This is a genomic window from Metabacillus herbersteinensis, assembly GCF_042433335.1.
Taxonomy (GTDB): Bacteria; Bacillota; Bacilli; order Bacillales; family Bacillaceae; genus Metabacillus; species Metabacillus herbersteinensis.
The window spans coordinates 1-57,671 of the sequence record NZ_JBHLVO010000022.1; the positions used below are offsets into that span (position 1 = coordinate 1).

The window sequence follows — 57,671 nt, forward strand, 5'->3', positions numbered from 1 at the left end:
GGATTAGTTAGAACGCCGTATGAGATGAAAGTTTCATGTACGGTGTGAACGAAGGGAAAAGGGAGCGATAACGTCAAACCCTTACCTATTCGTATGAATAAGGCTTATTTGCTATAGGGGAGTAAAGTGGAAGAACGCGCACCCTTTGTATGAAGTAATGCGCGATTTAATTAACAAAACAATCATTGTCCATGTATTAAGTAGTGATTCAAAGTGAAGATCAAATCGATCATCCTAATGAAAGTATGATACTTCTTATCCCCTTTCTGGAGGTATTTTAATCGATCCTAATACCGCCTTTTGGGGCAAATCCTTCTTCTGGTGTGTTTTCCCAAATCAAATTTGGGAAATATTCGGGATGAACCCAAATTCTACTTTTATGTTCTACACCGTTTATGTCATATCTGAGTTGGACTCTATGAATCTGTGGGCTGAAGGTATCCAAGAGTTTAGTATGTGTCTCGTTCCCAAGTATTTGGTCAGCTATGAATTCATGCTTATTGCCTACGTTACGCGATTCGTACTCTAACCAGACATCTGTATAAACATTGGATCTCCTGTTTATGATCTTATTATACTCGGTATAATCTACTAGAGATCCTACGTTTCCATGAGTAATTCTTTGCAGTAGTGAATGGTGCCAGGAAAGCTCAACAAACGGTACGTTGTCTGATTTTGGAATCAGGAGAGAAAATACTTTTTCATTCTCACACTTTAATTCTGTTGGTTCTGGGTGAAGAGAGGTGGCAATGAGCTTTGTGCTTTGACAATCTAGATGTTGACCATCAATCCCTACCACTCGGTATACTTTAGATGACATATCCGAGTTTAATGGGTAAGATGCTAGTCCTAATGATGTAGCAAGTTTTTGGGGCTCCATTCCCTTCATTGGAGTTACCTCGGTAAGAAGTACTTTATAAGACATAACTGACTTTGCTAGGTTAGCGAGAGTATGATTATCCATTTTATAGCATCTCCTTGATTTTTTTATTAGTATCAATTGCACCTATACTTTTAACCAAAAAGGTAAGATTTATCCACCTATAAACATTTTTCCGATTACCTATGCTGTTTTGCAAATTCCAGAATAGTCCTTAAATAAAAAGCACTTGAAAAGTTTTATGATTAAACTGATCCTTACAAAGGAGAAAATTAATATGTTTATGGACACGGTTTATTAGGTAGAACTGGAAGATGGCAGATTTCCAAAAGTGAAATATTAAACTAACGGTAGTTCAATAAGCATGAGCAGGCTTCAACAGCCTTTAATAATATTGTCGATCTTCAACGAACGGGCGCTTTTCTTTAATAAGAAGTAAAGCCTTTTTTATTTTCAACAGCAAGAGGAACTTAATGAAAGATAAGCCTTAATGTAGAGTAATGATCAATATTAACCTTAAGATTGTATTAATGTTAATCAATCTGAAAATGTTTAAGGATGAAAAACCTTGAAGATAAAGTAAATCGATGTGTTTATTAGATGAATTAGCTAAGAACTTGAAGTTTGTCGAACAGCTGCTATTGAAGAGTGTGTTCATTTTGAGTATACCCTTTTAAAACAGTTTAGAGTTTAGGAAATACAGGCATGAAATTGTTCGATTAGGGTTGTTCAAGAAAGGTGTTCTTTATCCGTTCGTAAAAGTACACAACAGGAGAAGGTACGCAGAGGAGACGCCGTTTGACTGTTTTTTCTTTCTTTAAATTAAAAGTCACTCCGTGAGCGACTTTTAATTTAATCCGTAGATAAGTTTTTCAAATACTCCATCAAAAAATGAAATTCACTTATAACGGAACCTGCATGAGTAGGTAATAAATTCATACCGTTCCCCGAATATCCTTCTTCTTTATAATAATTATCTAGGTAATAACTATATGTATTCCAAGCTCTTTTTATTTTTTCTATCTCCTCGTATTCGAAATAACTTGCTAATTCCTGAATATCTACACTTAAACTCTTTGGTGCATTCTTTAAATTATTATAAATATTACGAGAATCTGTATCTACTAAAGCATCATGAGCTAATTTTGATTCCTTTAGAATTTTTAAGATATATTGCTTTCTCATAATCTTATTAAATTCCTTTTTTCTCATTTCTTCCCTTAAAGCTATTTCCTTACTTAAATAAAGTGTCGCTTTCGTAACCTCATTCGTCGCTTCAGTAGCTTTTAACACCCGAAAGCTAAACCATGCTGTCACAAGTATGCTAACGGCTGTCAAAACGTAGGTGATCCAGTCTTTTACTTCGGGCATTTCTTAATTCTCCTTCAATCTACCTTTAAATGGAAAAAGAACCTTATAATAAACAGGCACTTTATATTGTCAACAACTAATCGTTTAAAATTTCATAAATCCGACTTACTTCATCTCTTGCTCCCGGGTCATATGTTCCAACTAGATTATTTCTAGAAACAAGTTGATAATTATAACCAGCCCTATTGATTCTACCTGTTAAATTATATACTTCGTGTTGATAGATTCCCCCAGCACCTCTTTTATATCGACCTAACGCTAATAAGATTACTTTACTTGCACCAGCTTGTAATAATAAATTTCTAGCTGTTTCAAACGATATACCATTTGTAAGATAGTCATCAATCACACAAACTACTTTACCTCGAATCCTGCTAGAATTGTAGTATGGATTTAATATTATCGAGTCGAAGTGTTTTGTACAACCTTGACTAAGTCGGGTAGCATGAACTGTATAGTGACTTTTTTCTGCAGGAGTATGTCTAATAAATAAAGGCTGCGTCATTCTTCTTCCTGTTAAATAACGACATCTTTCTTTTAGTTCTTCTAACTCTTCATTAATTGAAGAACTTGAAGATGGGAATGTTCCCCACAATTCTACATTACGTAATTCTGAGCTTTTCATGACTCCAGAAATTAAGTGGAAATATAGAGTATTGATATACTTTCTATCCCCAGATTTTAGTAGGTTTTCGAATCCATCTAAAATTTCACGTTCTGAGTATCGAACATCTCGATTCATCGTATTAGCAGAAGTTAACGCTAAAACAGTAGCATTCTTTCCAACATCTAATTTGAAGTACCATCTATTTTGATTTGCAATCAGTCTAATTGCTTCAAATAACTGGTTAGGTCTTTCAAGTGTAATTCCATAGCGTGCTGGCTTCTCATCTTGTTTAATACTCCATCCTGGGTTGATAATTAATATTCTTTTATTAGCAGCTAAAATTAAATCATCGTCACTGCTCCCAATTAAAATATAATCCTTTGCATTTGATTCATCGATGTTTTCTCTAATATCTCTACGAAATACACAACTAATTTCAAAATTAAATGTTTCTCGAAAGATTTTCTTCATAATAATAAGACTGTGTTGATCATGCGAAATTACAATTAGATTATGACCGTCTTCATTTAAGGAACATAAAAGTTCATATATACCCTCATACATCTCAAAATTTTCATCAAAAACTGTAAGTCTAGTTAACACTACATACTTTTCCACAGGAATACCGCCCCTTTATAAGCAGAAATAATTAGACAGGTAAATCATTTATGTTCCTATAAACCCTTGCGTTATTACTATCAAGAATTTTTCGAACACCAGTAGATTCATTATTAAAACAATATAGTGGTCTATTTTGTTTATATGCAAATCGTGCAGTATGCATGGTACCACTTTTCTCAGAACACTCTGCTATTAATACCGCATTACTTAAACCAGAAATGATTCTGTTGCGATTAATATAATTAGTTTTCTTAAAATATGCTTCATTCTTATAGAACTCGCTGATTAGAAGACCATTTTTCTCTATTATCTCGTTTGCGTCAGACTTATGACTTGTAGGAGTTATATTATCTATAGGTGAAGGAAGTACAGCTATTGTTTTTCCCTTGTTTTTCAACGTACTTCTATGTGCATGAATATCAGTTCCTAAAGCTAATCCACTTGCTATTACTACATCAGCAGAAACCAGTTCATAAACAGTCTGTTCTATTTGTTTTAATGTTTGACCTGTTGGGTTTCTTGTACCGACAATTGAACATATAAAATTATTTTTTAATAAACTAAGATTTCCCTTTGTAAAAATAAAAAAAGGAGGTGATGGAATTCCTTTTAACAATTTAGGATATTCTTCATCGTAATACGAAAAATATTGAATTTCTTTTTTCGAGTACTCGGTTAACAGACTAGATATATAGGTTTTGCTTTTATCAATAGAATCCATTGAAGAAAGTAATTCAATATCCTTATCATTAAAAGCTCCGAGTGAGAATTGGACATTTAAAAAATCCCCATTTAGAATCTCCTTTAACTGCACTTCATTAGCTTCTCGGTATAATTTACTTAATCCAGCCAATGAAATACCTAGGTCATATAAAACAAAAATCGAATCTTTGAAGTTCATTAAATCCTCCTTTCCAGTATGAAATAAGAATCCCAATATTACCTATTTTGATCCGGAAATATCCTTATCAACTGATTAATTTACCGCAAGTTGGGCATATAAATTGTATTTTCATTTATTCCACTTCTATTAAAATTTATAGTTATTACTAGGAATATTATACTATATTATCAATGGTGTTATCGTTAATAAATATAAGTAAGGTATATTACAGAATTTCAGTTAGTAACTATAGGGTTTAGAAAACAGGAGTAATTTAACTCCTGTTTGTAATTACTACTTAACATAAATCAAAGTGTATACAGTAAAATGAATCTTCAACAATCGGGAGCTTATCTTCAAGAAGGACTAAGTACCTTTTTGGTTATCTAAAGAATAACCCTTAGTTTTATAAAACCATATAAAGTTCAGGTGAAAATTAAGATGAAAAAGGGAAAAATAAGTAAAAAGAAAAAAGAAGGCATTCTAAAAAGCATACTCATTGAAATTCGTGATTCAATCTTCTTTGAAGTAGCTTGGAGAATCTTATTCTTTATTCCAAGAATGATAATACGTTTAATCAAAAATTTATTTTAACTTAAGGGATAAAAAGGATAAGTTATTTTCAACAATCGGGCGCGCGCGACAAGTTCTGTAATAAACACTTTACAGTGTGAAAATACAGGAAGTTTACTAGATTAACTTCCGGAGAATGGGAATGATGGAACCATGTTTCCTGAAACCCCGTTTAAAACTCGATATTTCGCCGGAAAAATCACAAGTTGTGAATCTACGAAAACGAGAATCCGAATTCCTAGGCTTTACTATACGTGCAAATAAGAAGGGCAAAAAGAGAGTTGCGCATACAGGTATTAAAGCTGATAAAAGGCAGAAAATCAAGAAAGAAGCCAAAGAACACATTCGAAGAATAAAAGCATCACCCTCTGCCTTAAATGCGCTACTTTTCAATAGTTTTGTCTCGGGCATCCATCATTATTTCAAAAGGGCAACACATGTCAATCCAGAGTTTTCACGTCTTGCCTATGATCTGCAAGCCTTCGTATATAATCGTCTCAAACCAGTCGGGAAATATGAACACCCAGCCAACCCACCGCCAACATATAAAAAATTGTACAGCTTGGGTTTTAAAACGTTCAAAATTGCCAATGTGTATCTGTTTGTTTCCTCTGGCCGATGTAAAAACGGTAAATACAATGAATTTTAGTCCAAAGCTTATACCTTATACAGTGGAAGGAAGAGAGCGAATACACCAGAAGATTCGTCCAGATATCGAACGAGAGATTGGCTTTCTCATGAAATCGAGGATCCCGAACCGAAGTGTCGAATATATGGATAATCGGATAAGTCGGTACAGTATGAAAATGGGGAAATGTGAAATTACAGGCATCGATTTGTCTGCCCTTGAAGTACACTGTCACCATTATATCCCGTTGCACCTGGGAGGAACCGATACATTTCACAATTTACGAATCCTCCACAAGGAGGTGCACAAATTGATCCATCATACAGACAAAGAGGCGATTAACGTTCTCATAAATAGACTTGGTATCACCAAGATTATGGTTGATAAGATCAACAAGTACCGTGAAAAGTGTGAACTTGAACGGATTTAATTTCCAATCTATGAGTAACGAGGAACTTATGATCTAGTACATTTCGTTAGATGGAACGCGAAGTGCTGGGAAACTAGCATGCTTCGTGCGGAGCAGGGGAAAGCTGGAGATAACATCAAACGCTTACCTATTGCAAACAATAATTGAACAACGATGGACTGTTTAAGCAGTCCATTTTTCTTGGTATTTAATCATTTATAAAACCTTTGTAGAAGAAGGAGTAAGACTTAACCATATAGAAACTAGCATAGATAGAGTTCTATTGTAGGTGAATGAAGAGAGGAATAAAAATGAACTATAAAGTGATTATTAACATTCCAATATCTAATAATGAAGTGCCAGAATTAAGAGAACTTGTTGGTTGGGGTAGACGAGATACAGATTTCCCGACTTTGTTTGAGCGTTGTAATTTCTGGGCTGGGGTAAGAGATAAAAATAATAAACTAATTGCTTTTGGTTATGTTTGTGGAATGGGCTTAGAACACGGTTATATGGAAGATATAATGGTTCATCCTAAGTACCAAGGGAAAGGAATTGGAGTTAAGTTGGTAAAGGAATTATTAAGAGAGTCTGAACGTTTTGGATTAGGAATTGTAACAGTTACATATGAGGAAAATAAAAAGAACTTTTATAAAAAATGTGGCTTTACAATTGGTTCAGGAGGAGTATGGCAATCATATAAGTAAAAAGCCTTACTCAACGAAAAGGCGCGATTGTTGAAGATTAAAGGTAGAAAATGATCAAAGTTTTTTATAAAAAAATAAACCGATAAAATACTATAAGAGCATGTTTTGATTAATCTTTTTTCAAAACATACTCTTTTTATTTGCTTTTATATCAAGGTTATTAGCATCAGTTTGATCAAACTTTATTTTAAAGCAACAATTGCTGAAATTTCTAAAATCAATATAGAAAATTATGGTACAATTACCAAAAGTAGATCTTTATACCCTTATTTCGTGCTTAACATTAATTAATACGTTAATCAGACCTTATTTATAATTAGGGAAATATAACTATAATTAGGGAATAATTATAAGTATATGTATTGTTTTTCCAAAATGTAACTTATAGTCTGTAGAAGTCAGAAGGAATTGAAAGTAAAATAATTACTATGATGAAGGGTACAATTGATGTGAAAAAGCAGTTTGGATTAAAAGTCAGACATTATCGAATGATCAGAAACATATCTCAAGAAGAACTTGGAGATATAACAGGATTACACCGAACGTATATTAGTGATGTAGAAAGGGGCCAACGTAATTTATCCTTAGAAAACATCTATGCCCTTGCTAAAGCGTTAGGTGTCAGGATGGGTAGTCTATTAGATTTTGATTAAATTTTTTTGTGAATTTGGAATGCAATGAAGGAATATTCTTATGTGGGCACTTAAATATTCTGGAGCAACTAGTGCAACCGGCCTAAATATTTTTAAAATATTAGGCTTTTTTGTGTATCATTCTTTAATAAATGTTTAATTACTAAAAAAAGAGGTTATATTAATAATTAGTGGAAATATAAATTAGTATTACTTTTCACTTTTTTTAAAATAAATTATGGGATTCTACAATATTCGTATTTTATTTATATTAATATGATCTAAACTAGTGTTGTACCATTAAAAAACTAATTATAAATACGAAGAATATAGATATATACTTGTGGGGTGTTTTTATGCAACAAAATGAACCATTAAAAGCTAAGTGTGAACTAGAATTAAATAGCATACATGTATCTAGCAAAAAGGAGTATTTCTTCCGTAGAACTTTTTTTGTTGTTGATGGAGATCTTTTTGTAGAGCTAGTAGCTTTGATGGAAGAATCTACAATGGTTCAGGGGACAGAAGTGCAAAAGGGAAATGAGATACTTGCATCTGATTCAAGGGAATTATCCTTTAGTAATTACCCACACTCGTTTGTAGAAAACTTGTCAGAACTAGGTATAATTAAAGAAGGATACAAAATTAGTCTTGAGCAGCTCCAATACCTTCTATCAACTTATAATGAAGATTTATTTGCTATCTCAGAGGATGTTATTAAAATAATTAACTAATACTATATATACAAGTCTTAAGTGATGGAGAGCCCATCGCTTTTTTTGTTTTCAAATTATACACACTATGATACACTTTAATTGTATTTTATTTTTGTTTTTATTTTGTTAGCAACTCTTCATGAGTTAGCGGGATTACATTAAACGTTCAGAGCCTTTGGGCTGGTTTTTTCTTTATGAAACCACGCCTAAAGGCTCTTTTTTGCGTTGTTTAGGAGGTGTAGCAAGTTTAATTAGGTGTTCTTTATGGGTGGAGTTATAAGGTTACTAGACTTTAAGAAAGGGTGTTTTTTGATGAATTTAGATTGTAGTATATGTTTGGGTTATTGTGAGTTAATGATCCTTCTAAGGGGAAAAAAATATTGTTCTGACCTATGTCTTGAACAAGTACATGAAGAGGATTGCCATGTTTAAACTTACATGTTTTGCATCAATTACTCCAGAAGATTTAGAAAAGGCTCTTAAAGGATTGCGCTTTGTTGCAAAGAAAGATGGATATGAGTGGTATGTTGACGGCCATGTTTTTCGCATTGAGCCTTTCAAAAACCAATCAAGGGATTCATCTAAGGGATATCGTGTTTATTTTAACGGTGCTATTGATGGTGGGATTTATCTGTTTGATTCTTCTCTAGGTTGGTTATCTCCTAGAATTATAGGAATTGAATATGAACTATCACATTCAAAAATGAAGTCTACTGATTGGATAAATGACCTTAATAGAAGGATGTCATTCCAAACTTTAGATATCAGGGGACTATTTCAAAAAGGGAGAGTTAATTGTGTAGTCGTAAATGATTCTTTACAGCTACAGATCCGAACTACCAAAGGCAAACAACTAAAATTAATAGAGTGTCTAAAAGAGATTGAAACATTAAGGGATGAATTATTACCTAATGATTTCGATCTTTTTTCATTCCATCAAGAAGGTGTAGCGGTATGATCGTAGATTTCCATACTAAAAACTCAAAATACACCATTGGTGATGGATTTGTACTAAGAAACGATGAAATTGTTGCGCAGGGTAATGCGTTTATTTTTCAGTTACTTTTAGGTTACCCAGCTTACTTAATTATTACTGGAAGGAATCCATTTGAAGCTCCTACCAGAATTAAAACAAGTATAGTCACTTCTTTATTACCTCAATATGAATTTTTTGATGGTAATACTCTACCTGAAAAAAGACTGTATAAACACCTATTTAGCATGACACGTTACAGCAACAGAAGAATTTCATTTATTACTTCTGCAGTTGATGAAGCGCATGCGCAGCAACTATTAAACTTACGTTATGGAAATCAGATATTAATTCATAGTACTGATTTATTAAACACTGTAAAACATTATGCATAAACAGGGAGAGATTCATATGTTATTAAACAACATAAACGAAATATTTCGTACTTCGTTGATGAAAGAAAGATTGTTCAAAATGATTAAGGAAAACGGTGATTTTATTCGTTTAGATCGAAAATTAGGTTATGTTTATCAGTTAGAGTTTTGCGGTAGTGCAGGTTGTATTTGTATTGAGGTTGCATACAAGGATGCTAAGAATATTTCAATCTTGAATGCAACCATTCGTCAATCATCAAAGGTAACCGTGGCTCAATGAAGATGACTAAATCACAAACATTTATTGATATTACTTATCTAATTAAAAGTTACTTAAAATTAGAACCTTGTGGTTATTGCGGGAAAGTAAATGATCCTGATGTTATTTGCTATAAATGTTTCCCTAAAAAAACAAAATAAATCTCAATATAACCCTTTCTAGTGGGAGTCAAATCATTCTATGCTCCCTATACTAGATCGGGAGCATATTGGGAGGAAAAAAATGAATAAGAGTTGTGAAAATTGTAATTTTAATGTGGATGGTGTGAATTTTGAATTAAAGCGTTGTAAGCTTTGTTCTCGAACCGATAGATCTTTATTTGAAGAAATCCCAAACGCTGCGATTATTATGCAAAGGTTAATGAAGTTGGGAACATACCCATCCTTAAAGAACATAAAAAACAGAGTGCAAATGATCCAGAAAACAATGAGGGAACAATTATCTAGTTCTGATGAAAAACGCCCATCCGATTGATTAGAGAAAATAAAATCCTGTTGGTTGAGTAATGTTCCTTTATCTGATTAAACAGGGAAATTACTCAGGCATTCTTATAATTGTTCTGCTAAAGGTTAATCTAAGTATATATATTCAGCACTTGAATTTGCCTTGTTCACTTTTTCTTCGTTGTTTTTAAGTGTTTAAGAAGACTTTTTTTCCTTTAAAAGAGAGACTCCCTCTATCTAAAGAATGGAAAAGAAAAAGATCGAATAAGAAAAGTTATTAAATATCAAAAAAACATTTCAATCTAATTCATATTATGGTATATTTTTGAAGAACCGGTTCGTAATTCCATAAAATAAATATAAAATTGCTGATTCTCTAATATTAGTCTATTAAAGTTTCATTAAACCGAAGGGATAGAAGTCATGAATAAGTTAATAAAAGTTCTTTCTATTTTTTGTTTATTATTTTTGGTTCCTTTTACTAACATTGGACTTGATAACAAAGTGGGAGCTCAAACAAATAAAGTTGAAAAGGTTCTATTTAAGGAAGAGGAAATAAATAATACAGAAAATTTCTTTGCTAAAAACAAGAAAGATACATTCATAGTAGAAGGACATGAAATTAAAATTCCTAAAGGAATTATTGAAGGAGAATTAAAAGAAAATAATAGTGGTAAAGTTTCAAAGGTACTTAATAAACAAGCAACTCAGCTCTTAGAAGTAAAAAAAGTTAAAGATGAAAAGAACCAGGATAAACTTGTTTCTGAGTTTGTAACCATTGCAGAAGTGAATGTGGACCAATCAACGCTCTCTGACAACGTTGTTAGTACTGATACTCTTGGTTTTTGGGATGGAATTGTTACTCACTTTATAGGTTTATTTCAGTTTCCTTCAAAAGCATATGCCTCATCCCCTACAGAAGGACAAACTGCAGAGAAATGGGTGGGGAATGTAAAAGGGCTACGTTAGAGTTTATTGGCATGTTGATACATATCCAAACATGGTTGATAGTGTGGACATGAATTATGTAGAAACCTGGTGGACAACTGGTTCTGGTTCATTTGTCTCCAATAGAAAACTAAAAATGGAGCAAAGAGGAAAATCACATTGGGGGGATAAATATAACAGTACTGAAATAAAAACTGTGTACCCATCAAGCAATAGTAACCAAAGATTTGATGCTCCTGATAGTTGGTATCCTGTTTGGGAAGGTTGGGTCGGTGCAACCTCAACTTCAACAGCGGTAATAAACGGAACTTCATACTCTTTATCAGTATCTTGTCGCATTCTATAAAGAATGTTTGAAGTTAAGTTTACATTTATTTATACCTTAGAATCTTTTTATTAAAAATATATTCTGAAATAGATAAGTAGTACATTATTATTATCTTTTGAATTGAGGACATATATGAGAATACTGTTAACCTTTTTTAGTGTTATTTTACTCTTATCAGCATGTGCGAATGGTTCAGAAAAAGGATATAAAAATTTTCTTTCAGATGATGAAGATACTTTATCAATTTTAATAGTTGATTATAGTCTAAACAACTCTTCCATTGAAGAGATTGAAGCACAAGGAATAGAAAAACTAATTACAAAAGTATATCAGTCAACTACATTAGATATTAAAGATGACAAATATGATTTAGGTTTAAAAAATAAACCAGCGTACGTTGTATTTAATAATAAAGAAATAGTCTATAAAACTTATAGTGAAGCTAGCCTTTTTGATTTTTTGAAAAGTTATAATAAATAATGTTTATATTCTTTCGTATGTACAAACCTATTCAGTAGAATACGTTTGTACAACTGTTAGATCAGTTAAGTATGCTTAACTGATCTTTTTTGTTGTTTACCAATATCGTTTTGTCGGTAATTGTTCGGTATAATGTTCGTATTTTATAAATAAATTTCAAATGATGATTTCGATGGTTATTGGACTATGAATTCGGAAATCTATCCGGTACTTTTAGTGATCACAATAAAAAGAAACCGTTCAAAAGGCTAATCGTTGTGGAAAGAGTGATGTAGGTAATGCTAAGTATAAATGCTTAGGTTGTGTTTGAAATCCACCTCCAAAATTTGTCTGTTTTAAACAGAAAGAGTCGTTTTAGTCATAAATTCGAAAAAAATTACATCGACAATTTCGTCGGAACAGCAACAGAAACAATATTAAATGTTCCTCATTATCATATGGTTTTCACAATCCCAAAGGAAACTCGCTAGATAGTCTTTGATGACCGAAAAAACTAAATGAACTTAGTAAGGAAGTAGCTCAAGTTTTTCAATTTTACTTTCAGAGAAAGAGTAAGATAAGAGATTTACAAGTAGTGTTATAAGGTTATTCATACTTTTGGAAGGGATATGAGGTTTAATCCCATGTCCATGCTCTAGTTACTGAAGGAGCAATTGATAATCGAAATGAATGGGTTCCAACGGAGTTTATTCCTTATTAATATTTACGTAAATTTTGGCAAAAGGTTTTATTGACAATCAAAATAAGAATAATGTCACGAAAATTATAGAAAACTGGGAGTATAACGTTATAGAAAATAATACACAGGAGCATGTTCTGAGAGGTTATCCTCGATCTTCAAGGAAGAGTGTTAACAAGTTACTGAACTTCAAGATTAAAGATTATTAGAGTGTTTCTAGAGGTGAAGATAGAAGGGAAACGAAGTTTTAAATCTATCATTTCCAATTATCAACAAAAGGGTTTCGGTATTGCAATGCAGGTAAACTCTTGAATTAACATGGAGTATTATAAGAATATCGAACATGCTATATAAAATCTGAAAATACAAGAAAATTAGGCTACAATAACTCCAAAGCATGAACTTTGATTTATTGTAACCTAAGATTGTTTAAAATTTCCTCATTACACAGGTTAGATTCACCTTTCTAAGAAGCTAAATAATAAGTAAATTATAAAAACATCTCTTTGTTTATTATTAAAATAACGCACCTAAAATGTCCAACCAATTGTCATAGAATATAAATAATTCCAGCAATCCCTAAAGATATTAGACCTACCATAGCAGAAATCAATGCTATTTTGGTTCTAAAGTTTCTATGTACTTCTGTCTCAGAATGAAAATTTGCTCTTTGTTGTTGACCATTTGTCCAAGCTCCAATAAAAATACCAGAAATAATAATACCCACTACGCCGACAATAAAAAAAAATCGCAAAATTTTTTTCCCCTTCCAGTTCATAAACTATTTACGATAGAATTTCTTATCTTGTTTCACCTTTTAATTAAGCAATAATTATTGTTTCAAGTTACTGCCCGATGAGGAGTTAAATTAACTGAAATCTCAACAATTTGAGAATATCATAATTACTAAATATTTAAAAGGTACAAAATTCACACTCATCTTACTTGCACCGTATCGTTTTATAGTCCTAACCTTGTCGAATAAAAAGGCAAAGGGAGACTTCCTCCAGTCTAAGAGTTGGTGTGGTAACTTGCTCATTTCGACATTTGGGGAGGTACTCCTTTTTTAATGTTTTGAATCCTTAAGCCGTAGGGCTCAAGTTTATGAAATTATTGATTCACCTAGATAAAATTTTCAAACATAATCTCAAAAATAATAGGTTTAAAATTTAATTGGCAGAAAAGATTGAAAAAATAACTCTACGCATTTTTTTAATGGCATTAAATAAATGAAAACAATTATTTATCATCTAAAAATGAGAAGAAGTGAAGTCGCTATCAGTTTTTTGATGAATCAGACTCAGAATCACCCTATGGATATAATTAAACAAGGATGTAATGAAGTCCAAGTACATTGTTGGTATAGGATTGCTACCTAAAATTTGAGGACCCGCTAGTTGAGCAAGATAATGGCCAATTTACTTTAGTGATCTGAAAATAGTAACGATAGAGGAGAATAAAATGAAAAGATATGTATTAATTGATGCTAATACGACAGAGGTAACTAAGAAAGAACAATTTATTATAAAAGGAAGTATATACAGGGTACAAGATGTTGCAAAAGCCACATTGTTTAATGAAGAAGATGCTAATATGTATACTTCTTATAACAAAAACCTAATTATAAAACTAGCTTTTGATATTCATTATGATCTAGAAAAAATGAAAAAGTTCGTAGATAAAGATGGTTTCCTTAAATTTATGGTAAATGATCTAACTAAGAGCTTAGGGAATGCAGAAAATGCTTATGAAGTCGTATTTAATAGTGAAGTGTTTAGCAATAGAAGAAGAATATAAGTCTATTTAATATTGAAGCCTAGTTATCATTAGCTAGGCTTTTTTCATTGAAAACTATGTATGTGTTGTTTAACTTTGGATGGGTGTAATTGCTCTTCTTTCGTATTTTACAGGAAAATTGTCACCTTTATAATGCTATTCTTAATTTTAATTACTTTAAATGAAATAAAACACTTTAAGAAATTTTTTGACGAATGGAAAAATAAGAATTTAGGTTGAATTGTTTGATTTCTCTTTTTTTTAATTAAATAGAGTTAATTCAAGAACCTAGTTCGTTAATAGGCTTTTTTTTATGGATACATATTGCGGACATCACTCTTTGGCTCTACTATTAATATATGAAACTTCTTTAGCAATCACTGGAGGCCCTACATGTTAGATGAATATAAAAGAATCAATGACCGCTTGCCTATACTATTTAACGAGCTTATAGATTCCCCCAGGTATTCGTTTAAAGATATTACGAAAAGTAGTTGAACGATCTAGAACGCTTGCTCAACGTCTTGGCGTTGACCATAGAGCTATAACGGAATCACAAGAACACTAAAGCGATCCAGGATAATGCAAATGGATATGCGTATGACAAGAGAGCATATGTACGATAATTACTTTGTTCGGAGCGTTAAGGTAGATCATACGATAGAGCGAACCCTTCTAGAGATTTATACTACCTTAATCCTTAACACACCACATAAAGTTTTGAGGAACTTAATATTCGTCTATAAGCAAACCATTTCATTTTAAAAAACAGCATCTTTACTAACTATTGTTATTTTAATAAACACATAGTATGATTAAAGAGTATTTTATTTTTGTTTTTATTTTGTTTTGCAACCACTTTTGGTTAGCGGGTTTGATATTAAACGTTATGCGTTCTTTGGGGCGATTCTTTCACACTTATTTTCTGTGTGTCTATGAATCTTTCTGAAGGGCGCTTTTTTGCGTTTTGTATAAATAATTTTTCTTCAGAAAGGGAGTTTTATCAATGGGTGCAACATTAGCAGAATTTTTTAACAAGAGAGATGTAATCGAGAATTGTAGAAAAGCGGTACAAGGCAAAACGATTTTTTATCATCAACCTCGTATTGCTGCGGAAGTTATTTTAAAAAACGGTACACGTCGTATTTTCCGTTGCCGATCTAACAATCATTCTACTGCAATAGGAGAAGTTTTGGCTTTTGTAAAAGCAGTTGAGGTTGCTACAGAGGAATCGGTTGTTTGGAGATTCAAAGGTGAAAAAGTTTTTCATATGGGAAGCGAGAAACCTTTTGAATTATCAAAGAAAAATAAAGTCTTACATTTCATTAAAGAATTATTCGACTTAAACGATTAATAGGAAAAATGAGGCAGATACACAAATGTGTATCTGTTTTTGTTTTATTAAGAAATTTTATTTAAAAAAGGGGAAGTTACCAGTGAAAGAATTTAATGTGAATATTAGAGAAGAGATGACTTTTTATGGAGTCGAGAATACACCATTGCAGCACTTATTGTCGATTATTACCGGGAATCTTGACTCTGGTATTTCCGGAAATTTAGCTGGTATTGGAATTAGGCGTCTTGCTGAAATGAGTGAATACGAAATTATGGACTTTGGTATAAGTAAAAAGGCAGCTCAAAGGATTGTTGCATCTTTTGGATTGATCGGACATTATCTTAAAACAAAGGATGAGGAACAATTTGTTGTTCGCAGTCCTGAAGATTGTTCTAAGTTGTTTGATGATATTAAGTGGAAGCAGCAAGAACATTTTGTTGTTGCCTACCTTGACACTAAAAATAAAGTGATTTCAAAGAAGACATTGTTTATAGGGACACTGAATGCTAGTATTGTTCACCCTAGAGACGTATTCCGCGAAGCTGTGAGATTAAATGCAGCATCCTTTGTCTGTTCCCATAATCATCCAAGTTCAGATACTAGGCCATCTAGAGAAGACATTGAGGTAACTAAGCGATTAGCCGACGCTGGTAAGATGGTTGGAATTGAATTACTAGACCATATTATCATTGGTAGTTCTGGCTATGTAAGTTTAAAAGAAAAAGGATACGTTTGAGATACTAATTAACTTATAAAATAATAGGAGAGTGTTTCCATGTTAAATCGAACAATACTTGTAGGTCGCCTTACGAAAGATCCAGAATTGCGGTACACTCCAAGCGGAGTTGCGGTCGCAACCTTCATATTAGCTGTCAATCGTACATTCACTAATAATCAAGGTGAAAAGGAAGCAGATTTTTTAAATTGTGTTGTGTGGCTTCGTCCGGCTGAGAATGTAGCAAACTTCCTTAAAAAAGGGAGCCTTGCAGGAGTTGATGGTCGTCTTCAATCAAGAAGTTATGAAGACCAATCGGGTAATAGAATATTCGTGACAGAGGTTGTTGCCGAGAGCGTACAGTTTTTAGAGCCTAAATCCGGTTCATCTACAAACGGTAATCAAAATAACAACGGAGGATATCACGGTCAAGAAAATCAAAATAAGGGTGGAAATGATCCTTTTGCTAATGAGGGAAAACCCATTGACATATCAGATGATGATTTACCGTTTTAGAATTTATCATTTGAATAAGAAAAAGAGTGTTCGTTCATTTATGGATGAGCACTTTTTTATTTAATAAAAAACAAACTAAACGCTCCTACACAAAACGAGACTTGAAAGGATGCTAAATATGATAAATCAAGAGAAGTTACCGGTTCTAAAAACACTTACTAAAGGTGAAATTGTTACCTTAACAGATGGACGGAAAGTAGAGTTCCTGGAGTTATTGGATCGGTCTACTCGACAATAAGCCCTATCGGATACCCACTCGATTGTTTGCAACAAAAGGGGATTCATCCGATCAAATTCTTTTAGAGAGAGCAAAGGTTTAGCAAGCAAAACAAATGGAACTTAACCAAAAAAAAGCTCAACTTAAAACTTTAAAACCTGGTGACACCATTGAAATTACTTCAGGTAAAACAATTGAGTTTATTAAGTTGAATCGGACTAAGTTTATTGGCGAAGAAAGTGATGGCCGATCTTATAACTATCCTATTGTCATGTTTGTGAAACTTGTAGAGGAAAGAAAGTTAGATCCAAAGAAAGAGAAGATCAAACAACTTGCTATAAAATACAAAGGACATACTATTCAAACAGGTTGGGGTCCATCAAAAATTGGAACACTAACTGATGATCAAAAACATGTTAAATTGTATGAATTCGGTGAGGAAAGATACGATCTTACTTTGGAAGACTTCTTAACAGAGTTGAAGTCTAATAACTTAGCATAATCAATCTATTAAATAATTAAGGAGGCATTTATATGTCACATATAGGGAATAAATTGCGTTCGGGATTCTTCGCAACGCCATTACGCCAGGGTGAATTTTTAACAGAATTATTAGAAGTAAAAGGTGACTGTAGTTTCTTTGATCCTACTTGTGGAGAGGGAGAAATCTTACATCACATTGTAGAAAAACTTAGAAATGAGAATGACAAAATGATCATTTCTTCTTATGGCGTGGAACTCGATAAGGCAAGAGCATCAAAAGCTAGTGAAGCTTTAGATCATTGCATTAACGCTCCCATCGAATCAATGGTCATAGTGCGAGGCGTTCTTCTATAACTAGAGCAAATCTAGGAAAAGAAGGGGCTATTCGTAATAAAGAATAGTTATAACTGAATTAATGATAAAGAGGAATGAAAGCCTTCATGTTGAGCTGAAACTCTTTCCCTAAGACTCCTGCATGCATCTACTAATAGTGAATCAGAGATGTGTGAAGCCAGGCGAAGTCGGCTGAAATCAACCTAAGTTCTTTGAATATGGATGATGATAAGTCGGGGGGCTACAAAATAATATGGTGAGAATGTTCTAAAAGGAACTGACGAACTGGCGAATGAAAGGGTCTATATGATAGGAATACGAAAGTATTCTGCTCGCAACAGCGAGGTGAGTGTCGGCGAGGTGAGTGTCGGCTAGTAAGCAGATGACTATGAAAACCGATATATCCAACTATGAGGATATTAAGCTCACAGGCTCAGAGTCAGCACCTAAGTTTATATGTATAGCTAATTAATTCGGAACGTCGTAAGCGACAAACTTCTATATAACAGTCACTACTGGGAAGGTTGCTATAAGATACCTGGTATCGAAATGCATTCGTTGTCGTGAAAGTAGGGCTACAGTACCTATGAAATTATGGAAACATAATGGAGGGATAGGCCCAAGTCTAGAATAGAACTAAAATCTGGTTTAATAGATGAGCTGCATCGGTCGAGTATGAATGTGGGGACAACTCAAAGAAAGGTGGAGTTGCCACAGTGCAGACGAGATTGCGACAGTGGGAGTATTACGGACTAACACCGACCTTTTCTGAGTTATATGAGAAAAGTAAGAACGGTGAAAAGTTTAATAAACTTTACGAGATGATTACCAGTCGAGACAACATCCTTTTAGCATATAGAACTATCAAGTCAAATTCAGGGTCTAAAACTCCAGGAACTGACGGAATTACGATAGATAGCTATAAACTAAAATCCCAAGAGGAACTAATCACTCTTATCCAAGAGCAATTAGTGGATTATAAACCTAAAGCGGTCAGGAGAGTCTATATTCCCAAACCCAATGGAGACAAACGTCCATTAGGAATTCCTAGCATGATTGACCGGACTATTCAACAGATGTTTAAGCAAGTCCTGGAGCCAATTTGTGAAGCGAAATTTTACTCACACAGCTATGGTTTCAGACCTTTAAGAAGTACATCCCATGCCAAATCCCGTTGCGATTCATTAATCAACAAGGCTGAACTACACTTTGTTGTAGACGTAGATATCAAAGGCTTCTTTGATAACGTAAATCACCGAAGGTTAATGAAACAAATATGGAATATAGGCATACAGGATAGAAAAGTCCTAGCAATAATCTCAAAAATGTTAAAAGCCCCCATTAAAGGTCTAGGTATTCCAACAAAAGGAACACCACAGGGAGGTATTCTGTCACCACTTCTGTCTAACATAGTCTTACATGACTTAGATGTATGGATCTCAAATCAATGGGAGAACTACCCATCGAAATTTTCATACAAAAGACAAGGTGATAAGATAGCCGCCCTAAAACGTACCAATTTAAAGGAAGGTTACATTGTGAGATATGCTGACGACTTTAAAATCTTTGCAAGAAACCATAAAGTTGCACTCAAATGGTTTCACGCGGTTAAAGATTACTTAAAGGAAAGGCTAAAATTAGACATCAACCCGGATAAATCCAAAGTAGTTAATCTCCGAAAAAGAAGCACCGATTTCTTAGGTTTCACTCTAAAAGCAACCCCAAAGGGTAGCAGTTACTTTTCAAAAAGTAATATAAAGAGTGAAAAGAAGGAGCAAATTTTGAGACGTGCCAGAAAGCATATCTTGAATATTCGCAAAAACCCTTCCCGAGAAAACCTAATGAATTGGAACAGCTTCATTCTAGGAATCCATAACTACTTTAAATACGCAACTCATGTTAGTAACGACTTTACCGACCTATCCCACAGATTATCCCGACTGATATACAATAGGTTCTCAAAAGTTGGAAAGCGGGTTTACACAAGTAATGCACCGCCAACATACAAAAAATTCTATGGCTGGTCCAGATACAGAGCATGGGTAATAAACGGTATTTACCTTTATCCTATGCAAGCTATTAAGACCAAAACAAACCTGAACTTCTCACAGGAGCTAACACCATTCACGGAAAAAGGGAGATTGCTAATTTCTAAGAAATTGAAACCCGAAATCATGGGTGAAATTCTTAAATTGATGAAATCCCATATCCCTGAGGGTACCGCAGAATATCTAGACAACCGTCTTTCACGATATTCAATGCAAATGGGTTGTTGTGATATTACAGGAGAATTTTTATATGCGTATGATGTTCATTGTCACCATTTTACCCCTAGAAAAGAAGGAGGTAATGATTCCTTTGACAATCTGAGAATCATCCACAAAAACGTGCATAGACTGATTCACGCTTCTGACGAAGACACTATTGGGCGATACCTTATGTTACTAAATCTGAAGGCAAGGCAAATTCAGAAAGTTAACCAATATCGCAAGGCTTGTAATCTAAAACCAATTAGATTCTAAACTAGGTGGAACGCCGTATGAGGTGAAAATCTCACGTACGGTGTGGAGCGGGGGAAAAGGTGGAGATAGCATCAAAACCTTACCTATCGCTATCAAAACGATGTCTTTTCTATGCTATTTCTAAATCCTCCATATGACTTCTCAATGAAAGCTATGGATGATGAAAATGCAGAGCGAAAAGAATGGACTGAATTAGTGTGGAATGTTCGATATTTAAAGGATAGAGGCTTGATGGTCTACATTATCCCTTCCTATCGTTTCGCTGACAAGAAGATTGCAAGATTTTTAGCAACTCATTTCACAAATATAGGAATAGTTCGATTTTCTGAGCATGACTATGATGATTTTAGACAATGTATTTTCATAGGGAATAAGAAGAGTGGAAAGTTAAAAGAGTTTAATCAACAACTTTACGACTTCTTATTACAAATGGATAATGAGGACTTTGTAAAAAGAAAAGTGACACCAATCAATTTATTAGTAGGTAAACACAAGTGGAATGTACCATCCGGTGCTCTTGAATTGAAGACTTTCTATACGAAATTAGAAGAAAAGTCTAATTTTTACGAGGGTATCCTAAGTTCTAAGGGTTTTCAAGCGTTTAAGGAGCGTTCTAAGCCGAAACAGCTTGTTATAGGAGGTAATCCTTGTTTACCTATTAATTCTGGTCAGATGGCACTTTTGCTTGCGAGCGGGGCGATTAATGGTGAAATTGGAGAGGGAGATAATTATCATCTTGTACAAGGTCTTGAGATTGTATCCAAGATTAAAGATGATGAAGTTCGACACCACGATAATGGATCGAAAACAGTCATTACGAAGACAAGGACGAAGCGAGATGTCTCAGTTAAAGTAATCACTGCAAGTGGTTTAGTAAGAAAGCTCATTTAAGGGTGTTCTAAGCCTATAAAATAATAAATTGAAACTTTCAGGAGGATATAAGATGACGATACCTATCGGGTACGAACATGCAATAAATGATCAACAGGATCAGTTTAAAGAGGTAGAAGAAGTTCAATTCCAAAATGATTATGCGTATAAATGCATTTGTCATAATGGAGATCAAACAATTCTTAGAGTACGCGAGGTTGAGCCGAGCTATAAAGTTCTTGATTATTGGACTGATTATAATTGGGCCTTTTACGATTATCTTCAAGATAATGAGGAAATGTGGCAGCAACTCTATAAGAGAATAAATAAGTTAACAGCTTAAACGAGAGGGATAAATCAATTATGATTTGTCCCTTTTTTATTTGACTAAATTCTAAGGAGAGATATTTATGCAACAGCAAATTAACCTATTTGAGGAAAGTACTAATTTAATTAAAGATGTGAGGACCGAACAACAAACAAATAAGAAGATAGCTTACGATGTCGGCACTCGTTTAAGTGGCAGTCGGAAAGAAGAAGCAAGAATCAGACGAGAATTTGAACAATCCAATTCCGTTGAGACATTAAGTGAGTTAGAAGAATTAGGTGCAGTTATTGCTGCTGAAATGGTAACAAAACAGCAGGTATTCAAATCTTTTTCTTTGGATAGTGAGAAGGATAAAGGGACTAGTCCAGTTGTAGCGAGAGTTAAACAACTCATCATTCAACGCATTGACTCTCACCCATCTATTGATTCACCTGAAGCAAGAAAATCATTTCTAGCAGCTTCGTTGAAATTCAAAGAGATACTAGATGATGTTAAAAATGAAGATGAATACATTAGTGCTTATGGAAAGTTAGGAAGACACTTATCGTATGAAAGTTCTTCATCTAACTTTTCCCAAAAGATGATAAACAAGCTTCAAGAAGAGTTAAAGCAACTTGATCCGGAGGATTGTAGTAAGTATGAAGCTGTAGTAAAGGATTTATCATACTATGAATCAAGACTTAAACAAATCCTTCAAGCAAAACAAGAACCAATGTGTTGTTTGGGTGACAAATTCGTTAATTTTTTTACGAAGAGGAAGAGTGCAGATAAAACATGGGAAACTGTTTTATCAAAGGTATCTACTTGGGATGACTTGCTAGCTAAGAAGACAGTTAAAAGCGTTCAACGAGCTAAACCATTATGGGAGCGTACTTTCCCAGAAAGACCTGACCGAGTAGGCGGCAGACAATCTTCTGTTCTTATTCCAGAGGATTTGATGAACGCTTTTCAGTTTAAAGCAGTCGAATTTGGTAACTATGTGTCAGATGAGAAGGGTAACGAGCATATCTTGAGAGCGTCTGAGGCCTTTTTTGACTTATCGGATGTAATCGGAATAGAAGATTATTCAATTGCGATTAACGCGTCTCTAGGGATGGCCTTTGGAAGTAGAGGTCGTGGCAAAGCACTAGGAACCTATGATCCTAAGGTAAAGGTTATTAACCTTACGAAAGATAGGGGATGTACAGGAGTGCTAGCCCATGAATGGTTTCATCATTTAGATTGTCATCTTTTGGGGGTATCGCACTCACATAAAAATGGAATTGTTGGATTTATGTCTCAAATAGAAAGTATTGGTCCTTCTATCGACTCGATAATAGTATCTGCTTTCGAGAGTCTCATGTCTGCAATTTTAGAGGGCACTAGCGTTGCGTATTATCAAAATACCAATGATGAAAAAACAAGATATAGAGTAAACTCGACGTTTATCAATACCTATAAGAGAAACCACGGAGATCTTTTTAAGATAATGAGTGAATTTAAAGAAAAAGAGGATCGTCGAAGGAGTCATTATCTCTCAATGTATATTCCCTATGGAAATACACGAGAGGAACAAAAAAACAAGCTAGTTAAAGCTGCTGAACGCAATTTAAAAAAGCACGCATTAGCATTAGCTTGGTTTCATGAAGATACAACAGGTGAGCGAGTGGAAAGCATTCCTTATCCATCAAGTACATCTCAGTTCTTTCAACCAGGACTAACCTTAGATAAAGGGAAAGTAGGTAAGTATTGGAGTGCTCCATACGAACTTGCAGCACGAGCGTTTGAAGCTTATATTGCTGATCGATTAAAAGAGATGAAGAGAAAAAACGATTATCTTGTCTATGCTACAGGAAATGGTATTGCTTTCCCTGTGGGAGAAGAAAGAATAAATATTAATCAAAAGTTTGACGTTCTTTTTGAATGTTTAAGAGAAAATAAAATTCTTTGATAGATTACTAGTCAAACTGAGGGGAAGCTTATATGAAAAAGAAAAAGGTGTTACTTGCTAAATATAAGGATGGAATGAATCAAGAGTTAAATCAATTCTTCCGCTCAAGTTGTGTAGGAGACATTTACTTTTTAGCTAAAACGTACGATTTAAAGCTAATAGGTATTGAAGAAATATATATGGATGAATTAGACTATCTATCTTTATTCTGTAACTAACCATCTGAAAAGGGACATATAACAACATGAGTTTGGCTTTAATGCCTTGCTCTTGTTGCAAAATACGAAAATTGAGGGGAATTATGATGAATCAAGTTTTAAAGAAAGTTTATACGATCAGTCAAAAAGGTGAATCACCTAGAGTTTGGCTTCAAAGTTTAGTTTTAGAAGCTGCTGGTATTGCTGAAGGAGATCCTTTATATATAAATATTGATGAAGAAAATGAGGAAATTACTGTACAAAATCATTCTCTTGATGATGCAGGTCATTTAGTACACGCAAGTGGTAGATTAAACAAAACGAGTAATAAGCGGAGACCTTTGTTAGATAGCGCGAAAAAAGAATATGCTTCAATTATTAGCATTAAGCAAAAGGTGGAAGTTTGTGTCTATCGAAAAGGTTTGAAGAGTCGTATTGTCATTCGACCGCTTCATTTTAAGTTGATGGAGAATTGTACACAGATGACACCTAAAGATGATAGAATTAAGATATTAAGTGTCGGAGCTGGTTGCGGTATAGGAAGTGGAGCATTAATTGATACAAAATATTTTACAGCTGTTCAAGAGATTGAGTTAGAGGATGATTCTGCAGAAGTTCTAAAGCACAATTATCCTAATAGTTTTCTATTTAACGGTGATATTCGCGATTGTCACGAAGTAGCAAAATCAGATATAGCATTAGTAACACTTCCATGCAATCAATTTTCCACATTGGGAAATGGTGATGGCTCGGTCATAGAGAATCTTGTGCTTGCCGCTTTTAAGATTATAAAATCATCTCAATCAAAAATTGTTTTTTTTGAGAATGTACCCGCATTTTTTACTGATCCATCTTGGCATTTATTAAAGGATCTTCTAAAAGATGATTATCCATATTTTGCTGAGAAGAATATCGAAGCTTGGGATTTTAAAAGTATAGCAACCAGGAATAGAACATATGTCGTAGCCTTTAAAGAGTTCGATATGTTTACAAATTTTCAGTTTCCTGCTCCTCCTAAAGGTAGAAGGAAGAAATTGAAAAATTTTTTAGATGGTAAACATGTAGTTCATGAATGGAAGTCTATCGAAACGTGGATGACTAACTTTGAAGATAGAGATTCTTCTTGGCGGGATCGAAATTTAGATAAAACATTTGTTGACGGTGAATGTCAGCAGATAAATTGCCTGCCTAAGAGATATAGAGGCCAATCTGCTTCTTCTTCATATGTTTTAAGTGAAGATAAAAAATCTTGGAGATTTTTAAGTGAAAATGAAATAAGAAGAATTCTGGATGTCCCTTCTTGGTTCGAGTTTTGTGATCATACACCTGTTACTCGAAGAATTGAGATGTTAGGCCAGAGCGTAAGCTGTCAAGTTATAAAAGCTATTGGTAATAACATAGCTACAACCTTCCTTAGACAAGCATATAAGAAGACCAATGATGCAGCAAGAGTTTTAAAGGAAAAAGTTGAACAAGCAGTATCTATAACAACTAATGGTCAACTTGAATTACTTTTATGAATATCTTTAAAAATATATCTGTTACACCATTTAATTTGAATGATTTTAAAAAGATATGACATATATGAAGTTGAAGATGAGTATGACTTTACTCTTTTTGAATCTATTGAAGCAATTCTTCTTGAGAATATAGAAATAAAAGAAGAATTTAAAGGTTTAGGGTATGGTACAAAATTTGTTGAAGAACTAAAGTTACAAGAAAAACCGATTATATTATATTCTTTATTTGAAGCAGAGGGATTTTGGGAAAAACAAGGTTTTAAAAATTGTTTTTCTTATATCTATGTTTGGGGAATAGAAGATATATGTATTGGTGAATTGTACGCATAGAGATTAAATAACAGAAAAACCGCAAATGACTTACGTCCTTGCGGTTTTTTTATTACTTTCTACTTCTTAATAAATTTGATTTTATTATGAAATGTCATATCATGAAATATCTTTTGTCATAGAATTTAATTAAAAGTGTCATAGGTAAACCCCTTATTCTTACATTACATCGAAGTTGTGGCTTTGAAATAAAGATTAACCGTAAATTCCTATCTCTTTAAAGATTGCGAGACCACTTACTATTTTATAGGTGGTCTTTTTAGTTTTTAGGAAAATAAAAAAGATATCAAATTATTAAAGAGAGTATAATGGTATTTATTAAAAATAAGGAGTTAAAAATGAAACTATTAGAATTATTTCAAATGTGGGTAAATCATCCAAAAGAAGGAAGTGGTAGAAGTAATTTAGACAATACAGATGAATGTTGGAAAAAGGTATTACAAGATATTCGTAATTGGGAGAAGAGTGAAGATAAAAATGCAAATGAGCTTGCAAAACATTTACTATATACAGGGAAAATAAGAAGAGTTCATTTAGACCTTGATAAAGTGAATTATAACAATCATTATGTTTCATGGACAGCATCTGAAAGATTAGAAGATTTATATTGGTTCAATTCATCGCGAGATCATACAATAATCACAGCAGAAGCAACTAAAAATAATCCAGGAATTAGTGTTAAAGGATTTATAGAAGCTATGAAATATGATAATAAAAATTATGAATTAAACTCACCGGCTATTAGAGAAGAACAAGAAGTGATTTTTCCATTACAAGAAAAATCTATATTAAGCATTGAAAAAATAAAAATAAAATAGGGGTAGCTCAGGAAAACGCGAATTTACAATGCTAAGGAAGTTACAAACCATAAAAAAAACGATTTCCTGTGGTATTAACGACTCGACTTTTTTTTTCTTATTTAGCTAACAGATCTTTAATTGAATTAATTACCAGTATCTCTACATACAATCTATGAGGTCATCTTTACCAACTTTGTGTTGTCCACATTATCGACAAAAGTATTCTTCATCATATCTTCCTACCTTTAAATTGACTCTATGAATAGTCAGATACTTTCTTTCCCCCATTCATATGACGTATATCGACAAAAAGAGAAGGAATTCTCATAGAGTAGAGCCTATTATAAGAATCAGTATTTGTAGCCATAATTTAATCAAACTTTTTTTCAAAGCTACAGAAGTATTTTTATGTATTAATTTTTCCATAGTTTTACCCCAATGTTATAAATCCCATGTTAATACTGTTTTATAATTGTTTTTATTTGTTTTTAAACTGTTATCTTGTTTATACAAATTCTCAACCCTTGGGACAGTAAGGAAAAAACAACATTATGTCTATCAAAACGGTTCTATAAGTCTACTAATTAAGTACATATAGCTATTAAGTCGATTCTACATGTCTAGTTAAACGATAATAATAGAGCTATCAAAACGGTGTGATAAGTCTATCTTTTCGGTGTAAGTCTCCATTTATCTTCTAATATAGCTAGTAGTTCGGTGTAGAAATAGATTACAAAGCTTTATTTTCGATTTGTCTTCTATATTATCGTGATAATAAGGTGAAAATAGAGAAAAGAGTTATTATTTAAGCATTTTTATTAAGATTATTGCTTTTGAACACTCATTCTATAGACATATAGCGTTTGATCGGAAAGAATGAACCGATTAAGTAGACATATGAACCTTTCAAAAATTTTTTTACACCTAATTAATAGACATAAGTAATTATCGAAGATAAGGTTAAAATCATATATTTACCGAAAAGGTAGCTATATCCTCCCCACACCTTACTTTAAAGGGTCTTGTGAACATCGAAAAGGTAGCTACATTAGAATAGTAGAGCCACCTAGATAAAAAACCTTTACACCGAAACCGTAGCTATATAATTCCTGCGTAGCGAAGTGTGTAATAATGTGTAGATTCTCAACGTTTTTTGTACTATATTTGAGGTACTAAGATTAGGAGGATTGAAATGACGATAGTGGATACTGCTGACCAAGAGCAACTAACATTTGATAATGATCTTGTTGAAGCGGAAATTAAACCGTATTACTGGGTCAATCAATCAAATGCCCTAGTCAACACGAAACAGAATCTTACCATTAATGAGCGTAGGCTACTCTATGCATTGGTTTCACTAGTGCAACCAGAGGATAAGGACTTTAAATCATACGTTCTGCAGACTAAAGAATTAGCTTCACTTTTTGGAATCTCCGAGTCAGGATTTTATGAAAGAATCCGAGAAACAGTAAAAGGCTTAAACGGTAAACCTCTTACAGTAAAGAGAACAAAAGAAAACAATAAAGTTGTCATTGATGATATTTATTGGGTCCAGCGTGCTACTTATGATGAAGGTCAAATCACAATAAAACTTTCAGAAGATCTTGCTCAGTTTTTAATAGACCTCAAATCATACACGAAGTACCAACTTTACAATGTATTGCAGTTACGGTCTGAATACTCCTGGAGGCTTTATGAATTATTAAAAGAACGGGAAAGGTTCGGCAAAAGAATATTTGAAGTGAAAGAATTAAGAGATTTACTTTCTATTCCTGATGAAAAATTAACTTTAATGAAAAACTTTAGAGCAGTTGTTCTAGACAAAGCAAAAAAAGAAATTGAAGAAAAGACCGACATACGCTTTGAATATGAAATACATAAAAAGGTTGGCCGTTCTATTCATTCGTTCATTTTTTATATCTATAAAAACAAAAGTAATATCCAATCGAAATTATCAGAGGAAGCTGCGGATTATGATATTCAAAGCATTCTAAATCGTTTGATAGCAAAAGGTGTAAGTCGAGAGAAGTCCGTAGCCATTATTAAAAGCTACCACCCTAATTATATTGAGGACAATCTAAGGTATGTTCTAAAGATGGAAGATAAGGGATTAGGTAATCTACCTGGTTATATCATAAGTGCTATTGAGTTGAATTATGCTGAGTCCTCTTATGAGAAGGATGGTAAAAACGATCCACTTTATCAACTTGCTATTGGTAATGCCGATAATAAACTTAAAGAGCAAACTGGTAAGGATTTAAAAGTCCTAGAGGAAATATACTCATATTTTATTACTATAATGAATAAGAAGAAGCCAGAGAGAACTGAAGAAATAAAACTGATTAAAGAAGAAATCAACAAAACATTGTTTAAAGAGCTGGATTCGATCCATGATTACCGGTTAAAACATAGATTGCCACCTCTACTGATCGAAGATTTTGAAAAGAGTAAGGTTAAGGCTTACTTTAAAAAATGGTACGAGGACTACAAAGAAGGACTACCTTACTAATACAATCTATTATCCTAGTAAGGTCATTAACGATAATATTATTTTATTTCAAAATTTAATAGCAAGTGATAGAATGGATATAAATTCATATCAAAGGGAAACCCCCTAAATGAGTAATACTAGCCTTAGGTGAAGTATGTCCATTTAGGGGGTTTTTTGCGTGGATGAATATATTTCCACATTAAAGTGGTCAAATAAGCCCTTAAAGCATTGCTGCTCTAATATAGGGTGAAGAAAAGGAGGTACATAATGAAAAGGCTAAACCTTAAAGAAAGAGATGGAGAACTCCTTTACTACCGAGAATATAAAACAGAAGAACTTTTGCCAGTTCGTCAAAAGAGAGGGGAAAATGAGGAATCTCTTCACTTTAAGCCTATTGTTCAAAAAAAATATTTCGATGAGGATATCGTTAAAGGCTGGACATTAGATAATTATGGGGGACCATCTCCCCAAATTATTGAAGGTTCATTTACAATGATACATAATTATTTTATAGATTATTGGAGTTTTTTCTTAGGTCCTGAATCAGTAGCGATTTATGTTTATTTAAGAAGACGTTGCAATATGAGTGAAGGAAGAGATTATTGCTGGCCGAGTATAGAAGATATCTGTTTAAGGTTCGGAAAAAGCAGGAATACAGTGGTTAAATATTTAGATATTCTAGAACAGTTTGGATTTATTTATCGTTTCTACGTTGAAAATGCTAGGAAAAATAATTCCAAGGAAAGTCCTATATTCAAAGTCAGAATGCTAATTCCATTCCTGCCTCAAGACTTAGTTGATAAGTTACCAAACGATATTCAAGATGATCATGACCGCGACGTTTCTAGATGGTTATCTAATCCGCTACTTTTAGGAAAAGAGCCTATTGAAACGATTAAATATAAAGAGGTTTATGAAGACTTAGAACAAAAATCAGTGAGGTCTGTAGTTCGCAAAGAAAATGGTAAGAGAATACAAGCATCTGTATTTGAAGAAGAAAAAAAGCAGATCAATGAATCTGAATGGACTCTATGGAATCTTGTACTAACACAAGCGAGAAACAAAATGTCTAAACCTTCTTATGAAACATGGCTTCAAAGTAGTTATGCTACGATGAAACAAGACGAGGGACATTATATATTGAAAATCCACTTGCCTAATGAGTTCACTAAAAGTTGGGTTGAAAGTAGATACAGAGAATTCTTGATAGAGATTTTGAAGAATCTTGATTTACCGATTACTCAAGGTGTAGAAATGGAAAAACTAAACTTAGAGTTTTATTGTCCACCAGAAGTACAATAATAGCAGAAGGAGTAACTATAATGGTTGCTTCTTTTTTTTTATAGTAATACCCACTCTCAAATAATCAGAATTAGATTCTCAGTATTTGATATACCCATTCTCAGTATTTGATAGTCTGACTCTCAAATTTTGAGAGTCGAGATATCCACAGACTTTTTCCTGACTCTCAAATTCTGAGAGTCGGGTTATCCACAATTGACCATTCTCAAATTTTGAGAGTCGGGGAAGTAGACTCTCAAATACTGAGAAAGGTCCTCTCAAATTTTGAGAATAAATAAGATTAATTTAATAAGAGATTTAAAGAAAAATTATAGTAATTTAGAAAAATGTCTAAAGTCATCTTATTAACCTAATAGATAATATCCATTTTAAGGGATTAGTGTTACCATAAATTCAGAAGGGATTTTCATAAGGTTACACATATCTTAAGTCAAACTAGTTTCTAGGGGGAGAAGTTATGAAAGATGATTTTAGAGATGATCAATTACCAAAATGGGAAGACATGATTAAAACTCTTTTCGATGGTAAAGTTCCACTTAGCAAGGAATGGCACGGTCCTCAATCAATTGCAAAAATACTGGATTCTATAGGTCATAACCAAGCACTTAACCACACTTTTTTGCCAAATGGTGGGGGATTAGATTTACATGGTTGTTCGCTTTCTAATGAAAACGAGTGTATTGAATTGAATTTAGGTGGGATTGGTCATGTTTTAAAACCTAAGAAGTTAACATTTCAATGGTTTCCAAGCGCCGAATACGAATGGTCATACTTTTTGTTAGAAACAGAAAAGCTAAAGCCTACTGGAGTTTATGAGGAATTACTTTACGACGAAGAAGAATTAGTTGAAATCCAACCAGGCGAATATGTTGAAAGGTCATATTGGGATGCAGGGGAATTTAATGGTGAACCTTTAACGAAGGAAGCAAGGCTAGTTGGAAGATACCTTAGCGGATCACTAGCAATTTTCGCTAAAGCCTCCTTATATAACAGAAATACGAACACTTATGATGGTCGCCATAGTAAGTTATCTCCAGACTCTTTCAAGAATCACATTCAAGACGCAGTAAATTATATAAACGGGCTAAATTAATAGTAGAAAGCAGAAAAATGTATGTCATGTTTAGCTCTTGTCGAATTCTACAATAAACGGTATAATACGACTATATTATTTTTCTATTTTAAATTTTGTTTGCAATCCTTTTGGATTAGCGGGATTATATTACATTTAACGACCTTTGGGTTGATAGTATGCATTTTTTTAATGCTCTATTAAACCTAAGGGCCTTTTTGCGTTCAAAAAAGCTTTTAATGGGTGGATATTAACGAGGATGATTAGACCATAGTGTCTCTATTATTCTCGTTTTTATATAAAAGAAAACTTTGAAAGGATGTTTTAATTGAAGAAAAATGGGTGGAAACAAAAAAAAGATCAACCAACTCAAAAAGAGAGGGTTGAACAATTAATTAAACAGTTGGACGAAGGAGTATCAAATTTCTCGTATTCTCCTGAAGATTTTAAAGCAATTCTACAAATGAAAGCATTGATGCCTAATTATTCTTTTCGTAATTTAATTGTTGCTAAGGCACAGCTGCCACGTGCACAGTTTATTGCTCCATTTAAAAGATGGAATGAATTAGGTAGATATGTAAAGAAAGGGCAACAAGCCATTAGGATTTTTGCCCCTAGATTTGTGAAAGCAAAGGATGAAAATAGCAACGAAGACCTCAAGTTAGTAGGTTTTGTAACTGTTCCTGTCTTTGATTGTTCTCAAACTGAAGGCGAGCCACTTCCGATAGACTCTTTAAAAATTGAGTTAAATGGAGATTCTCCTGAAGCGAGAGAAATTATTAACTTTGCTGAAAAGGTTGCAGAGAAGGATGATTGTCCAGTGTCGTATGGAGATGCAGAGGGAGCAAATGGATTTTATGTTCCATCTCAGCACCGTATTACTGTTTCAGACACTCTTTCGATTAATCATCGCTGCAAAACTTTAGTTCATGAGCTCGTGCATTCAAAAGTGCACAGATATGACATTAGAAGTTCAAAGAAAGAAAAAGAGGTTGTTGCTGAAGGTTCTGCGTATATAGTTTGTTCTTATTTTGGTCTTGATACATCGGACTATTCTTTTCACTATGTGAAGTCATGGAGTAAGGGAGATACAGAATCTCTTATGAAATATGGTTCGCAAATTTGTGAGATATCAGGAAAGATTATTCAAGAATTCCAACGGTTAAAAGAACAGCAACAATCACTTCAACAACTTCAAACGGCGTAAGCTAGGACTATGTTCTTAAATTTATATTGAAAAACAGAACATTTGTTCTTTATAATAATAACAATATGGGAGGTGTATCCCTATCTTTTACTGCTTAGATAGGGATCGCCTCAGGGCCCCTTTCTATCTTTATTGATAGGGTAACAACTATGAGTAGTATTCAATTCAATAAGGTAATTGAGACAAATGAACAGCCGAAAATGATGGAAGTGTATTTGGAACAATCATGGCAAAATGCGTTTTGTTATGCATTGGCATGTGAAGAACCTGAACGAAACCATATGAAGCCTAAACTTATGATGGCAATCATTTCAGGTAGCGACTCGACACTTCAATCTATAAAGGCTGCGATTGATATTGGTAGTGATGGACTTTATTTCGGATTTGGTAAAAAGGGACTTACAGGTTATGATTTTGTTCGTGATTTCCAGATATCTTCTGATAAAGGTTCATATGAGAAGTTTCCAATAACAATTAACAACAATCGAAAAGCTCTAGCAATTGTTCATGATGAGCTACTTGGAAATCGTGAGTACGTAATTTCTTTTGAGGGTGATCCTGCTGAAGATATTCGACAAGTATTAGGGGGAGGTAAATATGGACTTCACATTCTCCCAGAATGGAAGGATACAATCTACCAAGCTTTGATCAAACGTGGATATTTGGAAGAGGTCGAACTTTACTTTGATAAGGGACTATTTCCAAATGGGATTTCTTTGTTAAAGGTAAACATGGAAGAAGAACAAGCTGATACGTTAATTTCCGAATTGGTAAAAGCGAGTGAATTAACATTTCCGAGAGAAGGTACTGGAAGTGCTTTGGAATCTACAGATGATCTTACGACCTATATGCAGGGATATGTTAATGATATGGTTGCAAAGGTTTCCGAAGAAGTTAATCCAACGCATAACCCTATGACAGATCAAAGCTTCAAACACTTTGAATCGTACAAACGTGAACTATTCCCTGTACAAGCTCACGTTTCAACTGCGATAGCAAAGAGATTAAAAGAGCAAAAGAGTTTGATCATACAAGGAGAAATGAGCACTGGCAAGACTACTATGTTAGTTGCTTTAGCGGATGCATATTACAAAGAGAAACAAAAGGAAGGCTATTTTGCATGTGTGTTGGTTCCTCCATCACTAACGAAAAAGTGGCCAGAAGAAATTAAGGAGATTATTCCTAATGCAGTTGTTCATGTAATTGATGAAACTAAAAAGCTAATTCAATTTCATAGAGATTGGACCAATAGTGGGAGACCAAAACCAACAAAGCCTACGTTTTTTGTAATTAGTTTTACAATCATGCGTGGAGATTGCGCGAATGTTCCTGTAGTTGAGTTTGAACGAATTAAAACAATGCACCAAGTGAAACATGAAGCTAAGCCTTATCGCTATGGGTTCTATTGTCCAGATTGCGGTAAAGCTCACCAGGTCATTGAATCTAGTACTGTTCAGCTTAATGAAAATGGCGAAGAAGAGACTGTTCATCATAAGCGTTCTATGGGACCAGATGAATTTGGAGAGACTAGAAGACTCCATAATGCACAAAAGCCCGCAAATGCATATTGTACTGAGTGTGGAAGCAGCTTATGGACTAAGAAAGTTCCTACTCGATATAGTAGTTTCAAAGAATGGGCGAAGCATGAAAGAAAGATTGTCCATGCTGCCAACGATAAAAATTCGAAACTTGTTAAACATTTGCAAGATTCTCAACCTGAAATGCCAAAGATGGTTGGACGTCCAAGAAGGATTGCGACGATTGAATATATTCGTCGTAAGATGAATAATTTCTTTGATATTTCCTTAATAGACGAGATTCATGAGTTAAAGGCTGGAAATAGTGCCCAAGGAAATTCTCTAGGAAGTCTTGCCGCTGTTTCTAAAAAAGTGGTAGGTGGGACAGGAACTTTATTCGGTGGTAAAGCTGAAGACGTATATTATCGTGCGCCATGTTTCTCTACAAGCGCTACAGCGTGAAATGAGAGGATACAAAATGTGTCTAACTGATTTACTGATTAGCAAGGTGAGACCCCTTGTTATTGCTAAGGACTAAAATAGCATTACCCTAATACTCCTACATGCAGAGGTTCAACCATTGGACCAATGTGTGAAGCTAGGTGAAGTCGTAACGTGAGGATAGAAAATCTACGAATCCAACATCGTGCGGGGGTCCTTAAAAGCATTGCTATGGTAACGCAAGAAACTCATGTTTGAAGCATCGTAAACGTCTCTCAACCTTATGTAGATTTAAACGGGTTGGATATTCACTGAATCGAACACGCCTGGAAATTGCGTGAACGACATCTAAACATCTTGGTAGTTGGTGTTTCTGATGAGCTAGACAGTTATAGTCCATCTCGTCTAGTGATTAAGTGCGGTGTAAAGTGAGTACCTAAGGCATTGAAAAATAAGGGATAAGTAAATTGGAACATGGGAAGCTACTCAATCAGAGGGAATGGTTTTCCAATGACGGTTAAGTAGTGGCAGAGACATCGTAGTAGTTATGAAACAGAGTAATGTCTGTGGAGCGAAGGGTGTTAGTCGGAACAAGAACAGAGGATTAGATATATAAGTCCAAACAAACCGCTACATATTAATGTAGTTGTGGGAGTTAAACAGCCAACTCATAGCAATCCATAAGGATGTGAAGCCATGAGGGATAAAGGACTTATATTACAAAACGAACAAGAGTTGCGAAGTAAGTTAGATGGTATGCATGACAAAGCCATTAATTACAAAAAACCATTTTATGGTCTTATCGAATTAATGAGCGACACTCAAACCATTATGACTGCAATCCATAACATTAAATCTAATAAAGGCAGTATGACAGCTGGTATCGACGGTAAAGAGGTCAATTACTATTTACAGATGGACGCTGGCACACTGATTAAATTAATTAAAAAGTCCATTAACGAATATTCGCCCAAACCTGTAAAAAGGCAATATATACCCAAATCTAACTCGGATAAATTACGTCCACTTGGTATACCGACAATGTTGGATAGAATCATTCAGGAACTGGCACGTATTGTTCTTGAACCCATTGTTGAAGCCAAATTCTTCAAACATAGTTATGGTTTTAGACCTTATAGGGCTACTAGCCACGCTGTTGCAAGAACAGTTGACCTAATTAATCGAGGCGGATATAAATTCTGTATAGAAGGGGATATTGAAGGGTTCTTCGATAATATCGACCACAATAAATTAATTGAAATCATGTGGAATATGGGTATTCGTGATAAACGATATCTAGCCATTATTAAAAAGATGTTAAAAGCAGGAGTAATGGAAAAAGGAAAGGTCACCTTCAATGATAGCGGTACTCCACAGGGAGGAATCATTTCCCCTGTACTTGCTAATATTTATCTAAATAACTTCGATCATCTCATTGCGGAAAAATTCGAATTGCATGAAGCGAGATATACTGTCTCCAATCCACGCAAGAATGGACTGCAAAGAGTAAAACGTAGGCATGACGCTTGTTACCTAATTAGATATGCAGATGATTGGATTATCCTTTGTCAATCAGAGGAGAAAGCCAAGCAAATCCTAAACGTAGCAAGAAAATACCTAAAGACAAAATTGAAGTTAAATCTTTCAGAAGAAAAAACGTTGATAACCGACCTGTCCGAACGTCCAGCCAAATTCTTAGGCTTCGATATTGTAGCCGAAAAAGCTAGACATAAAGACAAAGTTGTCGGAAAACCATTCCCAAACTTAGCGAAACTTCGCTCCAAGCACCGGGAAGTTCTGAAAGACATTAGAAAACTACAGCACGATTTCGTTGAAGATGAATACCTAGCATATCAAATCGAAAAGATAAATTCTAAAATCGTTGGTATCTCAAACTACTATTCAATCGGTATCTGTACTCAAACCTACAATAAGCTGTCATGGCAATTGACCAATAGGATGTATAAGGTAATTCGTAAACTTAAAGGTGAAAAATGGCGAGACTTTTATAAACCTATCGGTAAAAGTAACAACCGTAACGATAGACATAAAAACCTCAAACGGAAAAGTTTCATGGTCAATGTCAATAATGTAGAAATTGCGCTTACGCTATATTCCTTCACGCCTAGTAAAAGGGCTCTCAACTTTAATCAAGAATGTACTCCGTACACTATTGAAGGTAGGGAAGTTCGTATAAAGGCAACGAAAAAGAAATTAGCACTAACTCGCCCAACATTATATAACCCTGAAGATTTAAGGTTCATCGGCTACAAAAACGGTAAAAAGACTGTACCTCGATACTACAATTTCGAATACATTATGAACCGCGAATATGCCTTTAACCGTGATAGAGGAAAATGCAGCTGTTGCAAAACAGAATTGACCACCAAAAACTTAAACTGTCACCATAAGAATCCTAGACTACCTCTTAATGAGGTAAATAAAGTGAAAAACCTAACTTCACTATGCGATACCTGTCATAAAGCAGTTCATGGTAAGGATATGAGCAATATGGAACCTAAAATTGTTAAGAAAATTGAGATGCTACAAAGAATTCTAACTAAAAGTTAACTCTTAAAGAGGACTATAAAAACTAATCTGATGAAAAGTATTGTGACACCTATAAGGTTAATCACACGCTTGTTTCGATGGAAAGCCGTATGCGGTGAAAGTCGCACGTGCGGTTTGGGTCGGGGGAAAGTTCGGAGATTACATCAAAGAGCTACCTATCGACATTCTTATGGCGCATTTTCCCACATATAATGGTTCAAAATGGCTTCAATTTCTCAGAAGTAAGAAAGTGGAATGAGGAATATGGAAATACCGAAACGACTACCGTTAATTTTGATGAAAAAAGTGAGTTTTCTAATAGACAAAGCCGAGGTGGAACGAAAAGAACAGAAAAAACACTTCCAGGTATAAGTCCATTTGTATTTGGTAGATTTCTTGTTCAGAATACTGTACTTGTGAGATTAGTAGACGTTTGGCCAGATCCTGTTGAGCTAGTGAATGTTCCTACAATTTTAGTTGACATGGATGATGAACTGAAACGTATGTATGACGATATGGTTTATGAGTTCCAACGTCAAATTGATTCACGTCAAGATGGGCATAAACTATTTTTACCGTTGACATCTACTGGGATAGCCTACCCTGATAATCCTTTTACATTTCCTGATGTTTTGTTAAAGAATGAGGAAGGTGACAGAGAATTAATTTGGAGCCCTACACATTTGCCGCAAGATCGTTTGCTTAACAAAGAAAAGAAACTTCGAGAGATTATAAGTGGAGAAATGGCAGAAGGAAGAAAAAGCATTGTTTACGTTCGTGACACTGGTTCTTCAGTAGAGGGTAGAGATGTACGGCCGCGGCTAAAGAAGGTTCTTGAAGACATCGGCGCCAAAGTAACAATTCTTGATACTTCATCTACACAAACGAATCGTCGTAGTGAGTGGTTAAAGAAGAAAATTGAGAATGAAGGTTACGATGTGGTGATAGTTTCTCAAGAACTGGTGAAGGTAGGATTGGATCTTTTATGTACACCAACTCTTATTTATTATCAGTTTAGTTGGAGTTTATATACTATAAACCAATCTTCCAGAAGGTCTTGGAGAATCGGTCAGGATAAAGAGTGTCGTCTTTATTATTTAGCTTATAAGGATTCTTACCAAGAACAAATGGCACAATTGATTGCTCAAAAAAATAAAGCAGCAAGTGCGATAAATGGTAAAGTATCTAGCGACGGATTGTCAGCAATGTTAGGTGATGATGGGGATTTACAATCTATGCTCATTAAATCCATCAAAAATGGAACTCAGTTGAAAGGATCAACAGAGGAATGGGTAGCCGCATCATCAGAGAGGGCCAGAATAATCTTATCAGGAATAGGTAAGAAAAAGAAACCTTCCCTAAAAGAACAATTTGTTCATTGGGTTAAGCAGCAAATTCAATCAGAAGCTACTTCCAATGTTCTATTAAAAAAGGCAGATAGCATTCTATTAAACATTGAAAAAGGTAGAATCGATGGCTTTATTTCCAATAATGGAGTTTTAGAAGTCGATCTTATAGGAGCATTTGGATTTGATATTGTAGCGGATGGAGCGGTACTTTCTCACTTAGTTAGTTTAGAAAGAAAACCAGCAACACCAAACACTTACAATTTATCAATTTTTGAAATCGACCAGGATAAAAACGCGAATAATCGACGCAAAAAAAACTCACCATCAGATGGTCAATTGGCATTTAGTTTATTTGAATAAAAATTTGGAGGAATATAAATGTATTTACCAATCATTGAGGCCTGCATGTTTATCTTTCTAGTGTTAGAACAATATGTGGTCGAACGTGTATTAGAACAAGAAATCAAAGGTAGATTAGGCTACTTTGAAATGGTTAATAAACTAGAAGTAAATTGTATTAGTGAACAAGAGATTAATCTTTCTCTTGTTCCTCCTGCAGTTGAATTTGAAAACGCAAAAGCTAATATAAATTCACATGTTGATAGTCATAAACCAGTTTTGACTGAATTAGATAGAGGAGCATTAGATTTACTATCTTTAATGCAAAGTGAATTAGGTACTGTCAAGGATGATGAAACTCTCGATGAAATGTATCAATATACTGATGCTGATTGTCCTTCTGAGCAAGATATAGAAAATCAGAGTGATGATTTGATATCAAGTAGAGGAGTTAACAAAGAAGATTGTCTTTCAATAAATGATATGAATCTAACTGATTATGAGGAGATCCAGCCAATGTACACTAAATTTTCAACTGCAAAGATTGCTGACGGAATTGATGGTTTTCAGCAATGGACAGTAAAGGTAATTGGTATGGAGGCGGATTATATCCTATTACAGATGGGACACGCGCTTGGGTTAGAGTTGGAACTTCAAAAATTTCAAGACTAAATATTGGCGATGTTCTCATAATAGATGTAACTAAAAATGGTAAAGAAGTAGATGTGAGCAACATGGTTAGGATGGAAACTGCCATAACTCAAGAGTATATGATTCCTGATGAAATGTATCAGGAGGATTCAAGCAGGATTGCTATGTAGCGATGTAATAAAGGGAGCGACACTTGTCGCCTCCTACTCAAAAAGCAGAAATCATATTCTACTTTTTGAGTAGGAGTAAATTTTAAAACTAAGGAGCGTGAAAAAGTATGAAAATAATATTATTAAAGATTATATGACTTTAACCGATACTACCAAAGTAATAGAATATGGGACTAAAAGATTATTTATTAAAATGAAAAATCAGCAAAAAGTCCTTATCTTTGTAAAAAAAGCGATACTTTCGACACTCTTCGACACCCTTATACATTTGTTTTGTAGTATCATAATCTACGAATTGTCGTATTTTAGAAAAAAACAGGGAATTTTGTACTTATTTTATACATCGAAGTGATATTGACATAATAATAGCTGCTAAACTTAAACTAATTGGGATAGTAAAAAGAGGTGGAAACATGCTACTAGATGATAGAGGAATAGATAACATAGTAGAAAAGATGCAGAATAAAAATCTTAAGATTGAAAAATTAATGTTTAAATATAACCCAGAAAACAAATTTGTAAAAATAGATGGTGATGGTATTCCGGGAATTATACAGGAAGACGATTTTTTTGAGAATTTTAAGGATAACCTTATTTATTCTGACTTAAGTTGGCTCGAGCCACTGTGCAAGGCATTTAGGTCAAAACTTGAAGCAGAAGTTAAGGTTGATCCTGAAGGTGATTTCCAACATGATAAGGTAAATATCGAAGTGAACTTGAATGTTCCAAGTACCCTTGGAGATAATTTTCATGGATTTTTATATCCAAGGTTTAAAACCTTTGTTAAGTTTTATCCATTTATTAAGTCGGTTCAAGTACGTGGTTATCAATCGAAGGTGAAAAATATTTTCTTTAAACTTGAAGTTGACGGTAAAAAAGTAAATAAAATGTTGAAAGATAACAATATAAATAATCAATACTTGAATCAATGGTTAATTCAAATTGAAAAGTGTGAAAGAGACAATATAAATCAAGAATACTTCTGTAACACATTTAGAGTAATTAACGGGAAAATTAATTACGAGGCTAAAACTGAAGTGATTTCAGAATATTTTAAACTTAAAATATAATAATTAAAGGATGCTAAAAATGAAAAAAATGATACATACGTTATTGTTTTCAAGTTTGTTCGTGTTCTTCTTATTCAACACATTTGGATCATCAGCATCTGCACTACCTTTTATAAAGGAAGGTCCATCTAGTAATAAAAAGGAATTTGGATCGTATATGGAAGGTGTTACTCAGGATGTAAATAACCTTGCCCCAAATGTCTCTACAGGTATTTCAATTCTCTTTGCAATTATGTTTCTTATTGGTGTAATTAAAATGAGTTATTCTCTAGTGACTAAGACAGGTATGATCCTAAAAGGATCGACAGGCGTACTAATTGGCGTACCTATCTTTGTTATCTGTCTAAGATTACTTTCTATAATTGCATTTACAACTACGGGACCAGGTGTTACACTACTTGCAAGTGATTTGATGTTACTTTTAATTGAAATTGGTTTCTTTGCAGCTATAGGGATGGTATTAATAGGGCTTCTTATGAAGCTATTTCATAAATTTTTAGATCATCCTGAATACGCCAGGTGGAGCAAGAGGTTATTTATAGGAGCAGGGAGCCTTTCATTATTAACAGCTATCATGCCAGTTGTTTTAAGAAGTATATAACGAAGGTTGATAGTTCGGGAGGTTTTAAGCGTGGGACTAATGCTAGTAGTAGACAATTCGTCAAAAGATAAAATTAAGAAGCTTCCAACATGCCGAAAGAATTGCGAGTTGTTTGATCCAATTACAAACCAATGTGGTATTAATCACAATATTAATGCTGACGATCCATACTTAGCAGCTAGATGCGGGGATATGATTTATAAAGATGAGACTGACGATTCAGTATTTATCCCTCACCCTGTTGAGAATGTAAAAGTTAAATACACATTAATTGAAGATGAGTTCGAGTGTGAATTAGAAGATGATTTTTTCAAGGAATTTAATGGTCAGAAATTCGATATTCTTAACTCGACATACCCTTCTCAACCTGATTATCCAGCTAATAGAGATGATGCAATCTGGTATGTTTCCCCGTGTGGTAAATGGGGAGCTTGGGTGGTTAATAAATCAAAAAAACGTTTTTTGACAGTAACAAATGTTGTGAAAAACGGCTGGTCAACTAATGTATACATGTCTCCATACCCGCTACATGATCATAATTCTTCATTAACTCTAGCTTCTAGAATGGCTTGGTTCGTAGATGAAGACGGATACGGGCAGTATGTAATCTTGGGAAATGGTAAGATTTCAATGATTTCATCTACCAGACCTGAAGGATGGACCGGAAAATAACTGAGATATACCTGTTTATTTCTTAGTTCTGAATTGCTATAATAAAGCTAACAATTAAATTTTTAGAGGGAAAAACCCTAAACAAAAGACAGGTACTAGTATACCCATCTTTTGTTTAGGGTTTTTTTATTTAGGAAGAGGGAGACTATTGCCGAGTATTTATGTTTTTGATGAACAAGTGAATTTTCGTGAAGGTATAAAGAATTTATTAGAAATAAAGATTCATAAATGTAATGTTTCCACTTTTAATAACGGAATCGAAAAAAGAATTATTGAGAACAATGAAATTCCGGATTTAGTTTTGATTGATCCCACTTCTTTATATGAAGAATCTTTGGAACTTATTGACTACTTCATTAGTAAGCGAGTGAAAGTGGTATTGCTATCTTCTTTAGATACCAATACTGATAGAATTCTATTGTTACTTAAGAAAAAATTGAGTGGCTATTTACTTAAGAGTATGAAGACCTCAGATTTATTAGGATATATCGGTGAAATATTGTTAGACAAACGATATATTGCACCATCTATAGCAATTGTGCTTTTAGATAATTATCTAGAATATGAAAATCATAAGAATAGATCTTTAACTTCCGTATAGCCTCTATACTCATATTATTTATACAACCACACTTGCATTTAGTGTAATATGTGGTATATTTATCTTAAATATTACATTTAGGGGGATATTCAAATTGAAAAACACAGTGGCAATTTTTGGCGGGTCTCAGGAAGCTACATACAAAAAAATTGGTGAAAAACACGGTTTATCCATTATTTTCCATATTGGAAAAACTAGAAATGGTGGAAATAAAAAAGAGTTCCGTAATCTTATAAAAAAGGCTGATTGCGTTGTTGTAATGTTAGGTGCTTGCGGGCATGTTTCAATGGATATTGTTAAAGAAGTGAGCAAGAAATTAGGAAAAGAGATTATTTTTCATGAAGGTTTCGGCGCTTCTGGTGCTCTAAAAGAGTGTGCTGAGAGACTTTCCTGTGTAACTGCAGCATAAGAGGAGAAAATTATGGATCAAAAATTATTAAATATAATGTTTTTTATCCTTTTTTTAATAGGATTTCTAACTAGTGTTATAGGGATGTTTATTTTTATTGGTAGTTATTCAACCATGGAATCATATTACTTCCTCAGTGCATGTTTCTGCTTAGTTGCCCTTACGTACTTTCTGTTAAAGATACGGTTAAAGAAGAATTATAATAACGTCTAGGTCAAAGAAGAGAAAGGGTGCAGATGATGCTCTGTATTTGTGAAAAACCCAAACAAGCAAAAATGATCGCTCAAGCTTTCCCGCATAGAGATAAGAAAGGCTACATTGAAGTACTACCCTGTGAACAATTTAGAGAAGGTGGGATAATAACGTATTGTATTGGCCATATTTTAGAACTAGCCCCAGCTGAATCATATGGTCCATATGGATCTTGGTCCTTAGAAGATCTTCCTATCCTTCCTCAAAAATTTATCCTTAAAGTAACAGAATCAAAAAAACAACAATATCAGATAATCAAACGATTCGTTCATGATACTAGTAAAAATCTACAGACGATCGTGCATGCTGGAGATATTGGTCGCGAAGGTGAAGGTCTTATTCTAGAAGCGCTTTTGCATATGGGAAATAAAAAACCTGTTAAACGACTATGGACTAATAGTTTAACGAAATCTTCAGTAGAAAAAGCTTTTAAGAACCTAAGAGATATCCACGCAACTACCTACACTCCTATGTATTGGGAATTCTTAGCCAGACAGCATTCTGATTGGATTTTGGGAATAAATATGTCAAGGTGTATCAGTATTTTATTGAATAATATTGGTATTCGGGATAATAGTGGTGGCTTTTCAGTAGGTAGAGTCCAGGATGTTCTGGCAAATATTGTATATAGGCGTGAGAAAGAAATAGCGTCATTTAAGAGTTCTCCTTATTGGGATGTATATGGTCATTTTAAAATTGGAAAACACTCATATACAGGGAAATGGTTCTTGGATAAGGATGATCATTTATTTAATCAAACCCAAGCTACCGCATTAGGTGACTTTTGCAAAGGTAAATCATCTTATATTTATTCAGTTGATAAAGATAAAAAGGAAGTACGACCACCACAGTTTTATAATCTTACAAATCTACAAGCAGAGGTTAACAAAAGGATAGGTCTTTCTCCGGCAGAGGTTTTAAAAGTGGCGCAAGAATTGTATGAACGATCTTTAATTTCGTACCCAAGAAGTGAGCCCAAACATGTAACTCCAGAAGAAGCAAAAATGTTCCCCAAGATTATGGATAACTTAGGGAAGTTGCCTGAATATGCTCCTTTACTTAAAGAACCACTAAGAGATATCTCTTCAGATAAACGATATGTTGATGAATCAAAAACAGATGATCATTATGCGATTATTCTTACTGAAGATCCTGCAGATTTAAGTAGCCTCTCAAAAAATGAATTATTTGTATATGATCTTATAGCTAGATCCATGATTGCTGCGCATTATGATAATGCGATCTTTAATCACTCGGAAATTATCACAGTTGTTGAAGGTGATTTTACTTTTAAGTCTACTGGTAAACAGCTTCAGCACGAAGGATGGAGAGTAGTATTTCGGAAAAATGAGAAAGAAGGCAATAGATCACCTGATGAAAATGGAGATTCTGTAACAATCCTTCCACCAGTAGAACAGGGTGAAACTGGAGTATGCGAAAGCACTAGTTTAATAGAGGGTAAAACTACTTCCCCAAAAAGATTTACACAAGGAGACCTTGTAAAAATAATGGAGAATGCAGGTGCCTATCTTTCTGAGGTAGAGAAGGAAGGTTTCAAGAATTCAGAACTATCAATAGGGACTGTTGCTACAAGAGCTGGAATTATCTCGCAAGTGCTGAACAAAAAGTATATAAGAGTTGAAAAAAACCATATTTTCTTAGAGCCAAAAGGTGAAATACTAATTCAGAGTTTAAAAGGAGTTAATTATTTAACTTCTCCTGTAACTACAGGTAAGATGGAGCAATTCCTCGCTCAAATCGGTAGCGGAAGAGGAGATTACATAAAGGACTATCATCGTTTTGTTCAACGTACCAAGGATATTACTACTGAGATAATAGAGTTAACCATAGAGAGTTCTAAATCATGGAGTTTCGATTCTGCTCTTGAAGACTTACAAGCTAGCGTTGAAATGGGACCATGTAAGATATGTGATGGCAAGGTAGTAGATAGAGGAACCTTCTATGGATGCAGCAATTACCACACCAATAAATGTGAGTTTTCTATCCAAAAAAGACTTTCAGGTAAGGAACTTTCATCAGCAAATATAGGTGCATTGTTGGAAAGAGGAACAACTTCGCTTATAAAAGGGTTTAAAAAGAAAAACAAAGAGGGTACATTTGATGCTTTTCTAGTTTGGGATGAAAATGAAAAAAGGATAAAGTTCAACTTTAATGGAGTTCCTCAAAAGAAAGTGAAAAAGTAGGTGGTTTTTTGAGTAACTTTTTCCTTTATATAAAGGAATATTGGATAATCTTATTGTTATTTCTAAGCTTTTGGATGATCAGAAAAAGGATTAAAAGGCTACACTAATTGTCGCAGTCTAAGTTAGGAAGGTTAATATGGAAAGTTTCGATATACTAAATGACAAAATTCAGAAGAAATTATTATCTATGCAAAAAGGAAATGAGATCGATCCTGATAAATATAGAGATTTGTCTAGAGGGATACACACAATCATGGGATTTCTTATCGCTAAGGAACTTGCAAAGGAAACGTCAGTAAAGTAATTATAGGTTAAGGAGGGTTTGATATGAATTCAGCTCTGCTCAATAACGGAAAAATTATTACAGCTAGAGAATATAATGCGGACTCACATGGTAATCGTCTATTTTGCATGGACTGTAGAGCACCTGTTGTTTTTGTTACTGGGACTGAAAACTCTAGTCCGTATTTTAAAACGACAGGGAAATCAAATGAAGGCAAACATAAGCCAAGTTGTGGTTTTTTTAAGCCGTTAACTTTCTCCGAGACTCTTAAGAAAGTAGAAGAGTACCAGGGGGAGTTTTTAGAAAAAGACAAAGGTATAAAGGAAACAATTATTAAGATAAATTTAAATAAGATTGATCCTGATTATGAAAGTGCATCACTAAACAATGAAGAAAAACAATTAAAAAATAAGACTGATAGCAATGAAATAAAAATAAAACAAGACTCTCAAACTCCTTCAACCGTTAGTTCTTTAAGAAGCATGGTAAAGCTACTAACATCTTATGAACCTGATATATTAAGTACAATCATAGTGGATGTGAAAGGAAATAAGATTCCTCTTTCTTCACTAATCGTTGATCAGGAAAAGGCGCATAGGATGTTATGGCAAGATGAGATTATAGACAAAATTGGATACTTTGTACACGGAACAGTAGAAAAGGTTATTCGAAGGGATAAAGTAATTTACATTGTCCTAAAGCCATTAAATAATGTCTTATTCTCTTTAGTGATATTTGATAAATACTTTAAGCATTTCACGTATACAGATGCAGAATTAGTGGGTAAGAAAGTACTTTCGTATGGCCACTTGAAGAAAAATTCATTTAAAGATAAAAACACACGTGAAATGTCAATTAAGTCAAACAAGTATCTGGAATTCATTAATAATTTATAAGATTAAGAGGTTTTCATATGTACTATGTTGAGATTAAGTCAGACGAAGATTTTATGGTTCCTAATCGGTTCAAGACGACCTTGAAAATAAACATTACAGATAAAACAATTAAAGAACAAACGAATAATCTAATAGATGAAAGTAACGCATATTTAATAGCTCATTATAATCCGTTGTTCTGGCTATACACTGCTTCTCCATTTTACATAACAATCAATAACTTTAAGTCTGACCTTACAACAAGCCACAGGCTAACAGCTGATGAAGAGATGATATTTTTCTTTAATACTAAGAGGAAACAAAAACAATTTGAGAAAAAAGTAATAGGAACATTAACCAGGTACTTGGATAAGAAAATAGAGAGTTTAACGTTATAAATCAAAGGAGTTTTTATGCAGCAATTTAAGAGAATAGAACAATATGAATATTATCCACCTGAAAGATCTGAGATATATATAAGATTTTCAATTCTAAAAGCAAATTTTGAGGATTTACTTGTGGAGCAGGACATTGAATCCTATATTAAAAGATCCCATTCCAAGAGAATTGAAAAAATACTAAACTATATTGCAAACTATACAAATATTACGAGTCCAAATAAGATAAATCAAAAACATCTTATTAATTTTCTATTGCATTACATTAAAAATAGGCGGACATTGTACAAGGTCATTGGAGAATTAAAAGGGGATATTAAGTTAATTGAAAAATATCTTCTTATATCTAGCAAAGGAATGTATCGAGAAATAGACTTTAGTGTCTCTAATAATTATTTGTGGAATAAGGTTGAGGAAAAGATAAGCCACTAGCAAAAGCTCTATACCTTATCGAATAGGATCTTGCTAAAGAATTTAAAGGAAGGAACGTCAAATGAGTACAATTAAATATATATCGAATGATGTTTTATATAATATTAATAATCTAACAATTTCTGATTCTGATAAATCAGATTTGAAAACTGACCTTGAAACGTATTTTGCATCACTTGTAAATGAGAATAGAAAAGAAAATATGTAATTTTTTTTTAAGAAAAGAGAGGTAAACAATGAATAAAATCAGATATTTATTAGCCTTCATTATTTATGGCGTTTGGCTTATATATATGGCCTTTATTGTTATTTTTAAAGGTAGTATTGCAGGAATCCCTTTTTTTCAATTCAATTTTTTGCTAGTCAGTACTATTGTTTTTCCAATTATTATTTTTTATCAGTATATCAAGAACGCGGGTGATCTCAAAGAAACATCTAATTTTGCTTATGCTGCAATAATAGGAACCACTTTTATTCTTTTTTCTGGTCAATTAGTCAATACAATCGAAACAGTGTCCAGGATAATACAGGGAAGTTGATTTGCAATTTTGACCCAAAATTACGACACAAGGAGAGGTTGGAAATGAGTATGACAAAAGAAGAAAAGGAACATTTACGTCAACAAGCAATTGAAGCAAATGAACAAAGAATCGCTCGTTTAGAAACGTTTTTAGAGGGGTTTCCACTTGATTCAGAAGTAAATAAGACAGTGGCATTAGAGTTGGCTACTGCTATTGTTTTTATTGAAAAAGATACTGATAAACTTAAACAATATGTCATCAATTAATGTCTTAGTTCGACTATATAACGGTTGAGGAAGCTAATTGAGATTGGCAAGAAGTAAGATTTGTTGACACTTTGGAGGAATTTGAAACTTTGACCGCGGAAGATACGACAGATAATTAATGTGGAGGTATAATTATGTCACAAACTGTAATTGAATTTTTACAACCACTTCTGATAATTTATTTAGTCATTATTACTGCTATATAAATATTTGCAATAGAACGTTTAATTTTGAGACCTCACTTAATCAAAAAACAAAAAGAACAAGAAAACTTTACGATAATAAACAAACGATAGTAATGGGGAAAATTAATAGATACTGTTGGATAGTAGGGCAATAAAGAAAAATTCTAAGGAGGGTTGTCTATTGGTTACAGTTACACTTTCCACTGGTGAAACATTAAAGAGCCTTACGGAGATTTAACTAGATGTGACAACTGCGGGAAACCTTATGATAAGGCTATACACATTATTACAGGAGGCCAACTATGCGATCTAGAATGGGCTTGCTGTAATGAATGTGAAAAAGAAATGGTTGATAAAGGTTGTTGTTTTGAAAGATTAGGCGATTTAGTTTATAGAAAGCAAAAGTATTAATGAACATTTCAAAAAAGAGGGCCCCCAACTCTAAGGGAAGAAGTTAATGAGAAAGAATTATAAAAAAGTGCTGACTCTTGTTATAACATTTTTGTTAACATTCGTTCTAACCTTAAATTTAATCAATTACCTCTATCATCATAATAATTGGGTTATCAAACTAATTCACAGCAAGGATAAACATTATAGCTATAATAATATTGAGGTGTTTTTCTCTAGTGATAATACTAGTAGCGCTTTACAGATACCTAAATATTACGATGAAGTGCGGAAAGATTTAACAGGTATATTAGGGGAAATTAGTGCCAGTGAAAATGAGAATCTTAAAATAATTATTTTTAATAATACTAATGAAATTCAAAAGTTTTCAGGGGATCTGGAGAGTATAAACGGGTTTTATGTAAGTAAATCAAAACAGATAGGTGTTATTTCTCCAGCTAGTTTAAGTAATGACTTTGAATCTTGGTACTATGTAAGAACGTTTCGACATGAGTATACACATCACTACTTAAATCTCTACAAAGCTAAATATAGCATTGACCATATCCCAAAATGGTTTGAGGAAGGTTTGGCAGAATACACTGCCGTAGAACTATACGACAACACATCTTGGTCTGACCCACTTGACAAGGTTGTAAGCTTTAATGAACTTAATAGCAGAGAAGAATGGTTAAATGCTAGAAAGACTACAGATACCCTGTACCTACAATCGTACTTAGCTATTAAATATCTCTTTGACAACTTTAGTAATGATGTAGTAAAGGATATTATTATATTAAGTAAATCTATAGGATTCGATAAATCCTTTAAGAAGGTAACGGGTATCAGTATAGAAGATTTAGATCAAGAAATATTAAAGCAAGATTAAAAAAATATTTGTCTATTAAATAATCTTTATTAAAAAGCACTTGGTGCAAGCTGTTCCAGGTGTTATTTAAATCTAGGATAAAAAACTGTAAAAGGATAAAACCCTTTACAGTTTCTCATATGTAATAAAAGAGGTTAGCTACAGGATAAAATCTTTTATTATTGTATTTAATTTTTAATATGTTTTAAATCCTTTATTAGTGATGAATTCTTCCAAGCGTGTCCTGCATTATTTTTTCTAGCAATTGTCCTTGAAAGATATATCAGTGTTGTATCCACCTTTTTGTGGCCAAGACTTTGCATAATCTTGAACAAATCCACTCCTTGTTCATCCGAGATTATAGCATAGCTATGACGAAAAAAATGTGCCGTTAATGGAGTATTGCGATTGCGAATTAGCGGTATGTCAGCTTTGTTAATAATGTTTGTTAAATAATTAGAGAGATATTTGAAATGATATTGTTTGTTTTTAGCAGTGGTGAAAATAGGTGACTCATCATTAGTGTTTAATATAGTCTTTAGCCCTCTACGTTCCCTAAAGAGGGTAATTGATTCCAAAACTTCCTCAAGTATAAGGCACTCACGTTCCTCATTTCCCTTTCCGATTACTTTTAACCAGTAATCACCCTCACTATACGAAATATCACATATCCTGCTAGTACAGATTTCCTGAATACGTGCACCTGTTGTTGTTAAAACTAGTATCAAGCAATATACGATAGGATGGTCTTTAAAATACTCCAAAAGTTTCATGACCTCCACAGAATTTAGATCCCTATCGGGGCGGTCCCTTTTATGAACATTTGTACTTAAAAATGTTTCGTGAAGGGGCTTTTCTATGTACCTTTTTTTATATAAGAAACTAAGGAAAGCCTTAATTACTACTGTTTTTTTAGCAAGCGTTGCAACGGAGTACGTCTTTCCCCCTTTGCCCAGCGGAGCTTCTTTTAACCATTGTTGAAATTTACGGATATTTCTTGGCCGAATCTCTTTTATTAGTGATCGAATATTTAGATCTGCGACTTCAAAGTCGAATAAGTCACCATTTTCAACAAACATTCTATAAAAAAATAAAAGTTCTCTAATATATTCTTTTTTAGTTGCTGCAGTTCGGTTTTTCTTAGAATCTGTATCTTTCTCCTGGTGCACGAAAAGGTAAAGCATCTCTAGATCATTGAATCCAGAATAGTCTTCCGTATCTCCATAATCTATAATATCCAACATTTTATAGTAGAAGCTGCTATCAGTCATTTTATTCGATAAGTTAGTTAAATTATCTAAATCGATTTCTACAGGAAGACTTCTTTTTTTGAGTTTCCCGTTAATCTTATTTTTATCTATACTCAACTCTTTTACCTCCTACTTAAGTATATGTACACATTATTGAATTCTAAGTTACTTGAAAAATATAATGATTTAATACAATAAACTAAATCATTAAACTGTTTTTAAAAGCTTTAAAAAATAAGTATATATTGTTAGACATAACTTTCTTGTCATTTTTTTATTATACATTAGAAAAAATGAGAATATCACTTCACCTGAAAAACTCTCCATTCTTCTATTCCTATAATATTTTCAAACTTTAATATTAACTAATTAAATATACATATATTTATAATTATATAGACTATATATGTATAGTGTGTTATATTTTTAATAATTAATTAAAGGAGGGATAATTTACTAATTTTCTATTCTTTATGGGTGTTAGGGTGTAATCCCTAGAAGAGGTTTTACGAAAGGATGTTATCCAAGCAATTTTGCTAGTCTATTAGTTTAATTCATTATGAAGTGGAGGAAAGTATATGAAATTTATTCACTATGGTCTAATGGAGAACAACAAGAATTACATACTAAAGAAAACAGACAATAGAAGTTCTGAATATTCATTGGTGAAGAAAAACGGAGATAACATTGAAGTTTCATTTATTGGTGGAGATTTCGAGGAACAACCTCATACCGTTAATTTCACTGTAGGTGTCATCCATTTAATAGAGGGATTTGAACAATTAACACTTGAGGATCTTACTATCGAAACCATAGAAGAGGTATCTGTGGCGATTTATAATATCTATATGTCAAACCAGATACCAAATAATTTAAAAAACAAGATTTTAGTAACATGGTAATTCTTCAAAGGAGAGGGTGGGTAAAATGGGTGAAAAGCAGCTAGTGATTGATTTTTTTCTTTAAAGAGAAGGGAAACTACACCATTGCATGAACATAATCGTATTTCCCTTCAAAAAATGAATGATGTTGAATTTCACATTGAGTATGAGGAAAATGGTTTAATGAAATACCATCACTTATTTCATCCCAACCAAGGATTAAGATATTCCGATAGTGACCTAGAATACTTGTGTAAATACTACGAGGTCGATGGTATAGAGTCAATGGCTATGGGCTTAGGGAGAAGTCCAAAATCTATTGTTCAAAAAGTTTACGTTTTAAAGAAACAAAAGATATTTGAAATGTACAAAAATCGGAATAGTCATTGGAATTAGCAACTGAATATTATTTAGTATCTAATTCCTTTTGGCTTCACATATAAGTTAAAATATATATAGATCTATATTGATATGATGAAGGGATAAATCCATGGAAACAAAATTATATGAAAACAAACTACGGGTATTAGAGGTATTCCAGAAGGCTAGAGACCTACTAGGAGTTGACTATATTAGCAATCACTCCATACCAGCTATGAATGGCATACATTATGTATGCGAGCTCTTGCTTGAAATGGAAACTAGTAAAGAATACGAAGAAGTTTACACCTTATTAGTTTCTTTAGCTAATAAAGATAATTTAGAAGACGGAGATCCAGACTTTATTTACTTTGTTAAGAAGACTGCTCACGAGTTAATTGAAGAATTAATGGATAATTCCAGTGACTACCTTCAAAATTAGTATGTAACGGTGAATAATCCACCAAATATAAAGGGGAAATTTAATTGATTATCCGCATTTTATTCATAGCAATAATTCTTTCGTTATTAACGTATGGTGTATTATCAAATCCTTTATTAATAGGTAACGTGTTTTTAGAATTGATTACTGATCCAGTTATTTATGTACCTATCTTAATAGTCCAAGGATTAATAATTCTTTTAAATATTGTGATGACAATCTATAGAAGAAGGGAATTAGAGTAATCCCACACTTAAATGAGCAGTAAGGAAAGGAGGGTAGATATGCTTAAATGTCAGTTCTGTGGTCTTACAAGCACTTTTGAAAGTGGAGACTTTCAGTTAGATAAGACTAATCTTAATAAAGGGTTTTGGTGTGAAGAGTGTGATGGATACACATATATAGACAAAAATACTAACAAGCATCGTTTTAAACTTATTCTTGAAGATAAAAACGCAGATATGAGTATATTTATTCCTCCTAATATTAAATTGGCCAAAAGGATTTCTCCTTACAGATATCCAGGAGGAAAATCTAAAGTAATTGATTATCTATATACTCAACTTCAAGAATCAAAGTCAAAAAAACTCGTTTCCCCCTTCACTGGAGGAGGCAGTTTTGAATTGGCCATGTTAGATGCAGGAGTTATTGAGCAACTGCACATTAACGACCTAGATATTGGTGTATATTCTCTATGGTGGATCATTAAACACATGCCATACGTTATAATTGAGCGCTTGCAATCTAGCCACCCCACTCATAAGGATTATTTCTCTGCACAATCCTTGATTAAAGCAGATTGCAGAGGGGCAGATATAGTTGAAGCAGCGTGGTCATCCCTTTTAGTAAACCGCTTGGCTTACAGTGGTGTATTTAAAGCAAATCCTCTTGGAGGAAGAAACGGGAGCAGAAATGATTTACTATCTCGTTGGAACCCAAAGAATCTCATAAAAAGGATTGAAAAGATTCACGCAATGAGTGACCGAATTGAGATCACACAGGAAAATGCAGTTGGGCTGATAGAAGAAGCATATTGGCAAGATAAAGCCACAATATTTATAGATCCACCTTATGTAAATAAAGGGAAGGACTTATATCATTGTTATTACAACGAAAAGGATCATCTGGAACTAGCTCTACTTCTTGATACACTGCATTTCGGTTTCCCAAGTGCGGATATTCTTGTCACTTATGATTACAATGAGTGGCTAAATAAACTTTATGACTATCCAGAACGAGAGATCATCGGACGGAAATATTCTGCATAAAAAAGGAAATTGCACATTTCGTTATAAGGCTGAAAGGACCAAAAATAAGAAGGGGTGATTTTATATGGGTAAAAATGAAGTCAATATTAATGATACACATATGTACAGGTTAAAACCTGAAAACAACTGGAAGCTAATTAGGTTCGATGGTAAACATAAAAGAAAAATAAATGATAAAGAATATTTTCCCGAGGACTTTATTAATTCAAGTGAATTCCATATACATGATATTATTACTTTTGTAAAAATAGAAATTGGCGCATCACGTGAATATTTTCATATTTGGTATGAAGAGAAAAAATGATATAGTTCATGGAAATATTGATTATTTCCATAGAATATCTCTTATTAAAGTAATTTGTATTAAAAAAGGAGTAATTTCATGACGCTTCATGATGAATTTTTAAAGACCGAAGAAGTAGCAAAGAAATTGGAAATATCAGTACCTACTGTTTATAAATATGTAAAAGAAAAAAAATTGACTCCAGTGTATGAAGATAAATGGAGAATTGACGAATCACTCTTATTCAGACCTGAAGATATTGCTATATTAGAAGATGAATTAAAAAAGCCTCCTGGATATACAACAGGAGAGGTAGCTGCAGCATTAAATGTTCATCCAACAACAGTTTCTTCCTATATATCTAAGGGGCAATTACACGCTACAAAACAATTCTATAGAGGTAGAGAAATTTATTTTGTCTCGAATGAGGAATTTGAGCAGTTTAAAAGACTTCATGATATGCAAAATAGACGTGAAAGAAAACAATTTTATTCTAAAGAAACTGGGCACCTTCTTTTTCAAAAGCTAATTCATATGCAAAATAATGAAATAGCACGCATAATGGAGCTGGACGGTAATGAAGGTAAAGTAATAACAGAAGATGGAAGGTCCTTCTCACTATCTATTATGAAAGCAGAAGGATTTAAAGTATTCAAAGAATTGGTAGATCAAAAGTATAATACAAAACGGGGCTTTGCAATTTTTAAGTTACCTAAGCCTACTCATATAAACTCTCCTGCCTTTAATATTATTGATTTATTCTATGAGCACTTGGGGCCGAAGAATATGCAACTACTGATTGAGGGAGATACGATCCATTTAGAAATAAAACCAGTTTTGATTGCAGGAATTTCAGAGGACATTCACGAAAGAGAAATTAACATAATTAAAAAGCATCTAGTAGAGGGTAAGGTTGAAGTTCGTCATAACGGTATATTGATAGATAGTGATCTTGAGCCGCTAATTCAGCATGTGCCGTCTAAATTCAAGGCACTCATAACAAGTAATGCTAAAAAAGAAGGGCTAACTATCGAGGAATATGCAATAAGGCTAATGAAAGCGGGTTTGAAAAATAATGAATCAGATCACTCTCTTTGACCTCTCTAATGATTCAATAGAACCCGAGAATACTCCCGTGATTGAAAATGAAAAACAAGAAATTGTGAGTCAAACAACCTGTGGTTTAGAAAAACCGGATTCTATCACTGAGACCTCATTCGAACTTGATCAAAAGGTACAGGTTATAGTTTCAGACATAAATTCAAGCGATCCTGAAGACTATTATTATTTAATTGATTTTAAAAATAAAAGAGGATTTATATCAAATATCTATAATGGAAAAGTAAAGTCCTATTCAGTAATATTTAATGATGGAAAAGAAGGGATTTTTTATAAAAAAGATTTAATAGCAACTTAAGCCTATGCATCTATGTAATGCATAGGTTTTTTTGTATTACACATTGATAAAACTGTGTTTCAGTTTGCGGTATATAGTGTATAATAGGTTTAATATACTAATAATGTATTACAATTTGTATTAGAAGAGGTGTAATGTAATGCAAAAAGAATCAAATAAAGATAAAAGTGATGTAGCTAGTAATACGGAAGTTTTAATAGATGATGTTAGCAAAAATAGGAGTATAAGATGGTCTGATACTGTATACGACCAGACAAGAAGTGCAGCTACTTCTTCAGGAAAGACCTTAGATGAACTTCAGAGAGAATTACTAGCATTACGAGCGCGTATATCACTTGAAACGGATCACGAATTCGGTTCCCAAATTCAAGTAGTGAATGAATTACTTCAGAATTTAGGGGAACGCTTTTCCTCTATGGTGAGTCACGCTAATACGAAAATTCAAATACAGGAAACGACCTTTGAAAAGTATAAATTGCGTAGTGAAGTGACAGTGAACGATTTGCAAGACAAAGTAGATAAATTTGAAAAACACTTAAAAGAAGTTGAAGAAGAAAAAGGTAAATTGCTAGAAGAAGCTAAGTCTGCAAAGGTAGATAAGTGGAAAGCAGAAGAAGCCTTAAAAAAACAACAAACGGACTCGGATGAACGGATTGGAGAGTTAAAGGAAAGTATCTCTGAAAAAGATGATAAAATTGTTGATAAGAATGAAAAAATTGATAGGCTAGAAAAAGAAATCGACTCTATGCAAAAGTCTGTTTCAAAGAACCAAGAGTTGCAAGTGACAGTGGAAACACTTATCAATGATCTGGAATTAGGAAGAGAAAAACACGAAAATGATTTAATCTCTCTTAGAAAAGAATTAGAACAACAACATGTACTTGCTCTGAAGAATCTTGAATTGGAGATACAGACCTCTTTACAAAATGAATTCAGAATAACCTTAGAAGAAAAATTAGAGGACTATGATACGAAAAGAGAGCAGCTACGGAATGAATTGAGAGAAAAATACGAATCTCAAATTCATCTTAAAAATGAAGAGTTGTATGCTTTAAAACAAGAAATAAAAGAGAAGAGCAATGTCAAAAATAAACCTAATTAATAATGTTAATCCCTTCTCCTGATATATTAGATGAATTTATGTAAACTATATGGTAAAATATTTTCAAAGTTACTTATTAATTTAACGTATAACTACATATTAGAGGGATAAGCCTGTAATGATTAATGGCCAACGAGCCATTATTTCTTTACGGGTTCTTTTTTTGTTCAGAAAGGAGACTAGTGGTGACTTCACTTGAGGATGATTTAATAGAGAAAAGAAGAAATGAAAAAATAGAATCAGTTTTAAATCACCAAGTTCAAGGTGAATCCTTTATACAATCACCTTCAAGAGAGTGGAAAAAAATTGTCTTAAATCATTTTAATAAAATTTATCGGAATGAATTATCACTTGCGGAGTTACTTACAGTTTTGAAAACGCGAGGGATCATATTCTCTCAAAAAGAGAGTCTTGTTCAGTACCCAATTAAGGAGTGTCTAGAATATATCGCAAAGGTTAGTAAGATTGAAATTAAACTATAAGGAGTAACTAATGACTAAATATGTTTACATAACGACTATTTTTACTTTGTTAATTGCTCTAGGAGGTTGTTCTACAATAGAAAAACCTTCATACGGTATATCTGATGATGTACTAAATAACGAAGCGTCTGGTGTTGCTATTATAGACACTGAGAATAAAGATATTGTACAAATTAAAGCTTCTGTTGAATCTATTTATGACGGTGATACGATGCTTGTTAGCCTTAAAAACTCTAATATTTTGCCAGCAAACCATTACATAAGAAACATTAAGAAACCAATTAACATTCGTTTACTCGGGATTGATACACCTGAATTATCAAAAGAGACACAGTTATACGGTGAGGAAGCTCGCGTGTTTTTAAGAGAGCTAGTAGAAGATAGAGAAATAACCCTGGTATTTGATCCGAAAGCGAATGTAGATAAATATGATCGATATCTCGTTCATGCTTTTGTTGATGACGTAAACATCCAAGAACAATTACTGATGAATGGACTAGCTAGGACAGCCTATATTTTTGATGACTATCTTTATTTAGATGAATATAAACAAGCGGAGTCTATTGCAAGAAATCAAGACTTAAATATATGGTCCATTGTTGGTTATGCTACCTCACAAGGATTTAATATGAACGTGGTAAAGGGGAGAGATATGCCACTGACTC

64 protein-coding genes, 1 pseudogene and 1 riboswitch (1 of these 66 running past the window's edge) are annotated in these 57,671 nt (G+C 33.5%); of the genes and pseudogenes, 58 read left to right on the forward strand and 7 right to left on the reverse strand.

Going from position 1 to position 57,671, the window contains the following annotated elements:
- Positions 1–277 precede the first annotated feature (277 nt).
- The 4 genes from ACFFIX_RS19440 to ACFFIX_RS19455 all read right to left on the reverse strand — a co-directional run bounded on the left by ACFFIX_RS19440 (position 278) and on the right by ACFFIX_RS19455 (position 4,380).
- On the reverse strand, positions 278–964 hold the full coding sequence (locus ACFFIX_RS19440) for a hypothetical protein (protein WP_378936968.1): 687 nt from the start codon (positions 962–964) through the stop codon (positions 278–280).
- A gap of 768 nt (positions 965–1,732) precedes the next feature.
- Positions 1,733–2,251: a hypothetical protein gene (locus tag ACFFIX_RS19445; RefSeq protein WP_378936970.1), complete on the reverse strand. Its 519-nt coding sequence runs from the start codon at positions 2,249–2,251 to the stop codon at positions 1,733–1,735.
- Positions 2,252–2,327: 76 nt separating this feature from the next.
- Positions 2,328–3,476: a phosphoribosyltransferase gene (locus ACFFIX_RS19450; protein ID WP_378936973.1), complete on the reverse strand. Its 1,149-nt coding sequence runs from the start codon at positions 3,474–3,476 to the stop codon at positions 2,328–2,330.
- A gap of 31 nt (positions 3,477–3,507) precedes the next feature.
- Positions 3,508–4,380, reverse strand: a complete 873-nt coding sequence (locus ACFFIX_RS19455; RefSeq protein ID WP_378936975.1) for a DNA-processing protein DprA — start codon at positions 4,378–4,380, stop codon at positions 3,508–3,510.
- Positions 4,381–4,803: 423 nt separating this feature from the next.
- On the opposite strand from ACFFIX_RS19455, the gene ACFFIX_RS19460 reads away from it, so the two are divergent.
- The 11 genes from ACFFIX_RS19460 to ACFFIX_RS19510 all read left to right on the forward strand — a co-directional run bounded on the left by ACFFIX_RS19460 (position 4,804) and on the right by ACFFIX_RS19510 (position 11,066).
- Positions 4,804–4,956, forward strand: coding sequence for a hypothetical protein (locus ACFFIX_RS19460; RefSeq protein WP_378936977.1), 153 nt, complete (start codon positions 4,804–4,806; stop codon positions 4,954–4,956).
- A gap of 121 nt (positions 4,957–5,077) precedes the next feature.
- Positions 5,078–5,584 (forward strand): RNA-dependent RNA polymerase family protein, encoded by a 507-nt coding sequence (locus ACFFIX_RS19465; protein ID WP_378936979.1) that lies wholly within the window; start codon positions 5,078–5,080, stop codon positions 5,582–5,584.
- Positions 5,574–5,993, forward strand: coding sequence for an HNH endonuclease signature motif containing protein (locus ACFFIX_RS19470; protein WP_378936981.1), 420 nt, complete (start codon positions 5,574–5,576; stop codon positions 5,991–5,993). Before ACFFIX_RS19465 ends, ACFFIX_RS19470 begins: the two co-directional genes overlap by 11 nt.
- A 290-nt stretch (positions 5,994–6,283) precedes the next feature.
- Positions 6,284–6,679: a GNAT family N-acetyltransferase gene (locus tag ACFFIX_RS19475; RefSeq protein WP_378936983.1), complete on the forward strand. Its 396-nt coding sequence runs from the start codon at positions 6,284–6,286 to the stop codon at positions 6,677–6,679.
- Positions 6,680–7,107: 428 nt separating this feature from the next.
- Positions 7,108–7,332 carry a helix-turn-helix domain-containing protein gene (locus tag ACFFIX_RS19480; protein ID WP_378936985.1) on the forward strand — a complete coding sequence of 75 codons (225 nt, stop codon included), beginning with the start codon at positions 7,108–7,110 and terminating at the stop codon, positions 7,330–7,332.
- Positions 7,333–7,340: 8 nt separating this feature from the next.
- Positions 7,341–7,424: riboswitch (cyclic di-GMP riboswitch) on the forward strand.
- Between the two features lie 243 nt (positions 7,425–7,667).
- Positions 7,668–8,045, forward strand: coding sequence for a hypothetical protein (locus tag ACFFIX_RS19485; protein WP_378936987.1), 378 nt, complete (start codon positions 7,668–7,670; stop codon positions 8,043–8,045).
- 406 nt (positions 8,046–8,451) lie between these two features.
- Entirely contained in the window at positions 8,452–8,985 is a 534-nt protein-coding gene (locus tag ACFFIX_RS19490) for a hypothetical protein (RefSeq protein WP_378936989.1), read from the forward strand.
- A complete protein-coding gene (locus tag ACFFIX_RS19495) occupies positions 8,982–9,395 on the forward strand; it encodes a hypothetical protein (RefSeq protein WP_378936991.1) in 414 nt (137 codons plus the stop codon). Before ACFFIX_RS19490 ends, ACFFIX_RS19495 begins: the two co-directional genes overlap by 4 nt.
- A gap of 16 nt (positions 9,396–9,411) precedes the next feature.
- Positions 9,412–9,654 carry a hypothetical protein gene (locus tag ACFFIX_RS19500; RefSeq protein WP_378936993.1) on the forward strand — a complete coding sequence of 81 codons (243 nt, stop codon included), beginning with the start codon at positions 9,412–9,414 and terminating at the stop codon, positions 9,652–9,654.
- 222 nt (positions 9,655–9,876) lie between these two features.
- Positions 9,877–10,128: a hypothetical protein gene (locus ACFFIX_RS19505; RefSeq protein ID WP_378936995.1), complete on the forward strand. Its 252-nt coding sequence runs from the start codon at positions 9,877–9,879 to the stop codon at positions 10,126–10,128.
- 392 nt (positions 10,129–10,520) lie between these two features.
- Positions 10,521–11,066, forward strand: a complete 546-nt coding sequence (locus ACFFIX_RS19510) for a hypothetical protein (RefSeq protein ID WP_378936997.1) — start codon at positions 10,521–10,523, stop codon at positions 11,064–11,066.
- A 54-nt stretch (positions 11,067–11,120) separates the two neighbouring features.
- Here the strand turns inward: ACFFIX_RS19510 and ACFFIX_RS19515 are convergent, their stop codons facing one another.
- Positions 11,121–11,384, reverse strand: coding sequence for a hypothetical protein (locus tag ACFFIX_RS19515; protein WP_378936999.1), 264 nt, complete (start codon positions 11,382–11,384; stop codon positions 11,121–11,123).
- 121 nt (positions 11,385–11,505) lie between these two features.
- Here ACFFIX_RS19515 and ACFFIX_RS19520 point away from each other — a divergent pair, with 121 nt between their 5' ends.
- On the forward strand, positions 11,506–11,853 hold the full coding sequence (locus ACFFIX_RS19520) for a hypothetical protein (protein WP_378937001.1): 348 nt from the start codon (positions 11,506–11,508) through the stop codon (positions 11,851–11,853).
- A 1,229-nt stretch (positions 11,854–13,082) separates the two neighbouring features.
- Here ACFFIX_RS19520 and ACFFIX_RS19525 read toward each other — a convergent pair.
- Complete coding sequence (locus tag ACFFIX_RS19525; protein WP_378937003.1) at positions 13,083–13,310, reverse strand: DUF5316 family protein; 228 nt, start codon at positions 13,308–13,310, stop codon at positions 13,083–13,085.
- A 683-nt stretch (positions 13,311–13,993) separates the two neighbouring features.
- Here ACFFIX_RS19525 and ACFFIX_RS19530 point away from each other — a divergent pair.
- The 35 genes and pseudogenes from ACFFIX_RS19530 (at position 13,994) to ACFFIX_RS19700 (ending at position 49,542) form a co-directional block, all read left to right on the forward strand.
- On the forward strand, positions 13,994–14,329 hold the full coding sequence (locus tag ACFFIX_RS19530) for a hypothetical protein (RefSeq protein WP_378937005.1): 336 nt from the start codon (positions 13,994–13,996) through the stop codon (positions 14,327–14,329).
- 985 nt (positions 14,330–15,314) lie between these two features.
- Positions 15,315–15,662, forward strand: coding sequence for a DUF6018 family natural product bioysynthesis protein (locus tag ACFFIX_RS19535; protein ID WP_378937007.1), 348 nt, complete (start codon positions 15,315–15,317; stop codon positions 15,660–15,662).
- 82 nt (positions 15,663–15,744) lie between these two features.
- Positions 15,745–16,380, forward strand: a complete 636-nt coding sequence (gene radC / locus ACFFIX_RS19540) for a RadC family protein (protein ID WP_446686115.1) — start codon at positions 15,745–15,747, stop codon at positions 16,378–16,380.
- Positions 16,381–16,419: 39 nt separating this feature from the next.
- Entirely contained in the window at positions 16,420–16,875 is a 456-nt protein-coding gene (ssb, locus tag ACFFIX_RS19545; RefSeq protein WP_378937011.1) for a single-stranded DNA-binding protein, read from the forward strand.
- A gap of 332 nt (positions 16,876–17,207) precedes the next feature.
- A complete protein-coding gene (locus ACFFIX_RS19550) occupies positions 17,208–17,594 on the forward strand; it encodes a hypothetical protein (protein WP_378937013.1) in 387 nt (128 codons plus the stop codon).
- Between the two features lie 32 nt (positions 17,595–17,626).
- Complete coding sequence (locus ACFFIX_RS19555; RefSeq protein WP_378937015.1) at positions 17,627–17,929, forward strand: N-6 DNA methylase; 303 nt, start codon at positions 17,627–17,629, stop codon at positions 17,927–17,929.
- A gap of 695 nt (positions 17,930–18,624) precedes the next feature.
- Complete coding sequence (gene ltrA / locus ACFFIX_RS19560) at positions 18,625–20,430, forward strand: group II intron reverse transcriptase/maturase (protein ID WP_378937017.1); 1,806 nt, start codon at positions 18,625–18,627, stop codon at positions 20,428–20,430.
- A gap of 105 nt (positions 20,431–20,535) precedes the next feature.
- Positions 20,536–21,321: pseudogene (locus ACFFIX_RS19565) on the forward strand (DUF6094 domain-containing protein); the annotation flags it as partial.
- 52 nt (positions 21,322–21,373) lie between these two features.
- A complete protein-coding gene (locus tag ACFFIX_RS19570) occupies positions 21,374–21,643 on the forward strand; it encodes a hypothetical protein (protein WP_378937021.1) in 270 nt (89 codons plus the stop codon).
- 67 nt (positions 21,644–21,710) lie between these two features.
- Positions 21,711–23,558 carry an LPD1 domain-containing protein gene (locus ACFFIX_RS19575; protein WP_378937023.1) on the forward strand — a complete coding sequence of 616 codons (1,848 nt, stop codon included), beginning with the start codon at positions 21,711–21,713 and terminating at the stop codon, positions 23,556–23,558.
- A 32-nt stretch (positions 23,559–23,590) separates the two neighbouring features.
- Positions 23,591–23,776, forward strand: a complete 186-nt coding sequence (locus tag ACFFIX_RS19580; protein WP_378937025.1) for a hypothetical protein — start codon at positions 23,591–23,593, stop codon at positions 23,774–23,776.
- An 86-nt stretch (positions 23,777–23,862) separates the two neighbouring features.
- Positions 23,863–25,275, forward strand: a complete 1,413-nt coding sequence (locus ACFFIX_RS19585; protein ID WP_378937027.1) for a DNA cytosine methyltransferase — start codon at positions 23,863–23,865, stop codon at positions 25,273–25,275.
- Between the two features lie 39 nt (positions 25,276–25,314).
- Positions 25,315–25,605 (forward strand): GNAT family protein, encoded by a 291-nt coding sequence (locus ACFFIX_RS19590; protein WP_378937029.1) that lies wholly within the window; start codon positions 25,315–25,317, stop codon positions 25,603–25,605.
- A 338-nt stretch (positions 25,606–25,943) separates the two neighbouring features.
- Positions 25,944–26,423, forward strand: a complete 480-nt coding sequence (locus ACFFIX_RS19595) for a hypothetical protein (protein WP_378937031.1) — start codon at positions 25,944–25,946, stop codon at positions 26,421–26,423.
- Between the two features lie 1,174 nt (positions 26,424–27,597).
- Positions 27,598–28,914 carry a replication initiation protein gene (locus ACFFIX_RS19600; protein ID WP_378937033.1) on the forward strand — a complete coding sequence of 439 codons (1,317 nt, stop codon included), beginning with the start codon at positions 27,598–27,600 and terminating at the stop codon, positions 28,912–28,914.
- A 249-nt stretch (positions 28,915–29,163) separates the two neighbouring features.
- Positions 29,164–30,198 carry a helix-turn-helix domain-containing protein gene (locus ACFFIX_RS19605; protein ID WP_378937035.1) on the forward strand — a complete coding sequence of 345 codons (1,035 nt, stop codon included), beginning with the start codon at positions 29,164–29,166 and terminating at the stop codon, positions 30,196–30,198.
- 457 nt (positions 30,199–30,655) lie between these two features.
- Positions 30,656–31,291 (forward strand): serine/threonine protein kinase, encoded by a 636-nt coding sequence (locus tag ACFFIX_RS19610; protein ID WP_378937037.1) that lies wholly within the window; start codon positions 30,656–30,658, stop codon positions 31,289–31,291.
- Between the two features lie 307 nt (positions 31,292–31,598).
- A complete protein-coding gene (locus tag ACFFIX_RS19615) occupies positions 31,599–32,477 on the forward strand; it encodes an ArdC-like ssDNA-binding domain-containing protein (protein WP_378937039.1) in 879 nt (292 codons plus the stop codon).
- A 149-nt stretch (positions 32,478–32,626) separates the two neighbouring features.
- Entirely contained in the window at positions 32,627–34,456 is a 1,830-nt protein-coding gene (locus ACFFIX_RS19620; RefSeq protein ID WP_378937041.1) for a DEAD/DEAH box helicase family protein, read from the forward strand.
- 675 nt (positions 34,457–35,131) lie between these two features.
- Complete coding sequence (gene ltrA, locus ACFFIX_RS19625) at positions 35,132–37,006, forward strand: group II intron reverse transcriptase/maturase (RefSeq protein WP_378937043.1); 1,875 nt, start codon at positions 35,132–35,134, stop codon at positions 37,004–37,006.
- Positions 37,007–37,113: 107 nt separating this feature from the next.
- Positions 37,114–38,694 (forward strand): helicase-related protein, encoded by a 1,581-nt coding sequence (locus ACFFIX_RS19630; RefSeq protein ID WP_378937045.1) that lies wholly within the window; start codon positions 37,114–37,116, stop codon positions 38,692–38,694.
- Between the two features lie 18 nt (positions 38,695–38,712).
- A complete protein-coding gene (locus ACFFIX_RS19635) occupies positions 38,713–39,345 on the forward strand; it encodes a hypothetical protein (RefSeq protein ID WP_378937048.1) in 633 nt (210 codons plus the stop codon).
- A 562-nt stretch (positions 39,346–39,907) separates the two neighbouring features.
- Positions 39,908–40,564, forward strand: a complete 657-nt coding sequence (locus ACFFIX_RS19640) for a hypothetical protein (protein WP_378937051.1) — start codon at positions 39,908–39,910, stop codon at positions 40,562–40,564.
- Positions 40,565–40,583: 19 nt separating this feature from the next.
- Entirely contained in the window at positions 40,584–41,165 is a 582-nt protein-coding gene (locus ACFFIX_RS19645) for a hypothetical protein (protein WP_378937053.1), read from the forward strand.
- 30 nt (positions 41,166–41,195) lie between these two features.
- Positions 41,196–41,837, forward strand: coding sequence for a hypothetical protein (locus ACFFIX_RS19650; protein WP_378937055.1), 642 nt, complete (start codon positions 41,196–41,198; stop codon positions 41,835–41,837).
- A gap of 148 nt (positions 41,838–41,985) precedes the next feature.
- Positions 41,986–42,438, forward strand: coding sequence for a hypothetical protein (locus tag ACFFIX_RS19655; RefSeq protein WP_378937058.1), 453 nt, complete (start codon positions 41,986–41,988; stop codon positions 42,436–42,438).
- 94 nt (positions 42,439–42,532) lie between these two features.
- Positions 42,533–42,847: a DUF2325 domain-containing protein gene (locus ACFFIX_RS19660; RefSeq protein ID WP_378937060.1), complete on the forward strand. Its 315-nt coding sequence runs from the start codon at positions 42,533–42,535 to the stop codon at positions 42,845–42,847.
- 239 nt (positions 42,848–43,086) lie between these two features.
- On the forward strand, positions 43,087–45,303 hold the full coding sequence (locus ACFFIX_RS19665; RefSeq protein WP_378937062.1) for a type IA DNA topoisomerase: 2,217 nt from the start codon (positions 43,087–43,089) through the stop codon (positions 45,301–45,303).
- 136 nt (positions 45,304–45,439) lie between these two features.
- On the forward strand, positions 45,440–45,607 hold the full coding sequence (locus ACFFIX_RS19670) for a hypothetical protein (protein ID WP_378937064.1): 168 nt from the start codon (positions 45,440–45,442) through the stop codon (positions 45,605–45,607).
- 23 nt (positions 45,608–45,630) lie between these two features.
- Complete coding sequence (locus ACFFIX_RS19675; RefSeq protein WP_378937066.1) at positions 45,631–46,482, forward strand: DUF7828 domain-containing protein; 852 nt, start codon at positions 45,631–45,633, stop codon at positions 46,480–46,482.
- A gap of 17 nt (positions 46,483–46,499) precedes the next feature.
- A complete protein-coding gene (locus ACFFIX_RS19680) occupies positions 46,500–46,859 on the forward strand; it encodes a hypothetical protein (RefSeq protein ID WP_378937068.1) in 360 nt (119 codons plus the stop codon).
- 15 nt (positions 46,860–46,874) lie between these two features.
- Positions 46,875–47,291, forward strand: a complete 417-nt coding sequence (locus ACFFIX_RS19685) for a hypothetical protein (RefSeq protein ID WP_378937070.1) — start codon at positions 46,875–46,877, stop codon at positions 47,289–47,291.
- A 236-nt stretch (positions 47,292–47,527) separates the two neighbouring features.
- A complete protein-coding gene (locus tag ACFFIX_RS19690) occupies positions 47,528–47,830 on the forward strand; it encodes a hypothetical protein (protein ID WP_378937072.1) in 303 nt (100 codons plus the stop codon).
- 44 nt (positions 47,831–47,874) lie between these two features.
- Complete coding sequence (locus tag ACFFIX_RS19695) at positions 47,875–48,078, forward strand: hypothetical protein (RefSeq protein ID WP_378937074.1); 204 nt, start codon at positions 47,875–47,877, stop codon at positions 48,076–48,078.
- A 642-nt stretch (positions 48,079–48,720) separates the two neighbouring features.
- Positions 48,721–49,542: a collagenase gene (locus ACFFIX_RS19700; RefSeq protein ID WP_378937076.1), complete on the forward strand. Its 822-nt coding sequence runs from the start codon at positions 48,721–48,723 to the stop codon at positions 49,540–49,542.
- Between the two features lie 167 nt (positions 49,543–49,709).
- Here ACFFIX_RS19700 and ACFFIX_RS19705 read toward each other — a convergent pair whose 3' ends face one another.
- Positions 49,710–50,888 carry a tyrosine-type recombinase/integrase gene (locus tag ACFFIX_RS19705; protein WP_378937078.1) on the reverse strand — a complete coding sequence of 393 codons (1,179 nt, stop codon included), beginning with the start codon at positions 50,886–50,888 and terminating at the stop codon, positions 49,710–49,712.
- 461 nt (positions 50,889–51,349) lie between these two features.
- On the opposite strand from ACFFIX_RS19705, the gene ACFFIX_RS19710 reads away from it, so the two are divergent.
- The 11 genes from ACFFIX_RS19710 to ACFFIX_RS19760 all read left to right on the forward strand — a co-directional run.
- The gene (locus ACFFIX_RS19710; protein ID WP_378937080.1) at positions 51,350–51,673 is read left to right on the forward strand and encodes a hypothetical protein; all 324 of its coding nucleotides are present in this window, start codon (positions 51,350–51,352) and stop codon (positions 51,671–51,673) included.
- An 84-nt stretch (positions 51,674–51,757) separates the two neighbouring features.
- The gene (locus ACFFIX_RS19715; RefSeq protein WP_378937081.1) at positions 51,758–52,048 is read left to right on the forward strand and encodes a DNA-entry nuclease; all 291 of its coding nucleotides are present in this window, start codon (positions 51,758–51,760) and stop codon (positions 52,046–52,048) included.
- 94 nt (positions 52,049–52,142) lie between these two features.
- Positions 52,143–52,454 (forward strand): hypothetical protein, encoded by a 312-nt coding sequence (locus ACFFIX_RS19720; RefSeq protein ID WP_378937083.1) that lies wholly within the window; start codon positions 52,143–52,145, stop codon positions 52,452–52,454.
- 44 nt (positions 52,455–52,498) lie between these two features.
- Positions 52,499–52,699 carry a hypothetical protein gene (locus tag ACFFIX_RS19725; RefSeq protein ID WP_378937085.1) on the forward strand — a complete coding sequence of 67 codons (201 nt, stop codon included), beginning with the start codon at positions 52,499–52,501 and terminating at the stop codon, positions 52,697–52,699.
- 12 nt (positions 52,700–52,711) lie between these two features.
- Positions 52,712–53,722, forward strand: coding sequence for a DNA adenine methylase (locus tag ACFFIX_RS19730; protein WP_378937087.1), 1,011 nt, complete (start codon positions 52,712–52,714; stop codon positions 53,720–53,722).
- 64 nt (positions 53,723–53,786) lie between these two features.
- Complete coding sequence (locus ACFFIX_RS19735; protein ID WP_378937089.1) at positions 53,787–54,026, forward strand: hypothetical protein; 240 nt, start codon at positions 53,787–53,789, stop codon at positions 54,024–54,026.
- A 78-nt stretch (positions 54,027–54,104) separates the two neighbouring features.
- Positions 54,105–55,103, forward strand: coding sequence for a helix-turn-helix domain-containing protein (locus tag ACFFIX_RS19740; protein WP_378937091.1), 999 nt, complete (start codon positions 54,105–54,107; stop codon positions 55,101–55,103).
- Entirely contained in the window at positions 55,081–55,422 is a 342-nt protein-coding gene (locus ACFFIX_RS19745) for a hypothetical protein (RefSeq protein WP_378937093.1), read from the forward strand. The genes ACFFIX_RS19740 and ACFFIX_RS19745 overlap by 23 nt, the downstream gene beginning before the upstream one ends.
- Before the next feature lie 139 nt (positions 55,423–55,561).
- Positions 55,562–56,524 carry a V-type ATP synthase subunit I domain-containing protein gene (locus ACFFIX_RS19750; RefSeq protein ID WP_378937095.1) on the forward strand — a complete coding sequence of 321 codons (963 nt, stop codon included), beginning with the start codon at positions 55,562–55,564 and terminating at the stop codon, positions 56,522–56,524.
- A gap of 185 nt (positions 56,525–56,709) precedes the next feature.
- A complete protein-coding gene (locus ACFFIX_RS19755) occupies positions 56,710–57,006 on the forward strand; it encodes a hypothetical protein (protein ID WP_378937097.1) in 297 nt (98 codons plus the stop codon).
- Between the two features lie 10 nt (positions 57,007–57,016).
- Positions 57,017–57,671 carry the 5' portion of a thermonuclease family protein gene (locus ACFFIX_RS19760; protein WP_378937099.1) on the forward strand. Its footprint extends 95 nt past the window's final position, so 655 of the gene's 750 nt are visible here — the first part of the coding sequence; its start codon is at positions 57,017–57,019; the stop codon falls past the right edge of the window.

Bases quoted from the DNA above. Each gene is read 5' to 3' on its own strand.
- ACFFIX_RS19440 (WP_378936968.1), bottom strand. From the start codon at position 964: ATGGATAATCATACTCTCGCTAACCTAGCAAAGTCAGTTATGTCTTAT.
- ACFFIX_RS19445 (WP_378936970.1), bottom strand. From the start codon at position 2,251: ATGCCCGAAGTAAAAGACTGGATCACCTACGTTTTGACAGCCGTTAGC.
- ACFFIX_RS19455 (WP_378936975.1), bottom strand. From the start codon at position 4,380: ATGAACTTCAAAGATTCGATTTTTGTTTTATATGACCTAGGTATTTCA.
- ACFFIX_RS19460 (WP_378936977.1), top strand. From the start codon at position 4,804: ATGAAAAAGGGAAAAATAAGTAAAAAGAAAAAAGAAGGCATTCTAAAA.
- ACFFIX_RS19465 (WP_378936979.1), top strand. From the start codon at position 5,078: ATGATGGAACCATGTTTCCTGAAACCCCGTTTAAAACTCGATATTTCG.
- ACFFIX_RS19470 (WP_378936981.1), top strand. From the start codon at position 5,574: ATGAATTTTAGTCCAAAGCTTATACCTTATACAGTGGAAGGAAGAGAG.
- ACFFIX_RS19475 (WP_378936983.1), top strand. From the start codon at position 6,284: ATGAACTATAAAGTGATTATTAACATTCCAATATCTAATAATGAAGTG.
- ACFFIX_RS19480 (WP_378936985.1), top strand. From the start codon at position 7,108: ATGATGAAGGGTACAATTGATGTGAAAAAGCAGTTTGGATTAAAAGTC.
- ACFFIX_RS19485 (WP_378936987.1), top strand. From the start codon at position 7,668: ATGCAACAAAATGAACCATTAAAAGCTAAGTGTGAACTAGAATTAAAT.
- ACFFIX_RS19490 (WP_378936989.1), top strand. From the start codon at position 8,452: ATGTTTAAACTTACATGTTTTGCATCAATTACTCCAGAAGATTTAGAA.
- ACFFIX_RS19495 (WP_378936991.1), top strand. From the start codon at position 8,982: ATGATCGTAGATTTCCATACTAAAAACTCAAAATACACCATTGGTGAT.
- ACFFIX_RS19500 (WP_378936993.1), top strand. From the start codon at position 9,412: ATGTTATTAAACAACATAAACGAAATATTTCGTACTTCGTTGATGAAA.
- ACFFIX_RS19505 (WP_378936995.1), top strand. From the start codon at position 9,877: ATGAATAAGAGTTGTGAAAATTGTAATTTTAATGTGGATGGTGTGAAT.
- ACFFIX_RS19510 (WP_378936997.1), top strand. From the start codon at position 10,521: ATGAATAAGTTAATAAAAGTTCTTTCTATTTTTTGTTTATTATTTTTG.
- ACFFIX_RS19515 (WP_378936999.1), bottom strand. From the start codon at position 11,384: ATGCGACAAGATACTGATAAAGAGTATGAAGTTCCGTTTATTACCGCT.
- ACFFIX_RS19520 (WP_378937001.1), top strand. From the start codon at position 11,506: ATGAGAATACTGTTAACCTTTTTTAGTGTTATTTTACTCTTATCAGCA.
- ACFFIX_RS19525 (WP_378937003.1), bottom strand. From the start codon at position 13,310: ATGAACTGGAAGGGGAAAAAAATTTTGCGATTTTTTTTTATTGTCGGC.
- ACFFIX_RS19530 (WP_378937005.1), top strand. From the start codon at position 13,994: ATGAAAAGATATGTATTAATTGATGCTAATACGACAGAGGTAACTAAG.
- ACFFIX_RS19535 (WP_378937007.1), top strand. From the start codon at position 15,315: ATGGGTGCAACATTAGCAGAATTTTTTAACAAGAGAGATGTAATCGAG.
- ssb (WP_378937011.1), top strand. From the start codon at position 16,420: ATGTTAAATCGAACAATACTTGTAGGTCGCCTTACGAAAGATCCAGAA.
- ACFFIX_RS19550 (WP_378937013.1), top strand. From the start codon at position 17,208: ATGGAACTTAACCAAAAAAAAGCTCAACTTAAAACTTTAAAACCTGGT.
- ACFFIX_RS19555 (WP_378937015.1), top strand. From the start codon at position 17,627: ATGTCACATATAGGGAATAAATTGCGTTCGGGATTCTTCGCAACGCCA.
- ACFFIX_RS19570 (WP_378937021.1), top strand. From the start codon at position 21,374: ATGACGATACCTATCGGGTACGAACATGCAATAAATGATCAACAGGAT.
- ACFFIX_RS19575 (WP_378937023.1), top strand. From the start codon at position 21,711: ATGCAACAGCAAATTAACCTATTTGAGGAAAGTACTAATTTAATTAAA.
- ACFFIX_RS19580 (WP_378937025.1), top strand. From the start codon at position 23,591: ATGAAAAAGAAAAAGGTGTTACTTGCTAAATATAAGGATGGAATGAAT.
- ACFFIX_RS19585 (WP_378937027.1), top strand. From the start codon at position 23,863: ATGAATCAAGTTTTAAAGAAAGTTTATACGATCAGTCAAAAAGGTGAA.
- ACFFIX_RS19590 (WP_378937029.1), top strand. From the start codon at position 25,315: ATGATTTTAAAAAGATATGACATATATGAAGTTGAAGATGAGTATGAC.
- ACFFIX_RS19595 (WP_378937031.1), top strand. From the start codon at position 25,944: ATGAAACTATTAGAATTATTTCAAATGTGGGTAAATCATCCAAAAGAA.
- ACFFIX_RS19600 (WP_378937033.1), top strand. From the start codon at position 27,598: ATGACGATAGTGGATACTGCTGACCAAGAGCAACTAACATTTGATAAT.
- ACFFIX_RS19605 (WP_378937035.1), top strand. From the start codon at position 29,164: ATGAAAAGGCTAAACCTTAAAGAAAGAGATGGAGAACTCCTTTACTAC.
- ACFFIX_RS19610 (WP_378937037.1), top strand. From the start codon at position 30,656: ATGAAAGATGATTTTAGAGATGATCAATTACCAAAATGGGAAGACATG.
- ACFFIX_RS19620 (WP_378937041.1), top strand. From the start codon at position 32,627: ATGAGTAGTATTCAATTCAATAAGGTAATTGAGACAAATGAACAGCCG.
- ltrA (WP_378937043.1), top strand. From the start codon at position 35,132: ATGAGGGATAAAGGACTTATATTACAAAACGAACAAGAGTTGCGAAGT.
- ACFFIX_RS19635 (WP_378937048.1), top strand. From the start codon at position 38,713: ATGTATTTACCAATCATTGAGGCCTGCATGTTTATCTTTCTAGTGTTA.
- ACFFIX_RS19640 (WP_378937051.1), top strand. From the start codon at position 39,908: ATGCTACTAGATGATAGAGGAATAGATAACATAGTAGAAAAGATGCAG.
- ACFFIX_RS19645 (WP_378937053.1), top strand. From the start codon at position 40,584: ATGAAAAAAATGATACATACGTTATTGTTTTCAAGTTTGTTCGTGTTC.
- ACFFIX_RS19665 (WP_378937062.1), top strand. From the start codon at position 43,087: ATGCTCTGTATTTGTGAAAAACCCAAACAAGCAAAAATGATCGCTCAA.
- ACFFIX_RS19670 (WP_378937064.1), top strand. From the start codon at position 45,440: ATGGAAAGTTTCGATATACTAAATGACAAAATTCAGAAGAAATTATTA.
- ACFFIX_RS19675 (WP_378937066.1), top strand. From the start codon at position 45,631: ATGAATTCAGCTCTGCTCAATAACGGAAAAATTATTACAGCTAGAGAA.
- ACFFIX_RS19680 (WP_378937068.1), top strand. From the start codon at position 46,500: ATGTACTATGTTGAGATTAAGTCAGACGAAGATTTTATGGTTCCTAAT.
- ACFFIX_RS19685 (WP_378937070.1), top strand. From the start codon at position 46,875: ATGCAGCAATTTAAGAGAATAGAACAATATGAATATTATCCACCTGAA.
- ACFFIX_RS19690 (WP_378937072.1), top strand. From the start codon at position 47,528: ATGAATAAAATCAGATATTTATTAGCCTTCATTATTTATGGCGTTTGG.
- ACFFIX_RS19695 (WP_378937074.1), top strand. From the start codon at position 47,875: ATGAGTATGACAAAAGAAGAAAAGGAACATTTACGTCAACAAGCAATT.
- ACFFIX_RS19700 (WP_378937076.1), top strand. From the start codon at position 48,721: ATGAGAAAGAATTATAAAAAAGTGCTGACTCTTGTTATAACATTTTTG.
- ACFFIX_RS19710 (WP_378937080.1), top strand. From the start codon at position 51,350: ATGAAATTTATTCACTATGGTCTAATGGAGAACAACAAGAATTACATA.
- ACFFIX_RS19720 (WP_378937083.1), top strand. From the start codon at position 52,143: ATGGAAACAAAATTATATGAAAACAAACTACGGGTATTAGAGGTATTC.
- ACFFIX_RS19730 (WP_378937087.1), top strand. From the start codon at position 52,712: ATGAGCAGTAAGGAAAGGAGGGTAGATATGCTTAAATGTCAGTTCTGT.
- ACFFIX_RS19735 (WP_378937089.1), top strand. From the start codon at position 53,787: ATGGGTAAAAATGAAGTCAATATTAATGATACACATATGTACAGGTTA.
- ACFFIX_RS19740 (WP_378937091.1), top strand. From the start codon at position 54,105: ATGACGCTTCATGATGAATTTTTAAAGACCGAAGAAGTAGCAAAGAAA.
- ACFFIX_RS19745 (WP_378937093.1), top strand. From the start codon at position 55,081: ATGAATCAGATCACTCTCTTTGACCTCTCTAATGATTCAATAGAACCC.
- ACFFIX_RS19750 (WP_378937095.1), top strand. From the start codon at position 55,562: ATGCAAAAAGAATCAAATAAAGATAAAAGTGATGTAGCTAGTAATACG.